The following is a 41,938-nucleotide window of genomic DNA, read 5'->3' on the forward strand; positions in this document are numbered from 1 at the left end:
GGTGGCGGGCTGCCTTTGCCGCGCCGGCCGGGTTCAGCCCGGCCCGCAGCGGCTCGGCGGCCAGCCCGGCGGTGTGCAGCACCTCGTAGGTGGCCCGCTGCCCGGGGGTGGCGATGCCGCGCCGGCCCCGCAGCCGGCCGACCGCTAACAGTGCGGCAGCCAGCGCGGTGACCAGCGCGAAGACTCCGAGCACGGCGGAGAGATTGCCACCCACGCCGATGATCCTGCTGGTTGCGCCGGCTCTGGGAAAGGGGTGGGGGTCAGTAGGCGCCCTTGCGGGCCACCACCACTCCCACAGTGCGCCACAGAATGCTCAGGTCGTATGCCAGCGACCAGTTGTCGACGTAGTAGAGGTCCAGCCGGACCGCTTCGTCCCAGGACAGGTCGGAACGGCCGGAGACCTGCCACAGGCCGGTCATCCCGGGACGGACCAGCAGTCGCCGCCGTACATCCCCCAGGAAGTCGCCGTCGTCGGCGGGCAGTGGACGCGGCCCGACCAGCGACATCTCGCCCTTGAGCACGTTGATCAGCTGCGGCAGCTCGTCCAACGACGACGCCCGCAGGAAGCGTCCCACCGGGAAGACCCGCGGGTCCTCCCTCATCTTGAACAGCATGCCGTCGGTCTCGTTCTGGTCGACCAGGCTGGCCAGCCGGTCCTCCGCGTCGACATACATGGTCCGGAACTTCCACACCCGGAACGTGTGCCCCTCGTGTCCCACCCGGGGCTGACGGAAGAAGACCGGTCCCGGGTCGGAGATCCGGATCGCGATGGCGATGGCGGCGAAGACCGGGAGCAGTGCCAGCAGGCCCAGCCCGGCGGCGACCCGGTCCAGCATGTTCTTGGCCAGCAACGCCGGCCCGGAGAGCGTCGGCTCCTCGACGTGCAGCAGCGGCAGGCCCTCGATCGGCCGGATGTGCACCCGTGGGCCGGCGATGTCGGTCAGCTGCGGAGCCACCACCAGGTCGACGCCGGAGCCCTCCAGTTGCCAGGCCAGCCGGCGTAGCTCGCCCGGCTCGGCGCTGGCCGAGCCGCAGACCGCGATGGTGTCCGCGCCCACCTCCCGCACCAGGGCCAGCACGTCGCGGCCCGCGTACACCGGAACCGGTGTCTGCACGCCCTTGGCCGCCGCGTACCCGTCGGTGATGTGGATGGCGACCGGCACCAGCCCGGCGGCTGGGGTACGGGTGACCGCCGTGTAGACCTCCAGGCACTCCGGCAGGGTGCCGACCAGCACCATCCGGTGCGCCGCCTGCTGGATGTTGCGCCGCACGGTGTGTAGCACGAAGCGGGCCAGGATCCGGCCCAGCAGGATCAGCAGCAGCGCCAGCAGCAGCGCGGTGCCGACGGTGAACCGCGACAGGTCGGTCTTGGTGGCGAAGGCGACGAACGACACCGCCGCACAGACTGTCACGCCCGCCCGGATCACCCGTTTGAACTCCTCGGGCCCGAGCCCGAGGTACCGCCGGTCGTAGGCGCCGTTGAACCAGAGGATGGCCAGCCAGCCCGCCGGGAGCAGCAGGATCGCCACGGTGAAGAACCAGGTCGGGTCGTTCTGAGCCTCGTGGAAGCCGGCGGTGGCCTGGTCGAAGGTGCGAATCGCGGTGTAGCTGGCGAAGGCCGCCGCCGCGAAGTCGAGGAGCAACAGAATCGCCGTGTAGGGGCGGTGCCAGCGGGAGACGCGACGCCGGGCCCGGGCCCAGGCCGACCGGGGTACGCCGTTCGGGGACGGCGGATTCGGCGGCTGGATCTCGAAGCTGTCGACGTGCCGCACGAGTTTGCTCCGGCCTTCGTTGGTCACCGGGCGGTGGAGGCTTGCCGTCACCTCACCCATGTCCTCCCGCAGGACCCATACCGTTCACTCGCCGTGACGGCCCAGGTCGTCCACCGTTCCAGTTTCCCACGCGAGTTCCGTTCCAGTCGCCGACCCGAGGGACATTGCGCGGCGGTCACGTTCCGCCTGGGATCTGGCCGGCCCCATGCCATCCGTAAGCTCAGGGCCGGAGCCACTATACCGATGGATGGCGGCCCGGGTAGACCGCCGGACTGGCGGTTGCGCACGCCTCGTCCGATTCCTCTCCGTGGTCGAGGGGTGGCGTCACTCACCGTACGAGTCGAGACAACCGTCGGTCAGCAAGCGGTTTGCCTCCGGTCTGGCAGGTCGGACAGTACTGGAGACTGGAATCGGCGAACGAGACCTCCCGGACGGTGTCTCCACAGACCGGGCAGGGCAGGCCGGTTCGGGCGTGCACCTTGAGCCCGGACCGCTTCTCGCCCTTCAGTTCCACGGCCCGCTGGCCCAGCGAGCGGGTCACCGCGTCGCCGAGCACCCGGCGGGTCGCCGCGTGCAGGGTCGCCATCTGGTCGTCGGTCAGCCGGTCGGTCAGTGCGAACGGGGACAGCTTCGCGGCATGCAGGATCTCGTCCGAGTACGCGTTGCCCACTCCGGCCAGCACACCCTGATCGGTGAGCACCCCCTTGACCTGCCCACGGCGGCTACGAAGCGCACCGGCGAAGGTGGCGAGGTCGGCGTCGAGGGCGTCGGAGCCGAGCTTCGCCACCCCCGGCACGGACTGCGGATGGGTCACCAGGTAGGCGGCGAGCTTCTTCTGCGTACCGGCCTCGGTCAAGTCGAAGCCGGAGCCGTCGTCGAGGCGTACCCGGAGCGCGATCGGGCCCTTGCCCGGGCGCAACGGGACGGTCGACGCGAACGCCTCCCGGTAGTGCAACCAGCCGGCCCGGGCCAGGTGGACCACCAGGTGCAGACCGCCGTCGAAGACGACGTCGAGGAACTTGCCGTGCCGGCGGGCATCGGTCACCGTGGCACCGGCGACGGCGGTCGGCGCCGGGTCGTACGTCTTGAGGGCGCTGATCGCGGCGACCTCCAGGCGGTCGACACGCCGGCCCACCGCGCGCTGCCGCAGGTAACCCGCGAGCGCCTCCACCTCCGGTAGTTCGGGCACGCTGTTAACGGTAGCGTCTGTGCGCGTGAGAATCGTGGTGGCGCACAACCGGTACCGGGAAGCTCAACCCTCCGGTGAGAACACCATCGTCGACGCGGAGATCGCCCAGCTCACCGCCGCCGGGCTGGAGGTGCTGCCGTTCCTGCGCAGCTCCGACGAGATCGCGACCATGCCGAAGACGGCGAAGGCGCTCCTGCCGATCTCCCCGATCTACGCGCCACGGGCCCAGCAGGAGTTGGCCCGGCTGCTCACCGAACACCGACCGGACGTGCTCCACCTGCACAATCCGTACCCCCTGCTGTCGCCCTGGGTGGTGCGGACAGCGCACCGGTACGGGATGCCGGTGGTGCAGACGGTGCACAACTACCGCCAGGTCTGCTCCTCGGGGCTGTACTTCCGCGACGGCGTGATCTGTCAGGACTGCCGTGGTCGGGCGCTGGGCGTCCCGGCGGTGGTGCACCGCTGCTACCGGGGGTCGCGGGCGCAGAGCGCATTGATGGCGACCACCCTGGCCGTGCACCGGGGCACCTGGCGCTCGGTGGACCGGTTCATCGCGCTGACCAGCGCTGTCGCCGACCATCTGCGTGACTACGGCATCCCCGACGAGCGGATCGTGGTCAAGCCGAACGGCATCCCCGACCCGGGCACCCCCGCCCCGCTGGGCCAGGGTTTTCTCTTCCTCGGCCGGCTCTCCCCCGAGAAGGGGCTCGGCCTGCTGCTGGAGGCGTGGCGGCGGCACCCGGACGGTGCGCTGGGCCCGCTGCGCGTGGCCGGTGACGGCGAGCTGCGCCCGCTGGTCGAGGCGGCGGCGGCCGAACGCGCCGACGTCACGTTCCTCGGCCCGCTCGATAGGGCCGGCGTCCGCGACGCGCTCACCGCGAGCGCCGTGGTGCTGGCGACCTCCACCTGGCACGACGTGCTGCCCACCGTGATCATCGAGGCGCTGGCGAGTGGTCGCCCGGTGCTCGGCACCGCGCTCGGCGGCATCCCGTACCTGGTCGGCGCGGACGCTCCCCGGGAACCCGCCGGCACCGGCCCGGCCGTGATCGCCTCGGTGCCCGCCCCGGCCGGGGCGGACCCGGCCGCAGGAGTCACCGCCCTGTCCAGCTCCGTTGGCCCGGCCGAGGCGGGTGGTTCCGTTGGCCCGGCTCTCGGGGGCAGTGCCCTGCCGACTGGGATCCAGTCTGGTGAGGCCGGTTGGGTGGTGCCGCCAGATCCGGCGGCGCTCGCCGCAGCACTACCGGTGGCCAAGGCCGGTGCCGGCGCGCTCTCCGCCCCCGCCCGGTCCCGCTACGAGCGGGTCTTCCACCCCGACGTGGTCACCAAGCAACTCCTAGCCGTGTACGCGGGCGTTGCCCGCTCTTGATCGACTCCGTTCTGCCGTAATGGGGGTGTCCCGCCCGCAGGGATCCCGCCATTCCGCCGGAACGGAGTCGATCACTCCGCTAAGCCACGGATGATGTTGCGGGCGGCGATCGACACCGGGCAGTCCCAGGTCCGGCAGACCCGGCAGCGGCCGTCCGGGCCGGTCCGGTGGTCGCGGAGCACCGCGCGGGCGGTGAGGAGCAGCCGGTTGCGGATCTGGGCGAGGGACAGGAACGGCGCGGTCAATGTCAGCTCAAGCCGAGGGTGACGGCGAGTTGGATGATCGTGGTTGGGGCGTGCGGGTCGCGGGCCACCTGGGCCAGCACCTCCCGCGCAGCGGGGCGCTGGCGTACCTCGGCCGGTGCCATGCGGTCGGCATCGACCAACACCCGGCCGGCGCTGATCGGGTCGCCAACCCGGACGTAGGCGTGGGCGGCGTCAACCAGGTGCGAGGCGCGGTGTTCGATCGGCAGCCACTGCCAAGCGTCTCGTGCGGTCGTCTTCTCGTGCCAGGTGATCGCCTCGCTCGCGTCGCCCAGATTGAGGGCTGCGGCGGCGCGGGCCAGGGCGACCGCCATCGGGCCGAACGCGGTCCGGTGGTGATCGTGGCCGTCTCCCACCCGAACGGCCATGCCGGCGGCCTCGTCGAGGAGTTTGGCGGCCGTGTGGTTCTCGCCCCGGCAGGTCGCCGCCAGGGCGGCCTGCACAAGCAACGTCCCGCACAACGACCACGCGGCGGGGCTGCCGTCGTCGTCCGGGTTGGGCGGGGCGATCTGGTACGCGGCGGCCAAGGTCGTCGACAGTGCCGCCCGCGCCCGTCCAGAGGCGCGTAGGGCCTGGCCGAGCTGGACGGCAGCGGCGGCCACCATCCCGGGATGCCCGGTGGCGGCAGCCATCGCCCGGTCGGCGGCCAACCAGCCCAGATCGACCTCGCCGAGCTTTGTCAGCAGCGCCGCAGCCACCCGGTACACCTCCACCAGCAGCGGGCGACACCATCCTGAATCGTTGGCGACGACCCGCTGCACACCGGCCAGCAGGCCCGGCAGAACAGCGATCACCTGTGGATACCGGGCATGTTGAAACATGGTCCACGCGTGCTCGACGTCCCGGGCCAATCGGTCGGCCGGCACCACGACACGGCAAGCCGCCCGCCGCCCTCGGGACAATCTCGTACGCCGACAGGGCCTCCCGGACTCGCTCCAGCCCCTCGACCCGATCGGCCACCACGGCGGGTTGGACGTCCCGGCCGAGCAGCACTGCGGTATCGATCCGCAGGACAGCGGCGATGTCCCGCAACGTCGACATCTTGTCCAGCGACTGGACACCCCGTTCGACCTTGTCGACCCAGGACTTCGACTTGCCGAGTCGATCGGCGAACACCTGCTGCGACAACCTCCGCCGCGTTCGCCAGTACGCCACCTGCCGACCGACCGGCAACTGCTCACTGCTGTCCACGCCGCCACCGCCGATCCGGTACCGCCCGGGTGGTCTCCTCGGCCGGTATCCGTTTCGCCTCGGCCTGCGCGAGAATCCGCTGCCGCGCGGCCTCCCGTTCCGCCGCCTGGACCTGCTCGCCTCGGTCCTCCTGGCGCGGCGTTCCCCGTGCCGTCACGACCAGCACCCAGCCCGATGCTCGCCCGCGCGGGGCCACATCGGACGTTCGGGCAGGCAGGGACAGAGCTGCCAGAGCAGCAGACCGAGGTTTGTCGGGTTCTTCGCATGCCGGCCCATCAGCCCCTCCCAGGAGGTGCGACTGGTCTCGCAAATCAGGAGTCTATAAACGGATGCTACTAATGCTGTCCTGGTTTGGGAACTCACGGCGTGTCGCTGAGCAGGCGGCCGGAGCAGCGGAATACTCGCCGCATGGTCACCCCCACGATCCAGAGGCGTCGCCTCGGCAACGCCCTCAAGCGAGCCCGAGAGGCGGCAGGCAAGACCCAGGACGAAGCCGCCGAGGTCATCGACTCCGCGTCAAGCAAGATCAGCCGGTTGGAGCTGGGCCAGTCCGGCATCCGGCTCCCAGATCTGAAGCTGCTGCTCGATTTCTATGGAGTGACCGGCGAGGATGCCGAACCGCTCCGGGAAATCGCCCGTGCCGGACGGCAGCGCGGACGGTGGAGCGGCTACCGGAACGTGGTGCCGGACTGGTTCCGGCAGTACCTCGACCTGGAGGCGGACGCCACGGAGATCCGCTGGTACCAACCTGAGGTCATCCCTGGCATCCTCCAGACCGAGCAGTACATCCGGGCAATGATCGACGGGGAGGGCGTGGAGCGGCAGATCGCAGTGCGCCTCGAACGACAAAAGGTTATCGATCGCCCGGACGGGCCGGAGCTGAACTTCATCCTCAGCGAGTCAGCGCTCCGACGTAACCTCGGCGACCGGTCGACAATGCTGGAGCAGTTGTCTCATATCGCCACCCTCGCCAACAGCACGAACGTCACGATTCAGGCCTTTCCACTCGATGCCGAGACATACGTGGTCTCTTCGTACAACTTCATCATCCTCCGGTTCGGGGAGGAGGTTGCGTCGGACGTGATCTACCTGGAGACGTTCACGGACGCGGATTACCTCGACAGCCCTGAGGCGGTCCGGGCCTACAATCGGCTTTGGGATCGCCTCCGGGCTGCGGCCCTGGGGCCGGTGGAGTCCCGAAGGCTTATCCTGCGCATCGCCGACGAGATGAAGTAGAGGCTGACATGTCGAACCCAGACCCGAGCGGCGCGGTGTGGCGCAAGTCCACCCGCAGCGACGCCAACGGCGGCGCGTGCGTAGAGGTGGCGGACCTCCGCACCGGGGTCGCCGTCCGAGACAGCAAGGACAGGGTCGGCCCTACGCTGGCCTTCGGTGCCCAGGGCTGGCGGGCGTTCATCGACTCCCTCAAGAGCGACTAGCGCTGCCTCTCGCAGTGCACGAGGCATTGAAGTGCCCCGGCTCCCATCTGCGGAGCCGGGGCTGCTGCGTTGCGGGACTCATCGCGAACCGCCGGTCACGAGCCGGCTCCTGCCGATTCAATCGGCGCACCCGAGGCCGTAGCCGTGCAGGTGCTCCAGCAACTAGCGGGACGGACGCCAGTGCAGGCTCCCGACCGCGAAGCCGACGGCCAGACCCGCAGGCAAACCGAGTGCCCAGAGGCTGACCTGCTCACCGGGCTGGAACAGCGATGGAACAAGCAGGATCAGCACCGATGACGACACGGCCATGCCGAGCAGGCACACCACGAACAGCACGGTCTCTCTGGTCATCACGACTTCCCTGACGCGGACGGAGACGGAGCACCCTCGACCGTACTCGGGTCCGCCTACAGGCCGAGAACCTGTCGGACGCACTCAGCGCGATCGCACGGTGCGGCCCGATCGGCTGGGCATCGCGCAGACCCACACCTGCCCCGCAGGGCTGTGCCGGCACCTACCACTGGGCGTCGTCCGCTGCCTTGAGCTCGGCCTCGGTAGCGGACACAACGCCGGCGGGACAGGGAGCGTGCTCGCCGTGCCCTTCCCGCCCTTTCCTACCAGCTGGCACGGGTGGAGAAGGCGATGCTGGCGAGCAGGAAGCCGCCGTTGACGATCGTGAACGCCACCACGACCCAGAGGACCAGCGCCGGGGCGAGGGCCAGCACCAGGGCGGCCACGAAGATCACCGCGCCGTAGTCGCGGATCAGCTTCACCAGGCGTACCGGCAGTGAGGTCGAGGTGACCATGCTGGCCGCGTTCGGGCCGGACTGCATCACCGAGGTGACCAGGTTGACCATCCAGGTGCCGGCGAACGCGGCCAGCAGCCAGGTGGGCGTCGACGGCTGCTGCGCCACGGCGGTGGCGGACAACGCGGCGACCAGGGCGATCTGGGCGGCCACGTCACAGAGCACGTCGACCCTGGCACCGGCCGAGCTGCCCTGCCCGGTCACCCGGGCCAGCTGACCGTCGGCGCAGTCCAGGGCGTACGCGATCTGCCAGCCGAACAGGGCGACCAGCCCGACCACCGGTGCCGGCACGTCCCCGGCGGCGACCGGGCCGGCGAGCGCGATGACGGTGACCGAGGTGGCCAGCCCGAGCAGCAGGTTGGTGATGGTGAGCGCGGTCGGTCGGAGACCGAGCCGCTGGGCGGCCAGCGCGAAGACCGCGCCGATCCACTGACTCACCGACTCGCTGAACAGGCCGCCGCCCCGGTTCACCCGGTGGAAGTCGGCGACCGTGGGGTGGGAGGGCTCAGCCAAGGTGCTCACGGAGGGCGTCAACGTAGTCTCCCAGCCGGGTACGAAGGTCGTCGGCGGACAGCGCCAGGTGTTCGAGGATCGTGTAACGGTCGGGCCGGGTGTGCGGCGCGAAGAGCACCGCCTCGACGAACTGTTCATCGGTCAGCCCCAGGTCGCCCGGTCGGGTCGACAGGCCGTGCCGGTGCAGGCAGCGGGCGAGCTGGCCGAAGCGTTCCAGGTCGCCACGGAGGAAGGTACAGAACAGCGCCCCCAGCCCGACCTGCTCGCCGTGCGAGGCCGTGCCCGGGTGCAGATGGTCGATGGCGTGCGAGATCTCGTGGTCGCCGCCGCTCGCCGGCCGGCTGGAACCGCAGATCGACATCGAGATGCCGCCCAGGATGAGCGCCTCGGCCAGCGTGGTCAGGAACGCGTCGTCGGTGAGCTTGCCGGGATGGTTGACCAGCGCCTCCGCCCCGGTGCGGGCCAGCGTCACCGCGAGACCGTCGATCGGCTCGCCGCGCATCCGGTGGGCCAGCTCCCAGTCGGCGCAGGCGCTCAGGTTGCTCACCGCGTCGCCGATGCCGGCCTGGGTCTGCCGGTCTGGCCCGTCCTCCACGAAGTCGAGGTCGACCACGACGGCGATCGGGATGTGCACCCCGTACGAGCCCTTGCCGCCCTCGTGGGTCAGGGACGCCACCGGTGAGGCGATGCCGTCGTTGGCGAGGCTGGTCGCCACGGTGACCATCGGCATGCCGTAGCGGGTGGCGGCGTACTTGGCGGTGTCGATGGTCCTCCCGCCACCGATCCCGACCACCGCGTCGTAGTTGCGGCGGCGCAACTGGTCACCCAGCTGGTTGGCGGAGTCGACGCTGCCACCGGCGACGGTGAAGACGTCGGCTGACCGCAACGACGGCCGGCACAACTCGACGATCTTCTCGCCCTGTCCCGGGCCGACCACCAGGGCGACGTCGCCGCCGCTGGAGATCCGCCGGTCGGCCAGCAGTTCGCCGAGGTCGGCAACCGCGCCCCGGCGGACCTCGATCGACAGTGGCGTCGTGACGGTACGGGCTAGTAGTGGCACGCGATCTCCCGAGCCCGGGCCAGGTCGGCGTGGTTGTCGACCTCCACCCATGTCACGTCCCCGATGGGTGCGGCCCGGAGTTCGCCGCCACGGTCGGCGAACTCCTGGTAACCGTCCTCGTAGTACAGGTTCGGGTCGCGCCGCCAGGTCGCCTCCAGGGCGTCGGCGAGGGCCCCGGCCACCTGCGGCTCGATCAGGGTGGCGCCGATGTACTCGCCGTACGCCGCGCCCGGGTCCATCAGCTTGGTGATCCGGGTGAGCTGGCCGGCGGCGTCGAAGGTGGTCTTCATCTCTTCCTCGGCCAGCGGCTTGAGGGTGTCCACCGCGAGCAGCACGCCGGGCCCCCGTTCGGCCAGCAGGGTCTTCTCAATGCTCACCGGGTGCACGGTGTCGCCGTTGACCAGCAGCACGCCCCGGGCGAACCAGTCACGGGCCAGCCAGAGCGAGTACGCGTTGTTCCACTCCTCGGCCTTGTCGTTGTGTACCAGCGTGATTGCCACGCCGTACTGGCGCTCCAGGTCGGCCCGGCGTTCGCGGACCGCGTCCGCGGCGTAGCCGACCACCACCACGACCTCGGTCAGCCCCACCTCGGCCAAGTTACGCAGCGCGATGTCGAGGATGGTGATCTCGCCGTCGACCGGCACCAGCGCCTTGGGCAGGGTGTCGGTGTACGGCCGCAGCCGGCGGCCAGCTCCGGCTGCCAGTACCATCCCGACCATGCCGGCATCAGTTTCTGTTCTCGCGGCGTTCACCGGAGGAGGATAGCGCCGCCAGGGAGGCGGCGGTCGCGGGTCCGCCGGTCAGCCGGGCCGGGCCGCCAGGTCGGCGAGCATGGTCGGCTGCTCCTCGGTGGTCAGCGCGGCGAGCCCGACGGCGTCGCTCACTCAGTGGCCCGCAGGATGCCGAAGGCACGCTCCGCGATCTGCCGGATCAGGCCGTCGTTGACGTCGCTGTGCTCGTCGAGCAGGCCGACGTCGTCGGGACCGAGCCAGCGGTACTCGGTGTGTTTGCCGGCCTCCAGGGCCGGTGCGGCCAGGTCGCCGTCGACCCGCACCAGCCAGTCGCTCTCCGTCCGGGCCAGGCCGTCGTCGCCGACGTAGTGGTATTCGCCGACCTGGGTAAGGATTTCGGACACCCGCCAGCCGGTCTCCTCGGTCACCTCCCGGCGCAGCGCCTCCTCGACGGTCTCGCCGGGTTCGAGGTGGCCGCCGACCATGTCCCAGCAGTTGGGGAAGAGGCGCCGTGATGGCGAGCGGCGTTGGAAGAAGAGGCGTCCGTCCGGGGCGACGATCAGCGCTCCCGCGCAGCGCAGCGGCTCGTTGGACACGGGAAGAACACTAGCGTCCGGTCTCCGACCGTGCCGATGTCCGGTCTTGTCCTGGAAACGTGTGGGGCCCACCATGGCGATTGACCGAGTGCAGCCGTCCCGAAGGGGTGATGTGTGATGCAGGTTCGGGAAGCGATGTCCAGTGAGATCCTCGTCGTCGGTCCGGAGCACACGCTTCGCCAGGCGGCGCGGATGATGTCGGAGCGTGGCATCGGTTCGGCCGTGGTGATCGACCCGGATTCCGAGGGGATCGGGATCATGACCGAACGTGACGTGCTCAACGCGATCGGAGCCGGCCTGGACTGTGATGTCGAGCGGACCGGTGCCCATCTGACCTCGGACGTGGTCTACGCCGGACCGCAGTGGACGATCGAGGAGGCGGCTGCGGCTATGGCGCGGGGTGGCTTCCGGCACCTGGTCGTCCTCGACGGCCGCGAGGTCGCCGGGGTGATCTCGGTACGCGACATCATGCGGGTCTGGGCGGCAGACCGGATGGTCGGCACCGGCTGACCCGACGCGGTCGGCGCGAGCGGGGCGACCGCCAGACGTGTCGGTTCACCCGACCCGGTGGCTCAGGATGCGGACATCGTCGTGCCGTCCGCGTACTCCCCGCCGCCGCCCGTACGCTGAACAGCCATGACCGCCGAGCAGCTGATCTCCTTTGCCCGTGGCGCACCCTCGCTGGACATCGTCGATGTCGAGGGGCTCAAGGCCGCCGCCGTCCGCGCGTTCGACGCCGATCCCGCCGGGGTGACCGCGTACGGCACCTCTGTCGGCTACGTTCCGCTCCGGAAGTGGATCGCCGACAAGCACGGGGTCGAAGCGGATCAGGTGTTGGTCACCAACGGCTCGCTGCAGGCCGATGCCTTTCTCTTCGACCACCTTGTCCGGCCGGGCGACGCGGTGGTGGTGGAGCGGCCCACCTACGACCGCACGCTGCTCAACCTGAAGACGATGGGCGGCGACCTGTACAGCGTCACCGTCCAGCCGGACGGACTGGACACCGCCGAGCTGCGCAAGCTGCTGGAGTCCGGGGTGCGTCCCCGGCTGGCGCACGTGATCCCGAACTATCAGAACCCGGCCGGCGTGACGCTGTCGGCGGACAAGCGTCGCGAGCTGCTCGACCTTGCCGTGGAGTTCGGCTTCACGATCTTCGAGGACGACCCCTACGCCGACATCCGGTTCCGGGGCGAGGCGCTGCCGTCGATGTTGTCGATGGACACGGGCGGCGTGGTGGTGCACGCCTCCAGCTTCACCAAGACCGTCTGTCCCGGGGTGCGGGTGGGCTATCTGGTCGGCCCGGCTGACCTGATCGGTGACATCGCGAGGAAGGCCACCAGTCTCTACATCTCCCCGGGCATGGTCTCGCAGGCCATCGTGCACGAGTTCTGCGTTTCGGGGGACATAGAGCGGTCGATCGAGACGGTCCGGGCGGCCCTCGGTGAGCGCGCGTCGGTGCTGGCCGAGTCGCTGCGTCGGCACATTCCCGAGGCGAGGTTCGTGGAGCCGGACGGCGGCTACTTCCTCTGGGTGGAGTTGCCCGAGGACGTCGACGTCGAGAAGCTGGCCCCGGCGGCGGCTGAGCGCGGCGTCGCGGTGGTCAAGGGCAGCGACTTCGTCCTCGACGGTGGGCGGCACGCCCTCCGGCTGGCCTTCTCGGCGGTGACCGCGGATCGGGTCGACGAGGGCGTCCGGCGGCTGGCCGAGGCGATGGCAGCGGTACGTGCCTGAGTTTCTGTCGATTTTCTGACAGTACGGCGGTGCTGGCCGCCTGCGGTCTCCCGCAGAAGTGGCCCGCAGCCCACAATGCTGCGAGCGTCACTCATCACACGTCGTGGTTGATCGAGCTGCCAGCCCGGCCCGTTCGCCGCACACGAGCGTGACGCGACAGCACAACTCCCGCCCCCAACGGCGCCGGGCGGGCCGGGTCGCCCCCTCACCCCCGATGCGGTCCGGTCCGTCCGGCGCCACCCCCGGCCGTGAAGCGCCACGATCAGTGTGGCGGCGTAGCCTGCAAGCCGCAGCCGGGCACGGGAGGGGGCGTGATGACGGAGTGGGTTCGGCGGGCGCGGCCCACCGGGCAGGACGACGGCCAGGTGGGTTCTCTCGGCGGGGGCCGGACGCCGCGACCCCGGAACTGGTCACCCGTGCGGGCCATGACGCGCCGGCTCAGCCCGGATGGGTCTCAGCTCGCCCGGACACCGGCCGAACGGCGACGCAACGCGGTGGTCGACTGCGCGCTCTACCTCGACGGGCGGCGGCAGGCCGGCGACTGGGACTATGCGGAGGCGTTGGCGGCGGCCCGCTCTGCCGAGACCGGCTTCGTCTGGCTCGGGCTGCACGAGCCGGAACTCGCCGAGATGACCGAGATCGCCACGACCTACGGGCTGCACGAGCTGGCTGTGGAGGACGCGGTCAAGGCCCAGCAACGGCCGAAGCTGGAGCGCTTCGGGGACGTCAATTTCCTGGTGCTGCGCACCGCCCGGTACTGCGAGCACACCGAACTGACCGAGACCTCCGACGTGGTGGAGACCGGGCAGGTGATGCTCTTCATCGGTCCGCACTTCGTGATCAGCGTTCGGCACGGTGACGCCTGCCGGCTGGCACCCGTGCGGGAGGAGTTGGAGGCCCGGCAGGAGCTTCTCCTGCACGGTCCGTGGGCGGTCGCGTACGCGATCACCGACCGGGTCGTCGACCTCTACCTGGAGGTCGCCGACCAGCTTGAGGACGACATGGACGTGCTGGAGACGGAGGTCTTCGACCGCCAGTCCAGCGGCCGGATCCAGCGGATCTACCAGATGAAGCGGGAACTGGTGGAGTTCAAGCGGGCGGTGATGCCGTTGCAACGCCCGCTGCTGACGCTGACCACACAGATGAATCGGGACGTGCCCAAGGAGGTGCGTCGCTACTTCCGCGACGTGCAGGACCATCTCAGTCGCACCGTGGAACTGGTCAACTCGTACGACGACCTGCTGAACTCGATCCTTCAGGCGAGGCTGGCCCAGGTCACGGTCGACCAGAACAACGACATGCGCAAGATCGCTGCCTGGGCCGCCATCGCCGCCGTCTGGACCGCGATCGCCGGCATCTACGGCATGAACTTCGAGTTCATGCCGGAGCTGAAGGTGACCTACGGCTATCCCGTGGTGCTGGCCCTGATGCTCGGCATCTCGCTGGCCCTCTACCGCTGGTTCCGGCGCAACGACTGGCTCTGACCCACCCCACCCCGCACCCATCCGCGACCGGGTGGGGCGAGGGTGGGGCGCAGTCGGATCAGGCGCGGGTGTTGGACTTGTTGGTGGCCTTGCTCACCTTGTCGGCGGGACGGCCGCTGGTGGTGCGGGCACCCTCGGCGACCGAGGGAACCTTCTCCGTCGGGGTGACTCTGGTCGTCCCGGTCGACGTGGTGGTGGAGCTGTCACCACTGGCCACCGCCGAACTGCCCGCACCGGTCGAGGCCTTGCCGGCGCCGGCGGGCCCGGCCGTGCGTACCTCGACGGTCTCGACCTCGTCGTGCATCGGTTCGAGGGCCGCCCTCGTGTCGTACTCGGTCCACTCCTGCTGCTCGCGGTGACGCCGCAGGGCCATCGCACCGGCCATCCCGGCCACCGCGCCGGCGGCGAGCAGTCCGGCCATCACGGTTCCGCTACGGTGGGACTTCTTCTTGGCCTTCATCTTCTTCGCCTTCCTACTGACCGCGGCCTGCTTGGCGGCGGCCCTCTTTCCCGCGACGGCCTTGCCGGCCGCCTCCGTCTGCGCGGTACGCACGGCCAGGGCAAGGGGTGCGAGCGCCGCTGCAGTGGTCGCCAGCCCGCTCGACGCACGGTCCCGGACGATGACAGCGGTCGGTGCCACCGCACCGCGTGCCGTTTGTACCCGCGGGCCCACTGTGTCGCCGGCCCCCCTCGCCGCGTGCGTGGCGGCCTGCCTCAGGTGACCGATGCCGCGGTTCAGCTCGGCCCGGGCCAGTCGTCCCTGGGTCTTGCGCCGCCGGATTCCAAACACGGTCCCACCTCCTGGGAGTTGCTCTCACTCATCCTCCACCTTCGGATGCCTCCGCATGTCCAGATCGGGCACATGGGAGGATCCGCATGGAACTGACCAACGAGTAAGGAGTACCCGTGGCCGAGGCTGTCTACGCCACCGTGCACACCAACGCCGGCCCGATCCGGCTGGAACTCTTCGCCAACCACGCGCCGAAAACCGTCCGCAACTTCGTAGAGTTGGCGGAGGGCACGCGCGAGTACACCGATCCGCGAACCGGGCAACCCGGCAACGGCCCGTACTACGACGGCACCATCTCGCACCGGGTAATCAGCGGTTTCATGATTCAGATGGGTGACCCGACCGGCACCGGCCGCGGCGGACCGGGCTACACGTTCGCCGACGAGTTCCACCCGGAGCTGCGCTTCGACCGGCCCTACCTGCTGGCGATGGCGAACGCCGGCCCCGGGACGAACGGCTCGCAGTTCTTCATCACCGTCTCGCCGACGCCGCACCTGAACAACCGACACACAATCTTCGGCCAGGTGGCCGACGAGCAGTCCGCGAAGGTCATCGAGGCGATCGGCAACACTCCGACCGGCCCGAGCGACCGTCCCCTGCAGGACGTCGTGGTCGAGCGCATCGAGATCGAGCGCTCGGCCTGATCCGGACCGGGACCCCTCCCGCCGTCCGGGCCTGGCGCTGCGGTTCGGGACAGGCGGTTCGGGACAGGCTGGAGGGCGGCCACCTCCGCCTGATCGATCGGTCGAGGTACCTTTGCTCGCATGATTGAGCGCTCGGGCACCCGGGGTCAGCGGTGAGCGAGTCCCCGCCGACCACTCCGGCCTGTTACCGGCACCCCGGCCGGGAGACCTACGTCCGATGCACCCGATGCGACCGGTCGATCTGCCCGGACTGCATGAACGAAGCGTCGGTCGGGTTCCAGTGCCCGGAGTGTGTGGCGCAGGGACGCCGTAGCGTGCGGCCGGCGCGTACCGTCTTCGGTGGCGGTGCCGCCGGTCGGAACGGCTACGTGACGAAGACGCTGATCGGCATCAATCTGCTGGTGATGCTGATCTCCATCGCCTCCGACCGGGGTGGCGACGCGGCGGCCGGAGGGGCGGGGTTCGGTGGGCTGATGGGCGGCGGCACCCCGCTGACCGAGTGGGGTGCGGTGCTGGGTCGGGCGATGTTCCTCGACGGCAGCATCGGCGGGGTCGCCGAGGGGCAGTGGTACCGCCTGATCACCGCGATGTTCCTGCACTACGGTCTGATCCACCTACTGCTCAACATGTGGGCGCTCTGGGTGCTCGGCCAGTCGCTGGAGGCGGTGCTCGGGCCGCTGCGCTTCGCCGCGCTCTATTTCATCGCCGGCTTCGGCGGCAACGTGGCCGTGTACCTGTTCAGCGCGCCGAACCAGATGTCGGCCGGCGCGTCCACCGCCATCTTCGGCCTCTTCGCGGCGACCTTCGTGATCATGCGGCGGCTGGGCCGGGACACCTCGGCCATCGTACCGATCCTGGTGATCAACCTGATCTTCACGTTCACCGTGCCGCAGATCTCGATCGCCGGTCACCTGGGCGGTCTGGTCTTCGGTGCGCTGATGGCCGTGGTGCTGGCCTACGCCCCACGGTCGCGCCGGACGCTTGTGCAGTTCGGCGGGGGCGCGGTGATCGTGGTGGTGCTGCTCGGGTTGGCTGTGATCCGCACCGTCTCGCTGCTCGGCTGAGGACCGGCCGGGCGGGAGGTGTCGTCCTTCCCGGCCCACGCCAGCGATGCTGCGGCAGGTCTCAGCCGGTATCGGGTCGGGCGGCGGCCAGCGCGTCGGCGACCTCGCCGGGGTCGGCGCCGAGGTCCTGCCGGCTGAACAGGTGCAGCGACTCGCCGGCGTCGATCTCCAGCACCGGCCCGCCCAGCCTCCGACCTCCCGGGCGGTCCACCCGGATGGTTTCGATCGCCGACCAGGGCAGCTGTCGCCGTCCGGTCCACCCCGACGGTACGGTGATCCCGTCCGCGTCCACTTCGAGTCGGACCGGGGTGAGCAGATCCCGTGCTGCCCAGGCGGCGAGGGTGGCGGCGGTCAGCCCGCCGAGAACCGGCCGGAGCACGTCGCCGTCGGCCAGCAGCAGCCCCAGGGCGAGCACGCCGGCCCCTCCGACCAGCTTGAGGATCGGCAGGCTGGGGTGCACCCGCCACTGTCTCGGGAGGGTCTCGGAAGGCACGTTGGAAAGCATGCCAGCGCGGCGCGGCACCGGCATGCCGACGGGACCGACGGTGACACCGCGGTGGCGGCGTAGGATCGGAGACAGCCAAGTTACCGGGGAGTAGACATGAGTGACGCGGTTATCGTCGGTGCGGTGCGCACCCCGGTCGGGCGGCGCAAGGGCAGTCTGGCCACGGTGCACCCGGTCGACCTGTCGGCGCACGTGCTGCGCGCCCTCGTCGAGCGCACCGGGGTCGATCCGGCCCAGGTGGACGACGTGGTGTGGGGCTGCGTCTCCCAGGTAGGTGAACAGTCGTGGAACGTCGCCCGCAATGCGGTGCTGGCCGCCGGCTGGCCCGAGTCGGTGCCCGGCACGACGCTGGACCGGCAGTGCGGTTCCAGCCAGCAGGCCCTGCACTTCGCCGCCGCCACGGTGATGTCCGGGCAGGCCGATCTGGTTGTCGCCGGTGGGGTCGAGTCGATGACCCGGGTGCCGATGGGCTCCAGCGTGGCCGGTGGGATGCCGTTCAGCGAGCAACTCCTGGCCCGCTACCGGGGCGTCGAAGGGGTGGCCGCAGACTCGCCGCTGCCGTTCAACCAGGGTGTCGGCGCGGAGCTGATCGCCCAGCGGTGGCGGCTGTCGCGCTCCCAGCTCGACGAGTTCGCACTGGCCAGCCATGAGAAGGCCGCTGCGGCGCAGGACGCCGGGGCGTTCGAGGCCGAGCTTGCCCCGGTGTCGCTGACCGACGGCGGCAAGTTCGCCGCTGACGAGGGCGTGCGCCGCGACACCTCCCTGGAGAAGCTCGGCGAGCTGCCCACCCCCTTCCGTCCGGAAGGCGTGGTCACCGCCGGTTCCGCCTCACAGATCTCCGACGGCGCCGCCGCGCTCGCCGTCACCACGAGCGACTGGGCGAGCCGGCACGGCCTGCGCCCGCTGGCCCGCGTGCACACCGCCGTGGTCGCCGCCGACGACCCGGTCGCCATGCTCACCGCACCGATCCCGGCCACCGCGAAGGCGCTGCGCCGCGCGGGGCTGGGCATCGAGGAGATCGGGGCGTACGAGGTCAACGAGGCATTCGCCTCGGTGCCGTTGGCCTGGTTGGCGGAGACCGAGGCGGACCCGGAGCGGCTCAACCCGCGTGGCGGCGCCATCGCCCTCGGGCACCCGCTGGGCGGCTCCGGTGCCCGGATCATGACCACGATGCTCGCCCACATGCGGGACAACGGCATCCGGTACGGCCTACAGACCATGTGCGAGGGTGGCGGAATGGCCAACGCCACCATCGTCGAGCTGCTCTGATCCGGCGGTCTGTCGGCACCCTGTCCGACGACTGGCCGGGGTGCGCTATATCCTGTCGCGCAGCGGTGGCTCCCCGGGCTAGCTTGCCCCGGTGACCGCCACCGCCGTACCGCACTCCGACTGGACCGACCCGCAGTGGCGGGCCGACGCCCTCGACTGGGTCACCCGGGCGCTCGCCCGCACCGGCCGTCATGTAACCGGCCCGGCCGAGCCCCGGGTCCGGCCCTGGTCGCTGGTCTGGCGGGTGCCCACCGACGCTGGTGACGTGTGGTTCAAGGCGAACTCGTCGGGCACGTCTTACGAGGCGGCGCTGCTCGCCGCGCTGGCCCGGCTCGGGCCCGGACGGGTGCTCGATCCGATCGCGGTGGACGTCGGGCGGGGCTGGTCGTTGCTGCCGCACGGCGGTCCGACGCTGCGCGAGGTCGCCGGCGGCGACCTCGCGCGCTGGGCAGGCGTGCTGTCCGAGTACGCCGAACTCCAGCGGATCACGGCCGCGTCCGTCGATGAGCTGCTCGCCCTCGGCGTACCCGACCACCGGCCCGAGGCGCTGCCGGCACTCTTCGCGGAGCTGCTGGACGACCGGGAGGCGTTGCTACTCGGGTCGCCGGACGGGCTGACCGCCGAAACCCACGGTCGGCTGCGCGCACTGCTGCCCGATTACGCGGGCCGCTGCCGGTGGCTGGCCGAAAGCGGCATCCCTTCCTCGATCCAGCACGACGACCTGCACGACGGCAACGTCTTCGTGGCCGCGCACGGTCACCGTTTCTTCGACTGGGGGGACGCCTCGGTGGCCCACCCGTTCGGCAGTCTCCTGGTCACTGTGCGGTCGATCGCCCACACCACCGGGCGGGACCAGGCCGACGCGGCGCTGCGCCGACTGCGGGACGCCTACCTGGAGCCGTGGACCGACCGCTGCGACCGGGGCACGCTGCGCGAGTTGGCCGAGGTGGCCGCCGGGGTGACGATGGTCAGCCGCGCGTTGTCCTGGCGTCGCGCCCTGGCGATCGCAGGGCCGGGCCGCGCCGAGTACGCCGCCGCCGTGCCGGGCTGGCTGGGCGAACTGCTCGTCGTGGAGCCTGGCTGAGCTGCCCGGCTGACCTGCCCGGACGCCCGGCTGACCGGGCCAGCCCGGTCGGCTAGCCGTAGTGTGGAATTTGCAAAAAGCATGTCGGCGGGCCACGTCACCCAACGAGCATCATCGTTGGGCAGAGCATGGACGTCTTCTCCCGAACGTTCCTGCCGGCCGCCGCCGAAGCCGGTCTGGCGGTGCAGACAGCCAGCCGGCACATGCCGGTGTTCCGTCGCTGTGTGGGTTCCGGTGACGCCACCGTCCTGGTCACCCGGTGCAGCCGGCCCGACCGCCCGCTGATCGGGGACCACCTGCTCCTGCTCACCCACCGGCGGCTCGTCATCACCCGGCAGACCCGGGTGCTGCAACGGCTCCGGCTGCACCTCAACACCGAGCTACGTGAGCTGAGCCACGTCACCTGGAGCCCCGACCCGCGACTGCGCTGCGTCGAGCTGGCCGCCACCGCCATCGACGGCGTCCGGGAACGATTCCTGATCCGGGCCCAACATCCGCAGCAGGTGTGGCAGCTCGACGCCCTGCTCAACCATGCCTTTCGCGCCCGGGTACGCAGCGTCGCGCCACGGATCGTGGCCAAGGTCGCCGACGCTCCCGCCGCTGCCCAACCCGCCACCTTCCAGCCCGTCGTGGCCGGCTGACCGGATCTTCTTACCGAATCCGAACACCGCCCGACACCGCCCACGCCGCACCGATCGGCAATCATGGGCCGGTGACCGTCGAGCACCCGAGGCGCGGTCTGGTCCTCGTGGTGGAGGACGAGCCGAGCATCGCCGACCTGGTCCGGCTCTACCTGAGCCGGGACGGCTTCGGTGTACACGTCGAACACGACGGGACCGCCGGTCTGGCCGCCGCCCGCCGGCTGCGCCCGGTGGCCTGCGTGCTCGACATCGCGCTACCCGGCCTGGCCGGCACCGAGATCTGCCGACGACTTCGGGAGACCGGCGACTGGATCCCGGTCATCTTCCTCACCGCCCGCGACGACGAGGTTGACCGGATAGTCGGCCTGGAGTTGGGCGCGGACGACTACGTGACGAAGCCATTCAGCCCGCGTGAACTTGTCGCCCGGGTGCGGGCCGTGCTGCGGCGCACCACCGGCCCGCCGGATTCGGCACAGCCCGTCGTCCTCGGTCGGGTCACCCTCGACGCGGGCCGCCGCTCGGTGACCGTCGACGGCTGCCCGGTGCAGCTGACCTCTACCGAGTTCGACCTACTGGCTCACCTGATGACCCGACCGGGGCGGGTCTTCACCCGTGAGGAGTTGCTGGCCGGGGTCTGGGGGTACGCGGCACACGCCGGTACCCGGACCGTCGACGTGCACGTGGCGCAGGTCCGGGCGAAGCTCGGTCCGGCGAGCGTGATCCGTACCCACCGTGGCGTCGGATACGCCGCCGATGGCTGACCGTCCGGTGGGTACCCTGACCGCCCGTGCGGTGCTGGTGACCTGCGCGGTGTCGATGGTGTCGGTGCTGGTCACCGCGGTGGTCGCGGTGCCGGTGGCGGTCCGTGCCGCCGAGCGGCGCGACCAGCTGACCCTGGCCACCCAGGCGCAGCTCGCCGCGGAGCTACTACGGGCGCGCCCCGGCCGGGTCCGGGAGCTGGCCGGTGAGCGCCTGGTCCGGCAACTCGACACCCAGGGCGTCACCATCTACCTGATCTCGGGCGGTGCCGTCGACCGCCCCGGCCTGCCCGCGCAGCTGGTGAAACGGGTGGCTGCCGGTCGGGACGTCTCCAGCCGCCGCCCGGTCGCCGGGCAACGGGTGCTCGTGGAGGGGCGGGCGCTGCCCGGCGGTGACGGCGTGGTGCTGACCCGGCGGGCGGGCGCCGGGATCTGGCGTCAGGTGCTGCGTGGTCTGTGGCTGCCGCTGCTGGCGGGCCTGGCCGCCGGGGCGGTCGCCGGCTGGTTGCTCGCCCGCCGGCTGGCCCGGCCGATCCGGCGGGCGGCCACCGCCGCCGCCCGGCTGAGCGCCGGTGACCGCTCCGACCGGGTGCCGGTGGAGTCGCCGGCCGAGGTGGCCGACCTGGCATACGCCCTCAACGGGCTGGCTGCCGCGCTCGCCACCAGCGAGGGGCGGCAGCGGGAGTTTCTGCTCTCCGTCTCGCACGAGCTGCGTACCCCGCTGACCGCCATTCGGGGCTACGCGGAGGCTCTGGCGGACGGGGTGGTCGAAGCGTCGTCGGCGGCCGACACAGGCCGCACGATGCTCGCCGAGGCGCAGCGCCTGGACCGGTTGGTCGCCGACCTGCTCGCGCTGGCCCGCCTGGAGGCGGTCGACTTCCCCCTCGATCCGGTGCCGGTCGACCTGGTCGGGCTGGCCGCCGACACCGGCCGCACCTGGGTCGACCGGTGTGCCGCTGTCGGGGTGCTGTTCCGGCTGGAGGTGGCGCAGCTGCCGGTGCCGGTGCACACCGATCCGGGGCGGATCCGGCAGGTGCTCGACGGGCTGCTGGAGAACGCGCTGCGGGTCGCACCGCCGGGGGCGCCGGTGGTCCTCGCGGTCCGCCCGGCCGGTGCCGACCCGGCGGCCGGCGGTGTGATCGAGGTTCGCGACGGCGGGCCCGGACTGACCGACGACGACCTGGCGGTCGCCTTCGAGCGTGGCGCGCTGCACCAGCGCTACCAGGGGCTACGTAAGGTCGGCAGCGGGCTCGGGTTGGCGCTCGCCGCCGGCCTGGTCCGCCGGTTGGGCGGGGAGATCACCGCCGGGCACGCTCCGGAGGGCGGGGCCGCGTTCATCGTCCGGCTGCCGGGGATCCTTACCTGACCCGTACAGCGGCCTGACGGTCGCCTCATCGGGTCGGGTCACGCTGGTGTCCTCACGGACGAGAGGACGAGACATGGCACGCAGGGGATCCGCCACCACGACGACCGCGTTGCTGGTGGCGGTCGCATTGGCCGCCGGTGGGTGCGGCGTGGTCCAGCCCGGTCGGGACATGGCGCAGCAGACCGCCGTCGAGGTGGTCGCGGCAATGGGCGCGGAAGGCCAGGCGCTCGCTGCGCTCGGCTTCGACCCCGTCGAGCTGGATCCCGGGTCCGTCGCGCCCGCGCCGTCTGAGTCGGCCGAGGGCAGGACCCGGCCCGAGCGCGTCGAGGAGCTGCGCAAGCGCCGCGCGGCCCGGGTGCTGCTGCGCAGGAACACGCTGCACGGCGAGGCGGTGGTGCAGACCCGCGACGGTGGTACGAAGAACGTCGCCGTGCAGCGCGGCGAGGTGACCGCACTCGACGGCGACACGATGACCGTGAAGTCGACCGACGGCTTCACCCAGACCTGGACCTTCGCCGACGACCTGCGCGTGATTGAGCGGCGCAGGTCGGTCACGTCGGCCGACGTCAAGGTCGGCACCAAGCTCGGCGTCGCCGGAGCCAAGGACGGCGACCGGGCGGCGGCCCGCCTGATCGTCATCCCGTTCAAGCAGAACTAGCCCGGGTGAGCTGGAGCGGCCGTCCCGTTCTGGCGACGGCCGCTCCTGTGCTAGTAGACCCGGGAACCGATGAAGTCGTCCCGCCCGTACCCGACGGGCTGGGCGAACGACCGGGACTCGAACGACCACTGCTGCCGCGAACTGCTGGAGCAGTTGGCCAGCCGCAGCCTGGGCGTGCCCAGCAGGGGGTTGTCGAAGGTTAGGCAGAGGCTGCTGTCACCGGCGGAGCGCAGCTGGTTGCCGGAGAACAGGAACTGCTGGTTGGTGCCGCCGTGGCAGTCGTAGATGTTGACCGCCGTGCCGGAGCGCAGGGTGCCCCCGGAGACGTCCAGGCACCGGTCGTGGGAGAGTTCGGAGTGCAGCGAGCGCCGGTTCGGGTCGTACCAGAAGCCCTGGTTGCGCCCGCCGTGGCAGCGGTACGGCTGCTGGACGGTGCCGTTGCGGGAGTTGTACCCCTTGCCGTCCACGCAGGTGCCGGTGGCGGCGTTGCGCAGCTGCCTGAACTCCATCAGACCGTTGTAGAGGGTGCCGTTTCCGGTGCTGGCCGGGTCGACGCAGGTGCCCTGCTGTTGCCCCGAGGCGTAGAACTGGGTGATGCACTGGGCGAACATGCCGTGCCCCCGGTAGTTCGGGTGGAACGACTGGCGGGCCGCGTTCTCGTCCCAGATGCCCAACTCGATGTAGAGCCCGCGAACCGACGTGCTGTCGGTGCACACCTCGTGGCCGTGGAACAGTCGGCTGGCGTCGAGGTAGCGTGTGTCGGTGTTGGTCGCCGCCGCCCGCAGCGCCGACTCGAACAGCGGCACCGCCTTGTTCCGGGCGAACGCGGCGTCGGCGAGGTAGAGCAGGCAGCCGCCCGTGTACCAGCCGGGGAAGTTGGGGTTGTCCTCGACATCGGGGCTGCCCGGGCTGGAGTACGACATCAGCACCAGCTCGTAGTCGGAGTTCAGGTAGCCGGCATTCGTCATGGTCTGGCGGATGTCGGCGAGCGCCTCCTCGACCGCTCGGCGGCTGCCGTCGGTGCGTACCGTCCACTGGTCGGTGTAGGTGGGCCAGCAGGGGCCTTGGAAGAAGACGCGGCGGATGGCACAGTCGGTGGCCACCGGGCCGAACTGGATCGTGCCGTCCCCGTTGGCGCCGACGACCACCCAGAGCAGCTTGATATGCGTGTTGCGGGCCTTGATGGCGAGATGCTCACCCTGGTTCAGTTCGTTGTGCTGGGTCGGTCCGCCCACGACCAGGTTCCACGGGGTGGCGCCCGAGCAGGCGATGTTGTAACGCTCGTCGGCGGTGATGCCGGTGCGGAACACCGCCTGGTCGTACGAGCGGTCGCACCAGTTGCCCGGCTGGTGGGTGCCGGGCACGTAGTTGCCCACTCCCTCGCCGGAGATCTGGCTGTCGCCCATCGTGATCAGCGCGGTTCGGCGCTCTTGGAGCGGCCGGATGCCGGGTGCGCCGTAGAGCGCGGTGGCCTCGGCAGCTCGGATGGTTTCCAGATGGGCGGGGAGTGGCTGGACGGCGGGACGGTCAGCTGCGGCGGCCGGGCCGGCCGTGGACAGCATCGGCAGGACGAGAGCAGTGGCGAGGACGGCGACCTTGGCGAGCCGCCGCCGATGCCCCCGTTCGCGACTGGCAGTGGTTGCAGACATCGACGTACCCCTTTCCCTCGATCGCGGGACGTCGATCGAGTTACCGGACGGTAACGCGCGAATGGAGGTATGTGAATACGTCTCGGAATAGTTGCACGCAGCGTTGAACCGGGCCAATAGGGCAGGTCGCCGCCGTTCGGACGGTGGAGCGGGCGGCTGATCCGCCCGCCGGTCCGCTCAGCGCGCCGCAGGCAGGGCGTACCCCACGTAGCTGCGGAACTCCAGCCGCCAGCCGGGCGGCAGCAGGTCCGCGCAGAGTGCCCGGCTGCCGGTGCAGACGATCGCATCCACCGAGGCGGGGTCGGCCGCCGGCCGGTCCGGCAGGACGGACTGGAGCGCCAGCAACTCCGGGGACCCGCCGCCGGCGTCGCGCAGCAGCAGCCACCAGGGGTGCTCCCAGTCGTCGTTGCGCTGCGACAGGCCGATCCGGCGGGCGTCGGCGGCCCGGACCGCGTCGGCCGCCCAGCGATACTCCTGCGCCCACTGTGGCCGCCGCAGGAATCGTGACTCCCACTCGCTGGTGGTGAGGACCGAGCCCGTGCCGACCAACCGGCGCGGGAAGCCGTACGACACCGCCAGCACCCCGGCCAGCGCGCAGGTGGCCAGCACCGTCACGGCGAGCGTCGCCGCCACCGGCCGCCGCCCACCGCCACCCGCCGGGCCCCGGGGGTCAGCCGGGCCGTCGCCGCGCCCGCCCTCCACGGACGCGGCTGGGCGGCTGGAGCGGCGGAAGACGCTCTCCAGCCAGAGCCCGGCCAGCGGCACCGATACCGCCAACGCGTAGAGCAGCAGTCGGTTCCCCCACGGCTGCCACTTGATCATCGCCGTGTGTAGCAGCACCGCGACCACCACGACCAGGGCGTACCCGCGCAGTGCCCCCGCCGTGTCCGGGCTGATCCGCACCGGCCGGCGTAACGCGACCACGGCACCGACCAGCCCCAACGCGCCGGCCAGCGGGAAGGACACCCGGTCCTCGTCGGGATACCAGGACGGCTCCGGAAAGATCTCCTGCCCGAAGGTGATCGCCCGGTCCTGCGGGTCCACCCCGACCAGCCCGGCGACCGCGATGATGGCCTCGGCGGTGACCTCGCGCACCGGGGTCAGCGGGGTGTCCAGCGCGGTGTGTCCGATGCGGAGCGCGTTCACCAGCACCGAGGCCGGGTCGTGCCGCTCCATCGGCACCGACTCGCGCAGCCGGTCCGGCCCGAGAGGATGACCGAACTCGACGTACGACCGGCTCAGGAACGGGCCGACCACCACGACGGCGACCAGCAGGATCAGGACCGACGCGCCGACCGTACGGGCGGTCGTGGCTACCGGGCGCCGGAGGCGCGGGCCCGGCCGGTCCGGGTACGCCTGGCGGAGCTGACCGATCCCCCAGAGCACGAGCAGCGGGCCCACCGCGAGCAGGCCGTTGGTCTTGGTGAGGGCGGTCATCCCGGTGGCCGCCCCGAGAGCGAGCAGATCGCCCGCACCGGCCTGCCGGCGCAGTCCGTCCAGTGCGAGAGTGGCCGCGCAGGCCACCCAGGCGGCGCAGACCAGGTCGGTCTGGGTGCTGGTCGACTGGAGCGCCACCATCGGCGTGCTGGCCAGCACGAAGACGGTGAGCAGTTGGGCCCGCCGGCCACCGCCGAGCTGAGCGGTCACCCGAGCCACCGCCAGCAGGCACACCAGTCCGGCGGCCCACTGGACCAGGTTGTACAGCGCGTCCCCGCCGGTGAAGAGTCGCAGGTGCAGCAGCAGGTACTCGGCGCCCGGCGGGATGGTCACCTGCCGGTGGATCGCGGTCGCCCAGAAAGACAGGTCACCCTGCGCCACCCAGCGTTCCACCTTCGGCAGATGGTAGGTCTGCGAGTCGAAGTTGTTCGGCGCGGCCAGCAGGGCGACCAGCAGTCCGACCAGGAGCAGGCCGCCCACGGTGCCGGCGAGCAGGCGCTCGCCCCGGTCCGCCGTGCGCCAGAAACCGGTCAGCGCGGCGCCCGGGATCGTGGCCGCATCCCGGCCGGCGCCGGCGTCGGCCCGGCGGCGACGCACGGCGGCCACTGCCGAGGCGGCCAGGAAGAGTAGCCAGGCCACGGCAAACGCCGGCGCGGTCAACAGTCGCAGCGCGCCCAGAATCTCGACGGTCAGCACCGCGAAAGCGCCGACCGCGAGAGTCGCTCGGATCACCGCGAGCCGTCGTGGTGCGGTGGTGTCCACGGTCCGCGGCCGTAGCGCCACGGTGAGCAGGGCGAGCGAGGCAACAGGAGCCAGTACGAGCGGGAAACCGGCCGACATGGCCGGAAGTAAACACCATGAGCCTCGCCGCTCGACCATCGATATCCCCCCGGTGGTCGCTGCCACGCGACTGAGCTGCCGGGCTAGGCTATGGCCGACATACTGCCGCCCTCGTGGAGATTCCCGTGAAGCTGTCGATCCTCATGCCGGTCTACAACGAGGAAGAACGCATCGCGGACGCCCTGAAGCAGGCGCTGGCGGTGGAGTATCCGTGCGAGATCGAACTGGTGGTCGTCGACGACGGCAGCCGCGACGGCACCGGCGAGATCCTCGGGCGGGCCGACGACGCACGCCTGCGGGTGATCACTCATCAGCGCAACGCCGGCAAGGGCGCGGCCATCCGGTCGGCGGTCGCGAACGCCGAAGGCGAATACATGGTCATCCTCGACGCCGACCTGGAGTACGACCCGCAGGACATCCCCACGCTGCTCGCTCCGGTGCTCGACGGCCGGGCGACGGTCGTGTACGGCAACCGCACCTTCGGCAGCCACAGCGCCTACAGCTTCTGGTACGTGATGGGTAACAAGGGCGTCACCATGGCGGCGAACGTGCTGTTCAACTCTTACATCGGCGACCTGGAGACCTGCTTCAAGCTGATGCCGGTCGCGCTCTACCGCTCGTTGGACATTCGCTCCCGGGGCTTCGGCATGGAGGCCGAGGTGACCGGCAAGCTGCTGCGCCGCCGCATCCGGCCGTACGAGGTGCCGATTAGCTACCGGGCCCGGGGCCGCGAGGAGGGCAAGAAGATCACTTGGCGGGACGGCGTCGAGGCGATCTGGATCCTCGGCCGCGAGCGCTCCCGTCGCCACCCCGGGGGAACTGCCGCCTCCTGAGGCGTCCCGGCCGGCTGCGGTTGCCCGACCGGGCCGCCTCACACCAGTGTGGCGGAGAGAAAACCGGTCAGCGAGCGACGTAGCCCCGCCGCGTCCAGCCCGTGCCAGCGGTCGTGGTCCTCGGCCGACCCGTAGCGGCGCAACTCCTGGCGCCCGACCCCGAGCGTGAGCAGCCGGTGCGCCCGGTCCGCCAGCGCTGCGCTGACCACCCGGGCCGAGGTGCCCACCAGGTAGGGCTCGACCAGGATGACCTCGGTGCCGGCGAGCACCCGCAGTCCGCCGGTGTCGAACGGGCGTGGCCGGTGGGTGTACGCCACGGTCACCGGCAGGCCCGCCGCCGCCGCGAGGGCCGCGTCCAGCACCGGCCCGACCGCGACCAGCAGCGCAGCGCCGGGCCCGGCGTCCCGCACCACCACGAGCGCGCCGTCGCCACCATGCGGATCGGCGTTGCTCAGCGTGGACAGTCGCAGGTACGCCGAAGTGTCGGCGGCCACCGTCGCGCGCAGCAGGCCGGGCACCTCCGCCGGATGTCCCGGCACGTGCACGGTCCACCCGGACAGGGTGTCGAGGAGCGCGACATCGGCCGGGCTCAGGTGGGTCCGTCCGGCCCGCGCGCGGTCGTACGAGGCGCCCACACTGACCAGCACCGCGCTCGCCGCCTGGTGATCGAGGTCGAGCTTGATCTGTTCGTACGCCCGCTCGATGAGGAACGGCGCGTAGCTGTGCACGATCGGACGCAGCCCGGTCAGCGCCAGCCCGCCGGCCACGCCCAGCATCAACTGCTCCCGGATGCCGACATTGAGCACCCGGTCGGGGTGCCGTCGGGCGGCCGGAGCGAACGCCTCGGCGGAGATGTCGGCGAGCACCAGGGCGGTACGCGGGTCCTCGGCGAGCAGCAGCGTGGTGGTGTCTACGAAACGATTCCGCATGGTCACTGACTCTCGATGACGGCGACGACGAGGTGCGGCCGGTGGCCGTGGTGTCCGGTCAGGGCGTTGTGCAGGGCGGCGTGGTCCCGCCCGTCGACCGTGGCGGCAGTCCACCCGTTGACCGTGAACCGGGTGGCCAGACCGCCCGGCCAGCCGTGCGTGGCGGAGAAGTTGTCGACCACGACGGCGGTCAGGTTGGCCAGTCCGACGGCACCGGCGTACGCGATCGCCTCGTGGTTGGAGCCCTCGTCGAGTTCGGCGTCGCCGAGCAGCACGTACACCCGGGGTTCGAGCAGACCCTGGGCGCGCAGCCCGAGAGCAGATCCGACGGCCAGGCCGAGACCGTGCCCGAGCGAGCCGGAGCCGATCTCCACCCCCGGTACCAGCGTCCGGTCCGGGTGGTCGCCGAGGCGGCTCTCCGGGCCGCCCTGGTCGTCGAGCCACTCGGGCGCAACGAAGCCCTTCGCGGCGAGCACCGCGTAGTAGCCGGCCACCGCGTGCCCCTTGGACAGCAGGAGACGGTCGCGGTCTGGGTCGTCGACGGTAGCTGGGGTGACCCGCAGGATCCGGTCGTAGAGGACCCAAAGCGCGTCGAGGGTCGAGTGGACGTTCGCGCCGAACTCCCGGCCGGCGCGGACACGTTCCAGCAGCGGTACGACCGGGTGCCGGCCGTCGAGCGGCGCGGCGGCCTCGGCGATTCGTGCCGTGGTGGTGGTGAGTGTGGTCATACGGATAGCCTGCAAGCTCAACCTAGGTTCAGCTCAAGGCGATGTGATGCAGGAATCCTTGACCATCGGCCAGCTCGCCGCCCGCAGCGGGGTCGCTCAGTCGGCCCTGCGGTACTACGAGCGGCTGGGCCTGATCCGGGCCGACCGCACCGGCGGCAACCAGCGCCGATATCACCGTGGCGAACTACGTCGGGTGGCGTTCATCCGGATCGCCCAGCAGGTCGGCATCCCGCTTGCGGAGATCCGGTCCGCGCTGGATTCGCTGCCCGCCTCCCGTACCCCCACCGCCGACGACTGGGCGCGACTCTCCACCGCCTGGCGAACCCGCTTGGACGAGAAGATCAGGCTGCTGAGCCGGCTCCGCGACGACCTGGACGGCTGCATCGGCTGCGGCTGCCTGTCGCTGGGCCGCTGCGCCCTCTACAACCCGGGCGACACGCTCGCCGGCGACGGCCCCGGCGCCCGCCTCACCCTGCCGCCGTGAGACCGCCCTGCCCTGCCCTGCCCGGCCCTGCCCGGCTCAGCCGACGGTGAGCAGCACCTTGCCGACATGTTCGGTCGACTCGACCAGCCGGTGCGCGTCGGCCGCCTCGGTGATCGGCAGCCGCCGGTCGACGACCGGCCGTACCCGGCCCGCCTCGACCAGCGGCCAGACCTGGTCGCGTACCCCCCGCACGATGGCGGCCTTCTGGTCGAGCGGGCGGGAACGCAGCGCGGTGGCCGCGACACTGCCGCGCTTGGCGAGCAGCGCGCCGAGGTCCAGCTCGCCCTTGCGTCCGCCCTGCATACCGATCACCACCAGCCGCCCGCCGGTGGCCAGCGCGGCGACGTTCCGGCCCAGATACGACGCGCCCATGATGTCGAGGACGACGTCCGCGCCCCGGCCGTCGGTGACCCGGCGGACCTCCTCGACGAAATCCTGTTCCCGGTAGTCGACCAGATGGCCGGCGCCCAGCTCGCGCAGCCGGTCGTGTTTCGCGGCCCGGGCGGTCGCCACCACCCGGGCGCCCAGCGCGGCCCCGAACTGGATCGCGAAGGTCCCGATGCCGCTGCCACCACCGTGCACCAGTAACGTCTCGCCCGCCGACAGCCGGGCCACCTGCACCACGTTCGACCAGACCGTGCACGCCACCTCGGGCAACGCGGCGGCGTCGACCAGGTCGACCCCGGCCGGCACCGGCAGCAACTGCCCGACGGGCACGGCCACCCGCTCGGCGTACCCACCGCCGGCCAGCAGCGCACAGACCTGGTCACCCACCCGCACGCCGGTCACGTTGGGACCGGTCGCACTCACCGCCCCCGAACATTCCAGCCCGAGGTACGCGGGTGCACCCGGCGGCGGAGGGTAGTGCCCCTGCCGTTGCAGCAGGTCGGCCCGGTTCACCGCAGTGGCCCGCACGTCGACGACCACCTCACCCGGCCCTGCCTGCGGGTCGGGCACCTCGCTCCAGGTCAGCACGTCGGGTCCGCCAGGCTCAGGAATGGTGATCGCACGCATGGCCCAGTCATACCCGAACCGCCGCCCCCTCCACGTCCCGGGACACCACACAACGGATCGTCAGTGACCCTGGCGGGCCGGGTGCTCCCCGCTCGCCGATCCACAGGCCGTGGCAGACTATGCACGGCCGCGCGCGGCGCGGTTCAGGAGGGTTCGCCTAGTGGCCGATGGCGCTGGTCTTGAAAACCGGTAAGGCAGCGATGTCTTCGTGGGTTCGAATCCCACACCCTCCGCCGCTCAGCTCTCCGGCGGTGGCTCTCGCTGCGCCTCGCGGATCTTCTCGTCGGCCAGCCGATCCAACGCCCGGCGGCGCTCGTCGCGTAGGGCCTGATCGTCGCGTCGCCGGACGGCGTTGACCACTGCGGTGATGAAGTCACGCCACATCACGGCCAGGGCCTCCTTCGGCGGAGTGAGCGGGTGAAGCCGGACGCGGCACAGGTTCTCTCGAATGTCGTCGCGCTTCAGGGTATGAAAGAAGCGCGGACCACCACTTCCACCGGAAGGACCTGTGTCGATGACCCTGGAACGACCCATCGCTCCGGACCCGTACGAGCTGCTGCCGACCGTCGCGAAGTTCACGCTGGCCAGCGACGACGTGCAGAACGGTGAGCCGATGGATGCGGCTCACGCGCACGGCAGCACCGGCGGCGACAACGTCTCGCCGCATCTGGTTTGGTCGGATTTTCCGTCCGAGACCAAGGGATTCGTGGTGACCTGCTTCGACCCGGACGCGCCGACCGGCAGCGGGTTCTGGCACTGGGTGCTGGTGAACCTGCCGGCCGACGTGACCGAGCTGCCGCGGGGCGCTTCCGGCGATGTACTGCGCGGCGCGTTCACCGTCCGCAATGACTTCGGTGAGCACGGTTTCGGCGGTGCCGCGCCACCGGCCGGTGACCGGCCGCACCGGTACGTCTTCGCGGTGCATGCCCTCGATGTGGAGCGCCTGGACGTCACGCCGGAGGCAATGCCCGCCTACGTGGGCTTCAACCTCGCCTTCCATACCCTCGCCAGGGCCACCATTCGCCCTACCTACCAGATATCCGGCTGACCGAGGGGTGGGAGGTGGGACGGGGGTCAGACACGGGCGACGGCGAAGACGGATTGGCCGAAGGGTGGGTGGGCGATCTGCTCTGCGGCCTTGGTCGCGGGGAGGACCAGCGTGTCGTACACCTTCACCATTGGGCCTTCCTTCGGCATCAGCCGGAAGACCTTGGTGGCCATGAAGTAGCCGATCAATCCGAGCGCGTTGGCGTAGTGGATCTTCTCCACCCGCAGACCCGCCTCGGTCATCGCCGCGGACAGGGTCTTCTTCGTGTAGCGGCGCACGTGGCCGGTGGCGACGTCCGCCGGGCCCATCGCGAACTGGAACGCCGGCACGATGATGACCACGGCGCCGCCCGGCCGGACCAGCTGGCCCATGCTGCGCAGTGCGCCCACGTGATCCTCAATGTGCTCCAGTACGTTGTACGACACCGCCGCGCTGTAGTCGCCGTGCTCGGAGTTGGGCAGCAACATCTGGCGTACGTCGATCGCCGGCCGGTCGGCGAGGCGCTCCTTGAGCGCCACCAGCCGGTCCGGGTCGGCCTCGGTAGCGGTGAACCGAGGGAAGTGTTCGCTCCACTCCAGCGCGTAGTCGCCGAGGCCGCTGCCGATCTCGATGGGATTGTCGCCCAGGTGGGGTATGGCCAGTTCGACGAACCAGCGTCGGTGGTTGACCGCCGTCGCGAGGCCCTCCAGGACCTCGGACTGCACGCGCTGATCCCCAGTGATTTCTACCATGCGTCGATTCCTCACCATACGACTCGACCCGCGCCGGGACCGACTGAGTGAACCATCCGCCCGGAGGGCGGGGAAATCGGGGCCCGCGGTGGCCGAATCGCGGTCGGGGTTAGGTGCACGGTCGGTGTGGTCAGCGAACCTGGTAAATACTACGCCAGCGTCCCGAATGCCCCACGACGGCCATGGACACCGACTACTCTCTGAATTGCTATGACTACTCCTGATTCGGGTCGGCCTGAGACGGGATCCAGGGTCGGAGAGTCGGAGCGCGGTGGCGAGAAGCCCAGGTCGGGGCGGTGGAAGGATGCCGCCGCCGGGCTGAGTTTCGCCCTGCTGGGCTTCTGGGTCACCGCGCGGATGTGGAGGAATCCGGCGGACGGCATCCGGGACAACCGGACCGATATGGCCCAGTTCGAGTGGATGATGGCGCATGGCGCCAGGGTGGTGACCGAACTTGCCTACCCCTTTTCGTCAGACCGGATGAATGTGCCGGATTCCGTCAATTTGATGGCGAACACTTCGGTTTTGTCCGTTTCCTTGCCGATGGTGCCGATCACGCTGCTCTTCGGCACCCGGGCCGCGTTTCTGGTCTTCCTTACCTTCGGGATGATCGCTACCGCCACGGCCTGGTACTTCGTGCTCTCCCGGGTGCTCGTCGGCTCGCGCGGACCGGCCTGGCTGGGCGCGACGTTCTGTGCGTACGCGCCGGCGATGGTGTCGCACGCCAACGCGCACCCGAACATCGTGTCGCAGTTCGTGGTGCCACTGATCATCTGGCGTACGCTGCGGCTCACCGAACCCGGTCGCTGGTTGCCCAACGGCGTCCTGCTCGCCCTGGTGATCGTCTGGCAGGCCTTCCTCAACCTGGAGATCCTGCTGATGACCGCGATCGGCCTCGGGGTGATGGTCGTCGCGCTCGCGATCGGTCGGCCCGAGCTGCGGCGTCGGGCCCGGACGTTCCTGGCCGGGCTCGGCGTGGCCGCTGCGGTCTCCGCCGTGCTGCTGGCGTACCCGCTCCACGTGCAGTTCACCGGTCCCGGCGCTTACCACGGGCTGTCCTGGCTGATCCGGGGCTACTCCACCGACCTGGCTTCGTTCGTCGCGTACGCCCGCGAATCGCTGGCCGGTGACGCACGAAGCGCCGCCGGACTGGCGAAGAACCCGACCGAGGAGAACGCCTTCTTCGGCTGGCCGCTGGTGATCCTGGTGGCGGCGCTGGTGTGGTGGCTACGCCGCAACGCCGTGGTGGTCGGGCTGGCCGTGCTGGGGTTGATCTTCGCGCTGCTCTCCCTCGGTCGGGAAATCCGCTTCGACCGCCGGGCAACGGGCATCCCCGGGCCGTGGGCGGCGCTGGAGGACCTGCCGCTCCTGCACTCGGTGGTGCCGACCCGCTGGGCGCTGGCCATCACCCCGATCATCGGGCTGCTCCTGGCGTACGGCGCCGAGCGGATCCGCGAGTTGGCCGCCAGCCACCCCGACCGGCGACCCCAGGTCCGCTTCGCCACGGTGACCGTGTTGGCGATGGCGCTGGTCCCGGTGCTGCCCACCCCGTTGCCCACCAAACGCCTCGAACCGACTCCCGAGTTCGTCACCTCCGGCGCCTGGCGCCCGTATCTGGCCGGTGGACGCAGCGTGGTGACCCTGCCGCTACCCGACACCGAGTACCCCGACCCGCTGCGCTGGTCCGCGCAGACCCGGCTGGAGATGCCGATCGCCCGTGGCTACTTCCTCGGGCCGGACACGAGGCCGGGGCGGGGCCGGATCGCCCTGTTCACGGCGCCGCCGCGCGCCACCAGCAGTCTCATCGGCACCATCAGTCGCAGCGGAGAGGTACCGCCGGTCACCGAGCAGGCCCGCCGCGAGGCGGTACAGGATCTGCGGTACTGGCGAGCCGGCGTGGTGGTCCTCGGACCGCACGAGCACTCCGACGCGCTGCGAACGAGTATGACCGAGCTGACCGATGTCGAGCCGACGTACATCGGTGGCCTGTGGGTCTGGGACGTCCGGCCGCTGACCGGTTGAAGTGGGGCGCGCCGGTCAGCCGGTGCCGATGCAGCAGCCCTGGCAGACCTTCGGCTTGGGCAGCGTGAAGGCCAGGCAGCAGGTGCGCCGCTGCACGGCCGGCTGACCGTTCGAGCCGGGTACCAGTTCCACCAGGTCGGCCACGTCGAGCGTGTCCAGCAGGGTGTCGACCGCCTCCACCGCCGAGCCGGGCAACCCGTCCGCGGCCCGCAGCAGCGCGTGACCGATGCCGGCGGCCACCGAGCCGAGCAGGGTGCGGGTGCCGATCCGGACCTCGCCCTGGATCGCGGTGATCATCGGGGACAGGTGCGCGTCGAGCAGCGTGGCGCGCAGCGCCGCGAGTAACTCCCGCTCGTTGGCCACCACCTGGACCTGGGGGGAGCCGGCGAGCGCCAGCGGATCGTTGGGCAGCACCGCGACCGGGATGGACTCGCGCATGCCGAGCGTCACCAGGGTTCGCCGGTCCGCGAAGTGGATCAAGGTTGCGGTGTCGTCGAGCAGCGGTACCCGCCGGGCGGCGGCCCAGCCCAGCACCACCGGCAGCGCCGCCCAGTAGCTGTACGCCTTCCAGGCCAGCGCGGCGGAAGCGTGCGGAGTGCCGCCCCAGAGGCGGACGGCCGAATCGAGCAGCTCTGGCAGCCGGGCGCCGTCGGTCAGGGAGGTTGCCGGGGACCAGTCCGCCTCGTCGGCGACCGTCAACCCCGGCGCCAGGCCGGGCAGGTCGTCGGTGCCGAACATGCTCCGCAGGGTCTCGGTGACCGGAGCCAGGGCAGTGGCGGCCGGGTCGTGGAGGGGCAGCACAGTTGTCACCTGATCCACCCCCGTGTCGTCCGTTCCACCCGTGCCCAGAACTCTTCCGGCTGACTAAGGCTAGCCTAACCACAGTTCTTGGCGCAGGGAAACCCGCAGTGGGGTGGCGGCGAGCGATTCGAATCGCTCGTGGGGTGAAAACTACTCACGGTGCCCGATTGGGGACTGCGGGCAGTATCGGCAGGATTCATTGAACAGTCAAGGTTCTTGTCGACAAGGTGCCAGTTGTGTGCGTGTCCGGCGACTCAACGTGAAACTTGGTACTCCCGGCCACGAGGAAGCTGATGACGACCTCACCGCTCGATCGGGCTGCCGACTCCTTCGCCGCCGAACTCGCCCGGCACCGCACGGAGCGGGGGCTGTCCAAAAAACAGCTAGCCACCCTGATGGGCTTCGACCCGTCGTACGTCAGTCACGTCGAAGGTCGGCGACACCGGCCGACCGAAGACTTCGCACGCCGAGCCGAGGCCGTCCTGGAGGCCAGCGGTGCGATCTGGCTCCGCTTCCAGGAGTACGACGACCTGCGCCACGCCCGCAACGACCGCCACCACCGCGACCTAGTCCTGCCCGGCCAGTGGATGCCCCCCGGCACCGGGCTCATCGTCGAACGCGAGACGGCGACCCTCACCCACACCGCGGACGCCTACCGCTGCGTCATCCGTCGCGAGCTGTACAACGCCGGGACCGAGCCGGTCACCCGCTACCTGATCCGGGTCGCCGTGGACCGCTACCCCAACGACCCCGGCCGGTCCAACCGGCATCACCGGGAACACCCGCTCACCTTCGCCGAACTACAACTGCGCGCCACCCGCGAAGAATTTGGCGAACAAGAGGCCATGCACTGGCGGGCCAAACACGACCGGGACGCGTTCAAGGAACTCTGGCTGCTCTTCGAAAACACCGAACGGCGCTTCCCGCTCTACCCGGGCCGCCGCGCCACCCTCGAGTACGCGTACACGGTGGGGCAGGACAAGTGGGGCCCATGGTTCCAGCGCGCCGTCCGGGTGCCGACCCGGCACCTGGCCGTACGCCTGAACCTGCCGGCCGCGATCGACCCACAGGTCTGGGGCGCGGAAACCTCGCTCTCGGCGGAGGAGGGCCCGCTGCGCACGGCAGTGACCCGGCGCGACGAGGGCGACCGAGCGGTCTTCGACTGGGCAACCGACGAGCCGCCGCTCAATGCCCGCTACCGCCTGCTGTGGCGGTTTCGGGCGCAGCAGGAGCCCGAAACTGGCGGCGGCCGGGTCCGGCCGTCCGACCGGATGCGTGGGCTCGGCATCGTCCAGCGCGGAGTCGACCTGCTCCGGCAGCCGGCCCGCCCGCTCGACCTGCCGAGCGAGGAACAGACCGCTCGGGGGATCGTCGACCGGCTGGTCACGGCGCTGGCCCGCCTGGACGAGCTACACCCGTTCACCAAGGGAGTGGGCATCGCCGCACCGCAACTCGACATCGGCCGTGCCGTGGCCGTGGTCCGGCCGCCCGATCGGACGGCTGAGCCGGTCGTGCTGCTCAACCCCCGGGTGGTCGACGCCGCACCGCACACCGACGAACAGTACGAAGGTTGCCTCTCCTTCTTCGACCACCGGGGGCTGGTGCCGAGACCGCTACGGCTGGACGTGGAACACGCGCAGTTCGACGGCGGCCGACTCATCACGTCCTTCGAGTTCGGCATGGCCCGACTGGTGGCACACGAGATCGACCACCTGGACGGCCTGCTCTACATCGACCGGATGGCGCCCGGAGTACCGCTGGTGCCGATCGAGGAGTACCGCGAATCCGGACACCCCTGGCGCTACTGACCATTGCGCGACCCCGCCCGCCCGGTAAGGCGATGGCCGGACGGGCGAGGTGGCGCGGGACGGTGCCGGTCCGCCCGATCATGGGGACCGGGGCGCGTGCCCCAGGGGGCAGGGGCACGCGCCCCGGCTCGGGGGGAGTAAAGCTCTCAGAGGTTGCCGAAGGTGTCGTACCGGGTGTGCTGCGGCGGCACGTCGTCCGCGGCGAGCACCCGCAACGTCGAGCGGACCATGGCGGCGGAACCGGAGACATAGCAGTCATGCGTCGTCCACGGTCCGTACCGGGCCACCACATCCGAGATGTCGCCCTGCTCGCCGCCGAAGTCCGGGTCGTCGCTGCACGCCGCCGTCACCGACAACCACGGGTGGGCCACGACCAACTCCCGCAACCGGTCGAGACCGTAGAGGTCCGCCTCGGTGCGGGCTCCGTAGAACACATGCACCCACCGGGCCCGGTTGTAGCCGGCCAAATCCTCGACCAACGCCTTGATCGGCGCCAGCCCGACGCCACCGGCGACGCAGAGAATGTCGCGCTCCGACGAGCGGTCCAGGGTCATCAAACCCATCGGCGCTGCCACCCGCAGCAGATCACCCGGCCTGATCCGGCGAACCAGCGCGCCGGAGACCCAACCGGCGGCCTCGGCCGGCGTGCGGACGTGGAACTCCAACACGTTGTCGTCGTTCGGGGCGTTGGCCACCGAGTACGTCCGCCACACCCGGGGATGATGGCGGGGCGCCTCGACGCTGACGTACTGGCCCGCCTTCCAGGACAGCGGAAACTGCAGCGCCCGGCAGGTGAAGACGGCGGTGTCCGGGCCGTGCCGCTCGTGAGTCAACACCTCGGCGTGCCAGAACGGCGGGTCGTCGTCCGCCGCCGCTCCGGCCAGCATCTTCTCGGCGATCGCCGCGTACGCGTCCCGCCACGCCTGGTCGTACTCCAGGTTCCAGTTGTCGCCGCCGACGCTGCGCAACGCGTCCAGTAGCGCTACACCCATCGTGTCGTAGTGTTCCGCCGCGACGTGGTACTTGCGGTGGTCGCGGCCGAGCGCGCGGAGGAACTCGTCGAAGCCCTCCGGATCGTCCACCGTGTGGATCGCCGCGATGATCGCTTCCAGCAGTCGGTCACCCTGCCCGGCCATCTGGACCGGAAAGAGCTTGCGCAGCTCGGGGTCGAGCAGGAACAGCCGGGCGTAGAAGTAGTCGGTCAACCGGACCCGCTCCTGTTCGACCAGGGTCCAGCTCTCCTTCAGCAGCCGCGCGAAGTTGTCCACCGGAGGTGCTCCTTACTTCTGACGGCGGATCGGGCCCCCATAGAATCTCCACGGAGCGTGCATGAAGGTCGCACAGAATGTGCGACCACATCATGAGGCCAGCTCTGGTGGCACCCGGCTGCCGTCGGCGTCTCCCGTCGGGCAGAGTGGTCCGGTGACCGTTGAGCTCACCCGACCGGTGTCCCGCCGAACCCTCGGCACCGAGACCATGCTGGTGCTCGGCCTGTCGCTCGGCCAGTCGGCCGTCTACGCCACGGTGTCGATCGTCGCGAAGCTGACCGCCGAAGGTGGGCTGTCGAGACAGACCGCCGCGCTGAACACCTCCGCGTCGGCCCGCCCGTACCTCGACCTCACGTACCAACTGCTCGGCATCGTGTTCGCGCTGCTGCCGGTGTTGCTCGCCGTACACCTGCTGGCGCGCGACCCCGGCGACCCGGCACGGACCCTCGGCCTGGACGCCCGGCGGCCCGGTGCCGACCTCGCCCACGGCGCCGGCCTGGCGGCGCTGATCGGCCTGCCCGGCCTGGCGCTCTTCTGGACCGCGGCGCAGCTCGGCATCAACGCGACCCTGGTGCCGGCCGCCCTGCCGAACCTGTGGTGGACGGTGCCGGTACTGGTCCTCGCCGCCATCCAGAACTCGATCCTGGAGGAGGTGATCGTCGTCGGCTACCTGACGACGCGCCTGCGCCAACTCCAGTGGCGGCTCGGCGCGATCATCGTGACCAGCGCACTGCTGCGCGCCTCATACCACCTCTACCAGGGCTTCGGCGCGTTCATCGGCAACGCCGTCATGGGCGTCGTGTTCAGCCTCTGGTACCTACGCACCCGCCGGGTGGTGCCGCTCATCGTGGCGCACGCCCTGCTGGACATCTTCGCCTTCGTCGGCTACAGCCTGCTGCCCAAGGAATGGTTCGACTGGCTCTGACGGTAGAGGGCGACGGCGCGGGCCGAGAGGCGCTGGGCCGCCATCGTGTCGCCGGCCGCCGCCGTCAGCGCCGCGGCCCCCGGCAGTAGCCGGGCCATCAGTCGCAGAGCCGCCCAGCCACCGGCCTGTGCGGCCAGCGGCGCGGCCAGCCGCCAGGCCGCCTCAACCGCCCGAGGTCCCGGTTGCTCGCCCCGCCCGTCCGCCGCCCTTGCCGCCGCCAGCGCCGCCCGGGCGCTCGCCGCGTCCGGATGCACCTGAGTCAGCACCAGCAGCTCCACCGCCCGGTCCGGATGCGCCGGATCACAGTCGTACGCAGCCGCCAGGTGCAGCACCAGGTTCGCCTGCGACCAGAGCACCGACGCCAGCTCGAACGCTGGCGCGAAAACCCCGGCCAGCGAGGCGGTCGCCCCACCAATCCCGGCCTGCCGGACGAACCGCCGACTGGCCAGCCGGGCCAGCCCGGCGCCGTCCGCCTCCGGGTACGCCTGCCGCAGCCGCCGAGCCCACCGCGCCGCTCCCGGACCGAGCCCCTCGACCGCTGCCAGCGCCAGCAGCTCCGGAGCGAACCCCGGGTCATCGAGCACTCGCGCCACGAGCATCCGCAGCTCCCACTCGGGGGTACGCCCCGAAGTGGCCGGCCCGACATCGGCGGGACCCCCAGTGGCGGCCTTCTTCGTAACCTTCCTCGCGGCGGTGTGCGGCGCCGTCCGCTTCGTGGCCTTGGCCGGCGCTGCCTGCTTCGGGGTCGCCGTTGCCGGTGCGACATCGGCCGCAGTGTTCCCCGACCCGGTGGCCGGTGGTGTCGGACCGGACTTCCTGCTCGCCTTCCGGGGCGTCGGCGCCTTCTTCGCGGCGCCCCTCGGCCGCACCGGCGGAACAGGATCCACAGCGGCGTCCGACCCGTCGCCGTCGGGTCCCGGCGTGCCCGGTTGGCCACCGCCACCCCGGCCACGCGAAACAACCGGCGACGGTGAGGCACCGGTCGCGTCGGCAGGCGGTGGCGCGGCAGCGAAGGGTGGCGACACGGCCGCTGGCGTCTCAGACACGTCGGCCCGAGGCTGCCGTAACAACGGCTGTTCCGCAACGGGCGGCGGCTGGAAGAGTACGCCCGGGGCGGACTTCGCCCGCCGGGAACGAGTCCCGGCGGTGCCTTCCTGCTCCTCGTGCGCCGGCGGCGCGGGCGTCGGTGGCGGCGTGAAGGTCGCCTTCGGTGAGCGCCGACGAGATTCCTCGGCAGGCTCGCGGCGGGACGGCTCGCTGGACGGCTGCTCCTGCATGTCGATGGAGCGTAGTCCTGATCACGGCGACGCACAGCGGAGGAACGTCATCAGGCCGCCGGTTCCGGTAGTCGCTTTGCTCACCGCCGGGCGGGGCCTGTATCCTCGGGCGCGGTGGTCTGCGGGCCACCAGGGAGACTTCGCCTAGTCTGGTCTATGGCGCCGCACTGCTAATGCGGTTGGGGTCTTAAAGCCCCTCCCGGGTTCGAATCCCGGAGTCTCCGCGCTAAGGCCGGGGTGTAGACTGGCTCAGCACCAGCGCCCGTAGCTCAACGGATAGAGCATCTGACTACGGATCAGAAGGTTAGGGGTTCGAATCCCTTCGGGCGCACAAGATTATTAAGGGCCTGGGCTGCGGAAACGCGGGTCAGGCCCTTCCTGTTGTCTGGCCTGCGTGGACGGTGGGTGTCACGTGGGTGCGATGTGGGTGCAGCCCCGGAGACGGCCCTATCGTGGGCTTGTCGGGACGTGACCTGCGGCTTTGCGGCCTGCTTGCCCTTCGTTGGGGCGAGAGCACCTGTTTTCGGTTTCGTCGGCGTCGGGGTGCCGGCTTTGGGGCCGCGATCGGGCCGGTTCTTGCGGGCGCTGGCTTTGATCTTCTTGCGGGTGCGGCGGGCGGCGTTGAGGACCAGTTGGGCGGTGGCGTCGGCGCAGCGGCGCTGGATTTGCGGCAGGACGCTGGTGTAGGTGTCGGCGGTGACCACGATGCTGGAGTGCCCGAGGAGGTCCTGCAGCGTTTTGAGGTCGGCGCCGGCTTCGTGGGCGAGGGACGCGGCGCCGTGGCGTAGGTCGTGCAGGCGTACCGGGGGCAGTCCGGCCCGGCGGACGAGGATCCGGAATCGGGTGGTGGCGTAGTTCGGGTTGATTGGCAGCCCGTCGGCGCGCACGAAGACGTACCCGGTGTCGGTCCACGGCTTGCGGTCCTCCGCAGCCTGGGTGCGCTACTGTAATTACGCGTGGAACGAACGGTGCTGTTGTTTTTAACACTGATGTGCCCGGCCGAGTTCCTGGCTCCTACGCAGCCTATGCAAGACCATTGACTCAGGTGGCGTAACGATTGACTATAAGAAGACGACTGTGACGCCCGACGGATCAATTGCACATATTAAGGACAAGTTCTATCTTCCTGGTGGGGGTTGCTGATGGGTAACTGGATAGGTCTGTGGCGGGTCCGGTCCTGGTCCTTCGTGGAGGCTGGTAGGTTCCGGTGTCGTGTCCGCCCAG

Annotated in this window: 41 protein-coding genes, 3 tRNA genes and 5 pseudogenes (1 of these 49 cut by a window edge); 24 read left to right on the top strand and 25 right to left on the bottom strand. The window is 70.7% G+C overall.

Translation table 11 applies throughout. The annotated features are described in order from the left end of the window. The 3 genes from ACFHWY_RS14620 to ACFHWY_RS14630 form a co-directional block, all read right to left on the bottom strand. Positions 1-214 carry the beginning of a sensor histidine kinase gene (locus ACFHWY_RS14620; RefSeq protein WP_416580727.1) on the bottom strand. 1,013 nt of this gene lie to the left of the window's left edge, so 214 of the gene's 1,227 nt are visible here — the first part of the coding sequence; the start codon lies at positions 212-214; its stop codon lies beyond the left edge, outside the window. Positions 215-260: 46 nt separating this feature from the next. Beyond that, entirely contained in the window at positions 261-1,832 is a 1,572-nt protein-coding gene (locus ACFHWY_RS14625; RefSeq protein WP_416580728.1) for a sugar transferase, read from the bottom strand. 268 nt (positions 1,833-2,100) lie between these two features. Continuing rightward, on the bottom strand, positions 2,101-2,961 hold the full coding sequence (locus tag ACFHWY_RS14630; RefSeq protein WP_416580729.1) for an Fpg/Nei family DNA glycosylase: 861 nt from the start codon (positions 2,959-2,961) through the stop codon (positions 2,101-2,103). Positions 2,962-2,986: 25 nt separating this feature from the next. On the opposite strand from ACFHWY_RS14630, the pseudogene ACFHWY_RS14635 reads away from it, so the two are divergent. Then, positions 2,987-4,015 (top strand): annotated as a pseudogene (locus ACFHWY_RS14635) (glycosyltransferase); the annotation flags it as partial. A 105-nt stretch (positions 4,016-4,120) separates the two neighbouring features. After that, positions 4,121-4,327: pseudogene (locus tag ACFHWY_RS14640) on the top strand (glycosyl transferase family 1); the annotation flags it as partial. Positions 4,328-4,398: 71 nt separating this feature from the next. Here the strand turns inward: ACFHWY_RS14640 and ACFHWY_RS14645 are convergent. The 4 genes and pseudogenes from ACFHWY_RS14645 to ACFHWY_RS14660 form a co-directional block, all read right to left on the bottom strand. After that, complete coding sequence (locus ACFHWY_RS14645) at positions 4,399-4,572, bottom strand: hypothetical protein (protein ID WP_416580730.1); 174 nt, start codon at positions 4,570-4,572, stop codon at positions 4,399-4,401. A gap of 2 nt (positions 4,573-4,574) precedes the next feature. Further along, on the bottom strand, positions 4,575-5,384 hold the full coding sequence (locus tag ACFHWY_RS14650; RefSeq protein ID WP_416580731.1) for a hypothetical protein: 810 nt from the start codon (positions 5,382-5,384) through the stop codon (positions 4,575-4,577). A 259-nt stretch (positions 5,385-5,643) separates the two neighbouring features. Then, positions 5,644-5,781 (bottom strand): annotated as a pseudogene (locus tag ACFHWY_RS14655) (helix-turn-helix domain-containing protein); the annotation flags it as partial. Then, entirely contained in the window at positions 5,768-5,947 is a 180-nt protein-coding gene (locus ACFHWY_RS14660) for a hypothetical protein (protein WP_416580732.1), read from the bottom strand. The pseudogene ACFHWY_RS14655 and the gene ACFHWY_RS14660, both read right to left, overlap by 14 nt. A gap of 242 nt (positions 5,948-6,189) precedes the next feature. Between ACFHWY_RS14660 and ACFHWY_RS14665 the strand changes: the two genes are divergently transcribed. Both ACFHWY_RS14665 and ACFHWY_RS14670 read left to right on the top strand, forming a co-directional pair. Next, the gene (locus ACFHWY_RS14665) at positions 6,190-7,017 is read left to right on the top strand and encodes a helix-turn-helix domain-containing protein (protein WP_416580733.1); all 828 of its coding nucleotides are present in this window, start codon (positions 6,190-6,192) and stop codon (positions 7,015-7,017) included. An 8-nt stretch (positions 7,018-7,025) separates the two neighbouring features. Beyond that, the gene (locus ACFHWY_RS14670) at positions 7,026-7,220 is read left to right on the top strand and encodes a DUF397 domain-containing protein (RefSeq protein WP_416580734.1); all 195 of its coding nucleotides are present in this window, start codon (positions 7,026-7,028) and stop codon (positions 7,218-7,220) included. Between the two features lie 162 nt (positions 7,221-7,382). Here ACFHWY_RS14670 and ACFHWY_RS14675 read toward each other — a convergent pair whose 3' ends face one another. From ACFHWY_RS14675 to ACFHWY_RS14695, 5 genes are all read right to left on the bottom strand, one after another. After that, positions 7,383-7,571 carry a hypothetical protein gene (locus tag ACFHWY_RS14675; protein ID WP_416580735.1) on the bottom strand — a complete coding sequence of 63 codons (189 nt, stop codon included), beginning with the start codon at positions 7,569-7,571 and terminating at the stop codon, positions 7,383-7,385. 263 nt (positions 7,572-7,834) lie between these two features. Continuing rightward, positions 7,835-8,548 carry a CDP-alcohol phosphatidyltransferase family protein gene (locus ACFHWY_RS14680; RefSeq protein WP_416580736.1) on the bottom strand — a complete coding sequence of 238 codons (714 nt, stop codon included), beginning with the start codon at positions 8,546-8,548 and terminating at the stop codon, positions 7,835-7,837. Next, positions 8,532-9,599, bottom strand: a complete 1,068-nt coding sequence (locus ACFHWY_RS14685; RefSeq protein WP_416580737.1) for an iron-containing alcohol dehydrogenase family protein — start codon at positions 9,597-9,599, stop codon at positions 8,532-8,534. The genes ACFHWY_RS14680 and ACFHWY_RS14685 overlap by 17 nt, the downstream gene beginning before the upstream one ends. Beyond that, positions 9,587-10,318, bottom strand: a complete 732-nt coding sequence (locus ACFHWY_RS14690; protein WP_416580772.1) for a sugar phosphate nucleotidyltransferase — start codon at positions 10,316-10,318, stop codon at positions 9,587-9,589. The genes ACFHWY_RS14685 and ACFHWY_RS14690 overlap by 13 nt, the downstream gene beginning before the upstream one ends. Positions 10,319-10,479: 161 nt before the next feature. Then, on the bottom strand, positions 10,480-10,926 hold the full coding sequence (locus tag ACFHWY_RS14695; RefSeq protein ID WP_416580738.1) for an NUDIX domain-containing protein: 447 nt from the start codon (positions 10,924-10,926) through the stop codon (positions 10,480-10,482). 117 nt (positions 10,927-11,043) lie between these two features. Here ACFHWY_RS14695 and ACFHWY_RS14700 point away from each other — a divergent pair, with 117 nt between their 5' ends. The 3 genes from ACFHWY_RS14700 (at position 11,044) to corA (ending at position 14,141) form a co-directional block, all read left to right on the top strand. After that, the gene (locus tag ACFHWY_RS14700; protein WP_416580739.1) at positions 11,044-11,436 is read left to right on the top strand and encodes a cyclic nucleotide-binding/CBS domain-containing protein; all 393 of its coding nucleotides are present in this window, start codon (positions 11,044-11,046) and stop codon (positions 11,434-11,436) included. 126 nt (positions 11,437-11,562) lie between these two features. Next, positions 11,563-12,657 (top strand): PLP-dependent aminotransferase family protein, encoded by a 1,095-nt coding sequence (locus ACFHWY_RS14705; protein WP_416580740.1) that lies wholly within the window; start codon positions 11,563-11,565, stop codon positions 12,655-12,657. 314 nt (positions 12,658-12,971) lie between these two features. Beyond that, positions 12,972-14,141 carry a magnesium/cobalt transporter CorA gene (gene corA / locus ACFHWY_RS14710; protein ID WP_416580741.1) on the top strand — a complete coding sequence of 390 codons (1,170 nt, stop codon included), beginning with the start codon at positions 12,972-12,974 and terminating at the stop codon, positions 14,139-14,141. A gap of 58 nt (positions 14,142-14,199) precedes the next feature. Here the strand turns inward: corA and ACFHWY_RS14715 are convergent, their stop codons facing one another. Next, positions 14,200-14,931 (bottom strand): hypothetical protein, encoded by a 732-nt coding sequence (locus ACFHWY_RS14715; protein WP_416580742.1) that lies wholly within the window; start codon positions 14,929-14,931, stop codon positions 14,200-14,202. Positions 14,932-15,047: 116 nt separating this feature from the next. Here ACFHWY_RS14715 and ACFHWY_RS14720 point away from each other — a divergent pair, with 116 nt between their 5' ends. Both ACFHWY_RS14720 and ACFHWY_RS14725 read left to right on the top strand, forming a co-directional pair. Beyond that, complete coding sequence (locus ACFHWY_RS14720) at positions 15,048-15,575, top strand: peptidylprolyl isomerase (RefSeq protein ID WP_416580743.1); 528 nt, start codon at positions 15,048-15,050, stop codon at positions 15,573-15,575. 152 nt (positions 15,576-15,727) lie between these two features. Then, a complete protein-coding gene (locus tag ACFHWY_RS14725; RefSeq protein ID WP_416580744.1) occupies positions 15,728-16,639 on the top strand; it encodes a rhomboid family intramembrane serine protease in 912 nt (303 codons plus the stop codon). 61 nt (positions 16,640-16,700) lie between these two features. Here ACFHWY_RS14725 and ACFHWY_RS14730 read toward each other — a convergent pair whose 3' ends face one another. After that, a complete protein-coding gene (locus ACFHWY_RS14730) occupies positions 16,701-17,144 on the bottom strand; it encodes a PH domain-containing protein (RefSeq protein WP_416580773.1) in 444 nt (147 codons plus the stop codon). Between the two features lie 96 nt (positions 17,145-17,240). Here ACFHWY_RS14730 and ACFHWY_RS14735 point away from each other — a divergent pair, with 96 nt between their 5' ends. The 6 genes and pseudogenes from ACFHWY_RS14735 (at position 17,241) to ACFHWY_RS14760 (ending at position 22,920) form a co-directional block, all read left to right on the top strand. After that, positions 17,241-18,413 (top strand): thiolase family protein, encoded by a 1,173-nt coding sequence (locus tag ACFHWY_RS14735; RefSeq protein WP_416580745.1) that lies wholly within the window; start codon positions 17,241-17,243, stop codon positions 18,411-18,413. A gap of 91 nt (positions 18,414-18,504) precedes the next feature. Then, on the top strand, positions 18,505-19,497 hold the full coding sequence (locus ACFHWY_RS14740) for a phosphotransferase (protein WP_416580746.1): 993 nt from the start codon (positions 18,505-18,507) through the stop codon (positions 19,495-19,497). A gap of 128 nt (positions 19,498-19,625) precedes the next feature. Further along, positions 19,626-20,138, top strand: coding sequence for a hypothetical protein (locus ACFHWY_RS14745; RefSeq protein ID WP_416580747.1), 513 nt, complete (start codon positions 19,626-19,628; stop codon positions 20,136-20,138). Positions 20,139-20,209: 71 nt separating this feature from the next. After that, positions 20,210-20,899: a response regulator transcription factor gene (locus tag ACFHWY_RS14750; RefSeq protein WP_416580748.1), complete on the top strand. Its 690-nt coding sequence runs from the start codon at positions 20,210-20,212 to the stop codon at positions 20,897-20,899. Further along, positions 20,892-22,279, top strand: a pseudogene (locus ACFHWY_RS14755) (sensor histidine kinase). The gene ACFHWY_RS14750 and the pseudogene ACFHWY_RS14755 overlap by 8 nt, the downstream one beginning before the upstream one ends. A gap of 56 nt (positions 22,280-22,335) precedes the next feature. Then, complete coding sequence (locus tag ACFHWY_RS14760; protein ID WP_416580749.1) at positions 22,336-22,920, top strand: hypothetical protein; 585 nt, start codon at positions 22,336-22,338, stop codon at positions 22,918-22,920. Between the two features lie 50 nt (positions 22,921-22,970). Here the strand turns inward: ACFHWY_RS14760 and ACFHWY_RS14765 are convergent, their stop codons facing one another. Both ACFHWY_RS14765 and ACFHWY_RS14770 read right to left on the bottom strand, forming a co-directional pair. After that, positions 22,971-24,569, bottom strand: coding sequence for a ricin-type beta-trefoil lectin domain protein (locus ACFHWY_RS14765; RefSeq protein WP_416580750.1), 1,599 nt, complete (start codon positions 24,567-24,569; stop codon positions 22,971-22,973). 177 nt (positions 24,570-24,746) lie between these two features. Then, the gene (locus ACFHWY_RS14770; protein ID WP_416580751.1) at positions 24,747-26,846 is read right to left on the bottom strand and encodes a glycosyltransferase family 39 protein; all 2,100 of its coding nucleotides are present in this window, start codon (positions 26,844-26,846) and stop codon (positions 24,747-24,749) included. A 125-nt stretch (positions 26,847-26,971) separates the two neighbouring features. Between ACFHWY_RS14770 and ACFHWY_RS14775 the strand changes: the two genes are divergently transcribed. Next, positions 26,972-27,679: a glycosyltransferase family 2 protein gene (locus ACFHWY_RS14775; protein ID WP_416580752.1), complete on the top strand. Its 708-nt coding sequence runs from the start codon at positions 26,972-26,974 to the stop codon at positions 27,677-27,679. Between the two features lie 38 nt (positions 27,680-27,717). Here ACFHWY_RS14775 and ACFHWY_RS14780 read toward each other — a convergent pair whose 3' ends face one another. Together ACFHWY_RS14780 and ACFHWY_RS14785 are read right to left on the bottom strand one after the other, a co-directional pair. Further along, positions 27,718-28,608, bottom strand: a complete 891-nt coding sequence (locus ACFHWY_RS14780; protein WP_416580753.1) for a transketolase family protein — start codon at positions 28,606-28,608, stop codon at positions 27,718-27,720. Between the two features lie 2 nt (positions 28,609-28,610). Then, positions 28,611-29,336, bottom strand: a complete 726-nt coding sequence (locus tag ACFHWY_RS14785; RefSeq protein WP_416580754.1) for a transketolase — start codon at positions 29,334-29,336, stop codon at positions 28,611-28,613. A gap of 46 nt (positions 29,337-29,382) precedes the next feature. Between ACFHWY_RS14785 and soxR the strand changes: the two genes are divergently transcribed. Next, complete coding sequence (soxR, locus tag ACFHWY_RS14790) at positions 29,383-29,820, top strand: redox-sensitive transcriptional activator SoxR (RefSeq protein ID WP_416580755.1); 438 nt, start codon at positions 29,383-29,385, stop codon at positions 29,818-29,820. Positions 29,821-29,856: 36 nt separating this feature from the next. Here the strand turns inward: soxR and ACFHWY_RS14795 are convergent, their stop codons facing one another. After that, the gene (locus tag ACFHWY_RS14795) at positions 29,857-30,834 is read right to left on the bottom strand and encodes an NAD(P)H-quinone oxidoreductase (RefSeq protein ID WP_416580756.1); all 978 of its coding nucleotides are present in this window, start codon (positions 30,832-30,834) and stop codon (positions 29,857-29,859) included. Positions 30,835-30,980: 146 nt separating this feature from the next. Between ACFHWY_RS14795 and ACFHWY_RS14800 the strand changes: the two genes are divergently transcribed. After that, a tRNA-Ser gene (locus ACFHWY_RS14800) sits at positions 30,981-31,067 on the top strand. A gap of 4 nt (positions 31,068-31,071) precedes the next feature. Here the strand turns inward: ACFHWY_RS14800 and ACFHWY_RS14805 are convergent. Beyond that, on the bottom strand, positions 31,072-31,221 hold the full coding sequence (locus ACFHWY_RS14805) for a hypothetical protein (protein ID WP_416580757.1): 150 nt from the start codon (positions 31,219-31,221) through the stop codon (positions 31,072-31,074). A gap of 127 nt (positions 31,222-31,348) precedes the next feature. On the opposite strand from ACFHWY_RS14805, the gene ACFHWY_RS14810 reads away from it, so the two are divergent. After that, positions 31,349-31,882 carry a YbhB/YbcL family Raf kinase inhibitor-like protein gene (locus ACFHWY_RS14810; RefSeq protein WP_416580758.1) on the top strand — a complete coding sequence of 178 codons (534 nt, stop codon included), beginning with the start codon at positions 31,349-31,351 and terminating at the stop codon, positions 31,880-31,882. A gap of 26 nt (positions 31,883-31,908) precedes the next feature. Here ACFHWY_RS14810 and ACFHWY_RS14815 read toward each other — a convergent pair whose 3' ends face one another. After that, positions 31,909-32,613, bottom strand: coding sequence for a class I SAM-dependent methyltransferase (locus tag ACFHWY_RS14815; RefSeq protein WP_416580759.1), 705 nt, complete (start codon positions 32,611-32,613; stop codon positions 31,909-31,911). A gap of 210 nt (positions 32,614-32,823) precedes the next feature. Between ACFHWY_RS14815 and ACFHWY_RS14820 the strand changes: the two genes are divergently transcribed. Continuing rightward, entirely contained in the window at positions 32,824-34,635 is a 1,812-nt protein-coding gene (locus ACFHWY_RS14820; protein WP_416580760.1) for a hypothetical protein, read from the top strand. A gap of 15 nt (positions 34,636-34,650) precedes the next feature. Here ACFHWY_RS14820 and ACFHWY_RS14825 read toward each other — a convergent pair whose 3' ends face one another. Beyond that, positions 34,651-35,373, bottom strand: a complete 723-nt coding sequence (locus ACFHWY_RS14825) for a hypothetical protein (protein WP_416580774.1) — start codon at positions 35,371-35,373, stop codon at positions 34,651-34,653. Between the two features lie 356 nt (positions 35,374-35,729). Between ACFHWY_RS14825 and ACFHWY_RS14830 the strand changes: the two genes are divergently transcribed. Next, positions 35,730-37,244 carry a peptide deformylase gene (locus tag ACFHWY_RS14830; RefSeq protein ID WP_416580761.1) on the top strand — a complete coding sequence of 505 codons (1,515 nt, stop codon included), beginning with the start codon at positions 35,730-35,732 and terminating at the stop codon, positions 37,242-37,244. Positions 37,245-37,390: 146 nt separating this feature from the next. On the opposite strand, the gene ACFHWY_RS14835 is transcribed toward ACFHWY_RS14830, so the two are convergent. Further along, complete coding sequence (locus ACFHWY_RS14835; RefSeq protein ID WP_416580762.1) at positions 37,391-38,512, bottom strand: globin domain-containing protein; 1,122 nt, start codon at positions 38,510-38,512, stop codon at positions 37,391-37,393. 154 nt (positions 38,513-38,666) lie between these two features. On the opposite strand from ACFHWY_RS14835, the gene ACFHWY_RS14840 reads away from it, so the two are divergent. Further along, positions 38,667-39,437 carry a CPBP family intramembrane glutamic endopeptidase gene (locus tag ACFHWY_RS14840; protein ID WP_416580763.1) on the top strand — a complete coding sequence of 257 codons (771 nt, stop codon included), beginning with the start codon at positions 38,667-38,669 and terminating at the stop codon, positions 39,435-39,437. Here ACFHWY_RS14840 and ACFHWY_RS14845 read toward each other — a convergent pair. After that, a complete protein-coding gene (locus ACFHWY_RS14845) occupies positions 39,398-40,714 on the bottom strand; it encodes a hypothetical protein (protein ID WP_416580764.1) in 1,317 nt (438 codons plus the stop codon). The genes ACFHWY_RS14840 and ACFHWY_RS14845 overlap by 40 nt on opposite strands. A gap of 133 nt (positions 40,715-40,847) precedes the next feature. Here ACFHWY_RS14845 and ACFHWY_RS14850 point away from each other — a divergent pair. Then, positions 40,848-40,938: transfer RNA gene (locus ACFHWY_RS14850), tRNA-Ser, on the top strand. A gap of 34 nt (positions 40,939-40,972) precedes the next feature. After that, positions 40,973-41,045 (top strand) — tRNA-Arg (locus ACFHWY_RS14855). A 36-nt stretch (positions 41,046-41,081) separates the two neighbouring features. Here ACFHWY_RS14855 and ACFHWY_RS14860 read toward each other — a convergent pair. After that, positions 41,082-41,655, bottom strand: a pseudogene (locus tag ACFHWY_RS14860) (tyrosine-type recombinase/integrase); the annotation flags it as partial. Between the last annotated feature and the right edge of the window lie 283 nt (positions 41,656-41,938).

Origin of the sequence: Micromonospora sp. LOL_024 (assembly GCF_048060415.1) — a bacterium.
Taxonomy (GTDB): Bacteria; Actinomycetota; Actinomycetes; order Mycobacteriales; family Micromonosporaceae; genus Micromonospora.

Bases quoted from the DNA above. Each gene is read 5' to 3' on its own strand.
- ACFHWY_RS14625 (WP_416580728.1), bottom strand. From the start codon at position 1,832: ATGGGTGAGGTGACGGCAAGCCTCCACCGCCCGGTGACCAACGAAGGC.
- ACFHWY_RS14665 (WP_416580733.1), top strand. From the start codon at position 6,190: ATGGTCACCCCCACGATCCAGAGGCGTCGCCTCGGCAACGCCCTCAAG.
- ACFHWY_RS14670 (WP_416580734.1), top strand. From the start codon at position 7,026: ATGTCGAACCCAGACCCGAGCGGCGCGGTGTGGCGCAAGTCCACCCGC.
- ACFHWY_RS14675 (WP_416580735.1), bottom strand. From the start codon at position 7,571: ATGACCAGAGAGACCGTGCTGTTCGTGGTGTGCCTGCTCGGCATGGCC.
- ACFHWY_RS14690 (WP_416580772.1), bottom strand. From the start codon at position 10,318: ATGGTCGGGATGGTACTGGCAGCCGGAGCTGGCCGCCGGCTGCGGCCG.
- ACFHWY_RS14700 (WP_416580739.1), top strand. From the start codon at position 11,044: ATGCAGGTTCGGGAAGCGATGTCCAGTGAGATCCTCGTCGTCGGTCCG.
- ACFHWY_RS14705 (WP_416580740.1), top strand. From the start codon at position 11,563: ATGACCGCCGAGCAGCTGATCTCCTTTGCCCGTGGCGCACCCTCGCTG.
- corA (WP_416580741.1), top strand. From the start codon at position 12,972: ATGACGGAGTGGGTTCGGCGGGCGCGGCCCACCGGGCAGGACGACGGC.
- ACFHWY_RS14730 (WP_416580773.1), bottom strand. From the start codon at position 17,144: ATGCTTTCCAACGTGCCTTCCGAGACCCTCCCGAGACAGTGGCGGGTG.
- ACFHWY_RS14735 (WP_416580745.1), top strand. From the start codon at position 17,241: ATGAGTGACGCGGTTATCGTCGGTGCGGTGCGCACCCCGGTCGGGCGG.
- ACFHWY_RS14745 (WP_416580747.1), top strand. From the start codon at position 19,626: ATGGACGTCTTCTCCCGAACGTTCCTGCCGGCCGCCGCCGAAGCCGGT.
- ACFHWY_RS14760 (WP_416580749.1), top strand. From the start codon at position 22,336: ATGGCACGCAGGGGATCCGCCACCACGACGACCGCGTTGCTGGTGGCG.
- ACFHWY_RS14765 (WP_416580750.1), bottom strand. From the start codon at position 24,569: ATGTCTGCAACCACTGCCAGTCGCGAACGGGGGCATCGGCGGCGGCTC.
- ACFHWY_RS14770 (WP_416580751.1), bottom strand. From the start codon at position 26,846: ATGTCGGCCGGTTTCCCGCTCGTACTGGCTCCTGTTGCCTCGCTCGCC.
- ACFHWY_RS14780 (WP_416580753.1), bottom strand. From the start codon at position 28,608: ATGCGGAATCGTTTCGTAGACACCACCACGCTGCTGCTCGCCGAGGAC.
- ACFHWY_RS14785 (WP_416580754.1), bottom strand. From the start codon at position 29,336: ATGACCACACTCACCACCACCACGGCACGAATCGCCGAGGCCGCCGCG.
- soxR (WP_416580755.1), top strand. From the start codon at position 29,383: ATGCAGGAATCCTTGACCATCGGCCAGCTCGCCGCCCGCAGCGGGGTC.
- ACFHWY_RS14795 (WP_416580756.1), bottom strand. From the start codon at position 30,834: ATGCGTGCGATCACCATTCCTGAGCCTGGCGGACCCGACGTGCTGACC.
- ACFHWY_RS14810 (WP_416580758.1), top strand. From the start codon at position 31,349: ATGACCCTGGAACGACCCATCGCTCCGGACCCGTACGAGCTGCTGCCG.
- ACFHWY_RS14815 (WP_416580759.1), bottom strand. From the start codon at position 32,613: ATGGTAGAAATCACTGGGGATCAGCGCGTGCAGTCCGAGGTCCTGGAG.
- ACFHWY_RS14820 (WP_416580760.1), top strand. From the start codon at position 32,824: ATGACTACTCCTGATTCGGGTCGGCCTGAGACGGGATCCAGGGTCGGA.
- ACFHWY_RS14825 (WP_416580774.1), bottom strand. From the start codon at position 35,373: ATGTTCGGCACCGACGACCTGCCCGGCCTGGCGCCGGGGTTGACGGTC.
- ACFHWY_RS14830 (WP_416580761.1), top strand. From the start codon at position 35,730: ATGACGACCTCACCGCTCGATCGGGCTGCCGACTCCTTCGCCGCCGAA.
- ACFHWY_RS14845 (WP_416580764.1), bottom strand. From the start codon at position 40,714: ATGCAGGAGCAGCCGTCCAGCGAGCCGTCCCGCCGCGAGCCTGCCGAG.